This is a genomic window from Guggenheimella bovis (genome assembly GCF_054492335.1).
Map to the genome: position 1 here is coordinate 61,610 of NZ_JBQWTF010000002.1, position 54,900 is coordinate 116,509.

At 42.7% G+C, this 54,900-nt stretch carries 62 protein-coding genes and 1 riboswitch (2 of these 63 only partly in view); of the genes, 46 read left to right on the plus strand and 16 right to left on the minus strand.

Features of this window, described 5'->3' with window-relative positions:
- From ribD to ACUB3H_RS06745, 3 genes are all read right to left on the minus strand, one after another.
- A protein-coding gene (gene ribD, locus ACUB3H_RS06735; protein ID WP_459129914.1) for a bifunctional diaminohydroxyphosphoribosylaminopyrimidine deaminase/5-amino-6-(5-phosphoribosylamino)uracil reductase RibD crosses the window boundary here: on the minus strand, positions 1-664 show its 5' portion. It extends 422 nt beyond the left edge of the window; the window shows 664 of its 1,086 coding nt (coding positions 1-664); its start codon is at positions 662-664; its stop codon lies beyond the left edge, outside the window.
- A gap of 101 nt (positions 665-765) precedes the next feature.
- Positions 766-883: riboswitch (FMN riboswitch) on the minus strand.
- Positions 884-926: 43 nt separating this feature from the next.
- A complete protein-coding gene (gene nhaC / locus ACUB3H_RS06740; RefSeq protein ID WP_459129915.1) occupies positions 927-2,417 on the minus strand; it encodes a Na+/H+ antiporter NhaC in 1,491 nt (496 codons plus the stop codon).
- A 205-nt stretch (positions 2,418-2,622) separates the two neighbouring features.
- Entirely contained in the window at positions 2,623-3,327 is a 705-nt protein-coding gene (locus ACUB3H_RS06745; RefSeq protein WP_459129916.1) for a class A sortase, read from the minus strand.
- A gap of 52 nt (positions 3,328-3,379) precedes the next feature.
- On the opposite strand from ACUB3H_RS06745, the gene rlmD reads away from it, so the two are divergent.
- Positions 3,380-4,726: a 23S rRNA (uracil(1939)-C(5))-methyltransferase RlmD gene (gene rlmD, locus ACUB3H_RS06750; protein ID WP_459129917.1), complete on the plus strand. Its 1,347-nt coding sequence runs from the start codon at positions 3,380-3,382 to the stop codon at positions 4,724-4,726.
- Between the two features lie 2 nt (positions 4,727-4,728).
- Positions 4,729-5,355 carry a hypothetical protein gene (locus ACUB3H_RS06755; protein ID WP_459129918.1) on the plus strand — a complete coding sequence of 209 codons (627 nt, stop codon included), beginning with the start codon at positions 4,729-4,731 and terminating at the stop codon, positions 5,353-5,355.
- A gap of 474 nt (positions 5,356-5,829) precedes the next feature.
- Here ACUB3H_RS06755 and ACUB3H_RS06760 read toward each other — a convergent pair whose 3' ends face one another.
- Both ACUB3H_RS06760 and ACUB3H_RS06765 read right to left on the minus strand, forming a co-directional pair.
- The gene (locus ACUB3H_RS06760) at positions 5,830-6,420 is read right to left on the minus strand and encodes a hypothetical protein (protein ID WP_459129919.1); all 591 of its coding nucleotides are present in this window, start codon (positions 6,418-6,420) and stop codon (positions 5,830-5,832) included.
- Positions 6,372-6,890 (minus strand): hypothetical protein, encoded by a 519-nt coding sequence (locus ACUB3H_RS06765; protein ID WP_459129920.1) that lies wholly within the window; start codon positions 6,888-6,890, stop codon positions 6,372-6,374. The genes ACUB3H_RS06760 and ACUB3H_RS06765 overlap by 49 nt, the downstream gene beginning before the upstream one ends.
- A gap of 145 nt (positions 6,891-7,035) precedes the next feature.
- Between ACUB3H_RS06765 and ACUB3H_RS06770 the strand changes: the two genes are divergently transcribed.
- From ACUB3H_RS06770 to ACUB3H_RS06805, 8 genes are all read left to right on the plus strand, one after another.
- Positions 7,036-8,343: a M20/M25/M40 family metallo-hydrolase gene (locus ACUB3H_RS06770; RefSeq protein ID WP_459129921.1), complete on the plus strand. Its 1,308-nt coding sequence runs from the start codon at positions 7,036-7,038 to the stop codon at positions 8,341-8,343.
- Positions 8,340-9,059, plus strand: coding sequence for a DUF5058 family protein (locus ACUB3H_RS06775; RefSeq protein ID WP_459129922.1), 720 nt, complete (start codon positions 8,340-8,342; stop codon positions 9,057-9,059). Before ACUB3H_RS06770 ends, ACUB3H_RS06775 begins: the two co-directional genes overlap by 4 nt.
- A 1-nt stretch (position 9,060) precedes the next feature.
- Entirely contained in the window at positions 9,061-9,711 is a 651-nt protein-coding gene (locus ACUB3H_RS06780; protein ID WP_459129923.1) for a hypothetical protein, read from the plus strand.
- A 975-nt stretch (positions 9,712-10,686) separates the two neighbouring features.
- Positions 10,687-11,133, plus strand: coding sequence for a hypothetical protein (locus ACUB3H_RS06785; protein WP_459129924.1), 447 nt, complete (start codon positions 10,687-10,689; stop codon positions 11,131-11,133).
- Positions 11,134-11,175: 42 nt separating this feature from the next.
- Complete coding sequence (locus ACUB3H_RS06790) at positions 11,176-11,802, plus strand: suppressor of fused domain protein (protein ID WP_459129925.1); 627 nt, start codon at positions 11,176-11,178, stop codon at positions 11,800-11,802.
- A gap of 2 nt (positions 11,803-11,804) precedes the next feature.
- Positions 11,805-12,221 carry a DUF1801 domain-containing protein gene (locus ACUB3H_RS06795; protein ID WP_459129926.1) on the plus strand — a complete coding sequence of 139 codons (417 nt, stop codon included), beginning with the start codon at positions 11,805-11,807 and terminating at the stop codon, positions 12,219-12,221.
- Positions 12,222-12,283: 62 nt separating this feature from the next.
- On the plus strand, positions 12,284-12,652 hold the full coding sequence (locus ACUB3H_RS06800; protein ID WP_459129927.1) for a DUF3021 domain-containing protein: 369 nt from the start codon (positions 12,284-12,286) through the stop codon (positions 12,650-12,652).
- Positions 12,653-12,758: 106 nt separating this feature from the next.
- Complete coding sequence (locus tag ACUB3H_RS06805) at positions 12,759-13,487, plus strand: MerR family transcriptional regulator (protein ID WP_459129928.1); 729 nt, start codon at positions 12,759-12,761, stop codon at positions 13,485-13,487.
- 43 nt (positions 13,488-13,530) lie between these two features.
- Here the strand turns inward: ACUB3H_RS06805 and ACUB3H_RS06810 are convergent, their stop codons facing one another.
- Complete coding sequence (locus ACUB3H_RS06810; protein ID WP_459129929.1) at positions 13,531-14,097, minus strand: DUF3592 domain-containing protein; 567 nt, start codon at positions 14,095-14,097, stop codon at positions 13,531-13,533.
- A gap of 80 nt (positions 14,098-14,177) precedes the next feature.
- Here ACUB3H_RS06810 and ACUB3H_RS06815 point away from each other — a divergent pair, with 80 nt between their 5' ends.
- The 10 genes from ACUB3H_RS06815 to ACUB3H_RS06860 all read left to right on the plus strand — a co-directional run bounded on the left by ACUB3H_RS06815 (position 14,178) and on the right by ACUB3H_RS06860 (position 21,843).
- Positions 14,178-14,528, plus strand: a complete 351-nt coding sequence (locus ACUB3H_RS06815; protein WP_459129930.1) for an iron chaperone — start codon at positions 14,178-14,180, stop codon at positions 14,526-14,528.
- A 45-nt stretch (positions 14,529-14,573) separates the two neighbouring features.
- Complete coding sequence (locus ACUB3H_RS06820; RefSeq protein WP_459129931.1) at positions 14,574-15,062, plus strand: pyridoxamine 5'-phosphate oxidase family protein; 489 nt, start codon at positions 14,574-14,576, stop codon at positions 15,060-15,062.
- A 62-nt stretch (positions 15,063-15,124) separates the two neighbouring features.
- A complete protein-coding gene (locus ACUB3H_RS06825; protein WP_459129932.1) occupies positions 15,125-15,646 on the plus strand; it encodes a flavodoxin domain-containing protein in 522 nt (173 codons plus the stop codon).
- Positions 15,647-15,717: 71 nt separating this feature from the next.
- The gene (locus tag ACUB3H_RS06830) at positions 15,718-16,665 is read left to right on the plus strand and encodes an alpha/beta hydrolase (protein ID WP_459129933.1); all 948 of its coding nucleotides are present in this window, start codon (positions 15,718-15,720) and stop codon (positions 16,663-16,665) included.
- Complete coding sequence (locus ACUB3H_RS06835) at positions 16,658-17,053, plus strand: arsenate reductase ArsC (RefSeq protein WP_459129934.1); 396 nt, start codon at positions 16,658-16,660, stop codon at positions 17,051-17,053. The genes ACUB3H_RS06830 and ACUB3H_RS06835 overlap by 8 nt, the downstream gene beginning before the upstream one ends.
- Positions 17,038-18,144, plus strand: coding sequence for an alpha/beta hydrolase (locus ACUB3H_RS06840; RefSeq protein ID WP_459129935.1), 1,107 nt, complete (start codon positions 17,038-17,040; stop codon positions 18,142-18,144). The genes ACUB3H_RS06835 and ACUB3H_RS06840 overlap by 16 nt, the downstream gene beginning before the upstream one ends.
- A 12-nt stretch (positions 18,145-18,156) precedes the next feature.
- Positions 18,157-19,359 carry a cation:proton antiporter gene (locus ACUB3H_RS06845; protein ID WP_459129936.1) on the plus strand — a complete coding sequence of 401 codons (1,203 nt, stop codon included), beginning with the start codon at positions 18,157-18,159 and terminating at the stop codon, positions 19,357-19,359.
- Positions 19,360-19,365: 6 nt separating this feature from the next.
- Positions 19,366-20,367 carry a permease gene (locus ACUB3H_RS06850; RefSeq protein ID WP_459129937.1) on the plus strand — a complete coding sequence of 334 codons (1,002 nt, stop codon included), beginning with the start codon at positions 19,366-19,368 and terminating at the stop codon, positions 20,365-20,367.
- A gap of 8 nt (positions 20,368-20,375) precedes the next feature.
- Complete coding sequence (locus tag ACUB3H_RS06855) at positions 20,376-21,359, plus strand: DUF1905 domain-containing protein (protein ID WP_459129938.1); 984 nt, start codon at positions 20,376-20,378, stop codon at positions 21,357-21,359.
- A complete protein-coding gene (locus tag ACUB3H_RS06860) occupies positions 21,334-21,843 on the plus strand; it encodes a GNAT family N-acetyltransferase (protein WP_459129939.1) in 510 nt (169 codons plus the stop codon). Before ACUB3H_RS06855 ends, ACUB3H_RS06860 begins: the two co-directional genes overlap by 26 nt.
- Here ACUB3H_RS06860 and ACUB3H_RS06865 read toward each other — a convergent pair.
- The 3 genes from ACUB3H_RS06865 to ACUB3H_RS06875 are packed head-to-tail and all read right to left on the minus strand — an operon-like array spanning position 21,814 to position 25,956.
- A complete protein-coding gene (locus ACUB3H_RS06865) occupies positions 21,814-23,145 on the minus strand; it encodes an ABC transporter permease (RefSeq protein WP_459129940.1) in 1,332 nt (443 codons plus the stop codon). The genes ACUB3H_RS06860 and ACUB3H_RS06865 overlap by 30 nt on opposite strands.
- Positions 23,138-25,216 carry a COG1361 S-layer family protein gene (locus ACUB3H_RS06870; RefSeq protein WP_459129941.1) on the minus strand — a complete coding sequence of 693 codons (2,079 nt, stop codon included), beginning with the start codon at positions 25,214-25,216 and terminating at the stop codon, positions 23,138-23,140. Before ACUB3H_RS06870 ends, ACUB3H_RS06865 begins: the two co-directional genes overlap by 8 nt.
- Positions 25,213-25,956: an ABC transporter ATP-binding protein gene (locus ACUB3H_RS06875; protein ID WP_459129942.1), complete on the minus strand. Its 744-nt coding sequence runs from the start codon at positions 25,954-25,956 to the stop codon at positions 25,213-25,215. Before ACUB3H_RS06875 ends, ACUB3H_RS06870 begins: the two co-directional genes overlap by 4 nt.
- Positions 25,957-26,112: 156 nt before the next feature.
- Between ACUB3H_RS06875 and ACUB3H_RS06880 the strand changes: the two genes are divergently transcribed.
- Both ACUB3H_RS06880 and ACUB3H_RS06885 read left to right on the plus strand, forming a co-directional pair.
- Positions 26,113-26,862 carry an EFR1 family ferrodoxin gene (locus ACUB3H_RS06880; RefSeq protein ID WP_459129943.1) on the plus strand — a complete coding sequence of 250 codons (750 nt, stop codon included), beginning with the start codon at positions 26,113-26,115 and terminating at the stop codon, positions 26,860-26,862.
- Positions 26,855-27,871 (plus strand): DMT family transporter, encoded by a 1,017-nt coding sequence (locus tag ACUB3H_RS06885; RefSeq protein ID WP_459129944.1) that lies wholly within the window; start codon positions 26,855-26,857, stop codon positions 27,869-27,871. Before ACUB3H_RS06880 ends, ACUB3H_RS06885 begins: the two co-directional genes overlap by 8 nt.
- Positions 27,872-28,217: 346 nt before the next feature.
- Here the strand turns inward: ACUB3H_RS06885 and ACUB3H_RS06890 are convergent, their stop codons facing one another.
- Complete coding sequence (locus ACUB3H_RS06890) at positions 28,218-28,754, minus strand: glutathione peroxidase (protein WP_459129945.1); 537 nt, start codon at positions 28,752-28,754, stop codon at positions 28,218-28,220.
- An 81-nt stretch (positions 28,755-28,835) separates the two neighbouring features.
- On the opposite strand from ACUB3H_RS06890, the gene ACUB3H_RS06895 reads away from it, so the two are divergent.
- From ACUB3H_RS06895 to ACUB3H_RS06930, 8 genes are read left to right on the plus strand one after another with little or no spacing between them, the layout of a single operon-like run.
- On the plus strand, positions 28,836-29,504 hold the full coding sequence (locus ACUB3H_RS06895; RefSeq protein ID WP_459129946.1) for a uracil-DNA glycosylase: 669 nt from the start codon (positions 28,836-28,838) through the stop codon (positions 29,502-29,504).
- Positions 29,501-29,779 (plus strand): thioredoxin domain-containing protein, encoded by a 279-nt coding sequence (locus ACUB3H_RS06900; protein ID WP_459129947.1) that lies wholly within the window; start codon positions 29,501-29,503, stop codon positions 29,777-29,779. Before ACUB3H_RS06895 ends, ACUB3H_RS06900 begins: the two co-directional genes overlap by 4 nt.
- Entirely contained in the window at positions 29,776-30,543 is a 768-nt protein-coding gene (locus tag ACUB3H_RS06905; RefSeq protein ID WP_459129948.1) for a type III pantothenate kinase, read from the plus strand. The genes ACUB3H_RS06900 and ACUB3H_RS06905 overlap by 4 nt, the downstream gene beginning before the upstream one ends.
- Positions 30,540-32,507: an alpha/beta hydrolase family protein gene (locus ACUB3H_RS06910; protein WP_459129949.1), complete on the plus strand. Its 1,968-nt coding sequence runs from the start codon at positions 30,540-30,542 to the stop codon at positions 32,505-32,507. Before ACUB3H_RS06905 ends, ACUB3H_RS06910 begins: the two co-directional genes overlap by 4 nt.
- A 46-nt stretch (positions 32,508-32,553) precedes the next feature.
- Positions 32,554-33,237, plus strand: a complete 684-nt coding sequence (locus ACUB3H_RS06915) for a hypothetical protein (protein WP_459129950.1) — start codon at positions 32,554-32,556, stop codon at positions 33,235-33,237.
- A 33-nt stretch (positions 33,238-33,270) separates the two neighbouring features.
- Positions 33,271-35,046, plus strand: a complete 1,776-nt coding sequence (locus ACUB3H_RS06920; protein ID WP_459129951.1) for an SLC13 family permease — start codon at positions 33,271-33,273, stop codon at positions 35,044-35,046.
- 10 nt (positions 35,047-35,056) lie between these two features.
- Positions 35,057-36,190, plus strand: a complete 1,134-nt coding sequence (locus tag ACUB3H_RS06925; protein WP_459129952.1) for a sodium ion-translocating decarboxylase subunit beta — start codon at positions 35,057-35,059, stop codon at positions 36,188-36,190.
- A gap of 8 nt (positions 36,191-36,198) precedes the next feature.
- Positions 36,199-36,330, plus strand: a complete 132-nt coding sequence (locus ACUB3H_RS06930; RefSeq protein WP_459129953.1) for a hypothetical protein — start codon at positions 36,199-36,201, stop codon at positions 36,328-36,330.
- A 26-nt stretch (positions 36,331-36,356) separates the two neighbouring features.
- Here the strand turns inward: ACUB3H_RS06930 and ACUB3H_RS06935 are convergent, their stop codons facing one another.
- Positions 36,357-37,073 (minus strand): YebC/PmpR family DNA-binding transcriptional regulator, encoded by a 717-nt coding sequence (locus ACUB3H_RS06935; protein ID WP_459129954.1) that lies wholly within the window; start codon positions 37,071-37,073, stop codon positions 36,357-36,359.
- Between the two features lie 56 nt (positions 37,074-37,129).
- Here ACUB3H_RS06935 and ACUB3H_RS06940 point away from each other — a divergent pair, with 56 nt between their 5' ends.
- From ACUB3H_RS06940 to ypfJ, 8 genes are all read left to right on the plus strand, one after another.
- Positions 37,130-37,696, plus strand: coding sequence for a YdcF family protein (locus tag ACUB3H_RS06940; RefSeq protein WP_459129955.1), 567 nt, complete (start codon positions 37,130-37,132; stop codon positions 37,694-37,696).
- 3 nt (positions 37,697-37,699) lie between these two features.
- Positions 37,700-38,500 carry a DsbA family protein gene (locus ACUB3H_RS06945; protein WP_459129956.1) on the plus strand — a complete coding sequence of 267 codons (801 nt, stop codon included), beginning with the start codon at positions 37,700-37,702 and terminating at the stop codon, positions 38,498-38,500.
- A complete protein-coding gene (locus ACUB3H_RS06950) occupies positions 38,497-38,790 on the plus strand; it encodes a hypothetical protein (RefSeq protein WP_459129957.1) in 294 nt (97 codons plus the stop codon). The genes ACUB3H_RS06945 and ACUB3H_RS06950 overlap by 4 nt, the downstream gene beginning before the upstream one ends.
- Before the next feature lie 65 nt (positions 38,791-38,855).
- Positions 38,856-39,089 carry a FeoA family protein gene (locus tag ACUB3H_RS06955; protein WP_459129958.1) on the plus strand — a complete coding sequence of 78 codons (234 nt, stop codon included), beginning with the start codon at positions 38,856-38,858 and terminating at the stop codon, positions 39,087-39,089.
- Positions 39,074-40,927: a ferrous iron transporter B gene (gene feoB, locus ACUB3H_RS06960; RefSeq protein ID WP_459129959.1), complete on the plus strand. Its 1,854-nt coding sequence runs from the start codon at positions 39,074-39,076 to the stop codon at positions 40,925-40,927. Before ACUB3H_RS06955 ends, feoB begins: the two co-directional genes overlap by 16 nt.
- Positions 40,924-41,067, plus strand: a complete 144-nt coding sequence (locus tag ACUB3H_RS06965; RefSeq protein ID WP_459129960.1) for a FeoB-associated Cys-rich membrane protein — start codon at positions 40,924-40,926, stop codon at positions 41,065-41,067. Before feoB ends, ACUB3H_RS06965 begins: the two co-directional genes overlap by 4 nt.
- Positions 41,042-41,473: a GNAT family N-acetyltransferase gene (locus ACUB3H_RS06970; protein WP_459129961.1), complete on the plus strand. Its 432-nt coding sequence runs from the start codon at positions 41,042-41,044 to the stop codon at positions 41,471-41,473. Before ACUB3H_RS06965 ends, ACUB3H_RS06970 begins: the two co-directional genes overlap by 26 nt.
- Before the next feature lie 45 nt (positions 41,474-41,518).
- Positions 41,519-42,397, plus strand: a complete 879-nt coding sequence (ypfJ, locus tag ACUB3H_RS06975; RefSeq protein ID WP_459129962.1) for a KPN_02809 family neutral zinc metallopeptidase — start codon at positions 41,519-41,521, stop codon at positions 42,395-42,397.
- On the opposite strand, the gene mutY is transcribed toward ypfJ, so the two are convergent.
- The gene (gene mutY / locus ACUB3H_RS06980; protein WP_459129963.1) at positions 42,394-43,425 is read right to left on the minus strand and encodes an A/G-specific adenine glycosylase; all 1,032 of its coding nucleotides are present in this window, start codon (positions 43,423-43,425) and stop codon (positions 42,394-42,396) included. The two genes, ypfJ and mutY, sit on opposite strands and share 4 nt — an antisense overlap.
- A 416-nt stretch (positions 43,426-43,841) precedes the next feature.
- Here mutY and ACUB3H_RS06985 point away from each other — a divergent pair, with 416 nt between their 5' ends.
- The gene (locus ACUB3H_RS06985; RefSeq protein WP_459129964.1) at positions 43,842-44,645 is read left to right on the plus strand and encodes a CAP domain-containing protein; all 804 of its coding nucleotides are present in this window, start codon (positions 43,842-43,844) and stop codon (positions 44,643-44,645) included.
- Between the two features lie 69 nt (positions 44,646-44,714).
- Here the strand turns inward: ACUB3H_RS06985 and ACUB3H_RS06990 are convergent, their stop codons facing one another.
- Both ACUB3H_RS06990 and ACUB3H_RS06995 read right to left on the minus strand, forming a co-directional pair.
- The gene (locus ACUB3H_RS06990; protein ID WP_459129965.1) at positions 44,715-46,076 is read right to left on the minus strand and encodes a short-chain fatty acid transporter; all 1,362 of its coding nucleotides are present in this window, start codon (positions 46,074-46,076) and stop codon (positions 44,715-44,717) included.
- 169 nt (positions 46,077-46,245) lie between these two features.
- Positions 46,246-47,139: a LysR family transcriptional regulator gene (locus ACUB3H_RS06995; protein ID WP_459129966.1), complete on the minus strand. Its 894-nt coding sequence runs from the start codon at positions 47,137-47,139 to the stop codon at positions 46,246-46,248.
- A 128-nt stretch (positions 47,140-47,267) separates the two neighbouring features.
- Here ACUB3H_RS06995 and ACUB3H_RS07000 point away from each other — a divergent pair, with 128 nt between their 5' ends.
- From ACUB3H_RS07000 to thiT, 4 genes are all read left to right on the plus strand, one after another.
- Complete coding sequence (locus tag ACUB3H_RS07000) at positions 47,268-48,446, plus strand: acetyl-CoA C-acetyltransferase (RefSeq protein WP_459129967.1); 1,179 nt, start codon at positions 47,268-47,270, stop codon at positions 48,444-48,446.
- A gap of 3 nt (positions 48,447-48,449) precedes the next feature.
- Positions 48,450-49,103, plus strand: a complete 654-nt coding sequence (locus tag ACUB3H_RS07005; protein ID WP_459129968.1) for a CoA transferase subunit A — start codon at positions 48,450-48,452, stop codon at positions 49,101-49,103.
- Between the two features lie 2 nt (positions 49,104-49,105).
- Positions 49,106-49,765: a 3-oxoacid CoA-transferase subunit B gene (locus ACUB3H_RS07010; RefSeq protein ID WP_459130043.1), complete on the plus strand. Its 660-nt coding sequence runs from the start codon at positions 49,106-49,108 to the stop codon at positions 49,763-49,765.
- Between the two features lie 109 nt (positions 49,766-49,874).
- Positions 49,875-50,501 (plus strand): energy-coupled thiamine transporter ThiT, encoded by a 627-nt coding sequence (thiT, locus tag ACUB3H_RS07015; RefSeq protein ID WP_459129969.1) that lies wholly within the window; start codon positions 49,875-49,877, stop codon positions 50,499-50,501.
- Positions 50,502-50,511: 10 nt separating this feature from the next.
- Here the strand turns inward: thiT and ACUB3H_RS07020 are convergent, their stop codons facing one another.
- Complete coding sequence (locus tag ACUB3H_RS07020; protein ID WP_459129970.1) at positions 50,512-51,180, minus strand: cysteine hydrolase family protein; 669 nt, start codon at positions 51,178-51,180, stop codon at positions 50,512-50,514.
- Between the two features lie 49 nt (positions 51,181-51,229).
- Between ACUB3H_RS07020 and ACUB3H_RS07025 the strand changes: the two genes are divergently transcribed.
- Complete coding sequence (locus ACUB3H_RS07025; RefSeq protein WP_459129971.1) at positions 51,230-52,285, plus strand: CorA family divalent cation transporter; 1,056 nt, start codon at positions 51,230-51,232, stop codon at positions 52,283-52,285.
- 24 nt (positions 52,286-52,309) lie between these two features.
- Here ACUB3H_RS07025 and pepF read toward each other — a convergent pair whose 3' ends face one another.
- Complete coding sequence (gene pepF / locus ACUB3H_RS07030; protein WP_459129972.1) at positions 52,310-54,106, minus strand: oligoendopeptidase F; 1,797 nt, start codon at positions 54,104-54,106, stop codon at positions 52,310-52,312.
- 58 nt (positions 54,107-54,164) lie between these two features.
- On the opposite strand from pepF, the gene ACUB3H_RS07035 reads away from it, so the two are divergent.
- Both ACUB3H_RS07035 and ACUB3H_RS07040 read left to right on the plus strand, forming a co-directional pair.
- Positions 54,165-54,746 carry a GNAT family N-acetyltransferase gene (locus tag ACUB3H_RS07035; RefSeq protein ID WP_459129973.1) on the plus strand — a complete coding sequence of 194 codons (582 nt, stop codon included), beginning with the start codon at positions 54,165-54,167 and terminating at the stop codon, positions 54,744-54,746.
- Positions 54,743-54,900, plus strand: partial view of a hypothetical protein gene (locus ACUB3H_RS07040; protein ID WP_459129974.1) — the 5' end (the start) only. It continues 505 nt past the right edge of the window; only the first 158 of its 663 coding nucleotides appear in the window; it begins with the start codon at positions 54,743-54,745; its stop codon lies off the right edge, out of view. The genes ACUB3H_RS07035 and ACUB3H_RS07040 overlap by 4 nt, the downstream gene beginning before the upstream one ends.

The window sequence follows — 54,900 nt, forward strand, 5'->3', positions numbered from 1 at the left end:
GAAGGGACGTGTCGCAGATGATTCGAATGGGGTTTCTTCCGCCGGAAATTCTACAGGTGAGAGAAGGGTTATCCTTTAGAACGGTCGTGATTCCTACCATGATGGCGCTGTAGCGGTTTCTAAGCGAGTGTGCGTGGAGTCTCGACTCATCAGATGTGATCCACTTGGATTTTCCCTCGCTCGTTGCGATTTTTCCGTCGAGTGATGTAGCCATCTTACATGCGACGAAGGGCATTTTTTTTGTTATGTAATGAAAGAAAATTTCGTTTAACTGGTCGCATTCCTCTTTAAGTACATCGGTCATTACTTCGATTCCCTGGCTTCTTAAGATTTCTATCCCTTTCCCTTGAACGAGTGGGTTAGGGTCGAGACTTCCTACGACAACCCTTGAAACCTTTTTTTCTAGGATGAGGTCCGTGCAGGGAGGTTGCTTTCCTTCGTGGCAACAAGGCTCAAGTGTTACGTACAGTGTTGCATCTTCTGTATCGATGGACTTTAAAGCTTCTCGTTCTGCATGCGGCATTCCATAGGCCTTATGATAGCCTTCACCTATAATGACTCCATCTCTTACAACGACACAGCCCACGAGAGGGTTGGGGCTCGTCCTTCCTAACCCTTTTTTAGCAAGTTCGAGAGCTCGTCTCATGTATTCTTCGTCATTCATGTTTCCTCCATCAAAAAAGCCCTGAACGAAAAGTTCAGGGCTCAAAAAATCCGATAAAAAAGCTCTGGAATGAATTCATCCCAGAGCATGCGTATCGCCATTTGTTTCTTCTTTCATCCAGACTGTACTGTCGGCTTCGGAGTTACACCGAATCATGCCTAAAAAAGGCTCGTGGGCTATACCACCGGTAGGGAATTTCACCCTGCCCTGAAGAACTATTAAGTTACAACGTGATTGTAGCACGTCTTTTTTTAAAAAGCAACTAAGCGACGTTTACAGGTTCTAAATCGACTTCACTGTCAGGACGTTTAAGGTTTTCAACGACCTTCTTACGATCAGCTGCCGATGTGAGACGTTTTCCGTCCATACCAGCAAGCGTCAAACCAAAGACAGCCATGACTGCGACCATAATAGGCATCATCCAGTTGAACATCGCATAGAATCCGTAGTCTTTCAGTCCTACGCCGAGTGTCGTAAAGATGAATACACCGCAGGTGTTCCAAGGAATGAGAGCACTCGTTACCGTACCAGCACCTTCAAGAGCATTGGAAAGCGTCTTTGGATGTAGGCCTGCTTTTCTATAGGTAGGAGCGTACATTCTTCCTGGAACTACGAGAGATATGTATTGCTCAGGCATCGTAGCGTTACTGAATACGCATGTGAGAAGTGTCATCGTTACAAGACCAGCACCACTTCGAACGATCTTAATGAGTTGGTTAACGATAACTTCGAGCTGATGCGTAAATTCCATGATACCGCCGAACATCATAGCGATCATAGTGAGGGAGATGGAGTACATCATGTTTTCGAGACCACCACTGGAAAGGAGCTTATCGATAGCTTCGATACCGGTGTTGGATTCAACTCCGCTCATAGCGGCTGATAGGTATTCACCAAAGCTAGCGTCTTGGAAAAGGAGACCAAAGACAACGCCAGAGAGGATACCTAGTGTGATACCAGGAATGGCTGGAATCTTCATTGCTACTGCAACGATTACGATGATTGGAGGTAAGATGAGGAAAGGACTCAAGGTATATGTTTGCTCTAGACCTTGGCTAATGACTTGAATTTGTGACAAGTCAGCGCTTGTACTGCCGTAATTCATACCGAGGATGCCGTAGAAAATGAGACAGATAGCATAAACGGCAACGGTCGGAAGAATCATGAATTTTACGTGAGTAAATACGTCAGTTCCTGCCATTGCTGGAGCGAGGTTTGTCGTATCTGATAGAGGAGACATCTTGTCGCCAAAGTAAGCGCCAGAAATGATAGCTCCAGCAGCAACACCAGCTGGGATTCCGATTCCGGCTGCAATACCCATGAGAGCAATACCCATGGTACCCATGGTGCCCCACGATGTTCCTGTTGCAAGAGAAGTAATGGAGCAGATGAGAAGTGCGGCGATTAAGAAGATCTTTGGGGAAAGAATCTTAAGACCGTAGTAAATCATCGATGGAACAACGCCCGAAACAATCCATACGCCGATGAGCATACCAATAATAGCTAAGATGATCATGGATTGAAGAGCTCTGTAGATACCATCTGCCATAGACTTTTCGATATCTTCCCACTTGTAGCCTAAGTATAGAGCCATGAGTGCAGCTAAGATAACGCCGATAAACATCGGAATGTGCGGGTCGACTTCGAACTTCAAAATTCCAACTGCCATGACGACGATCAGTAAAACGAACGTTAGAAGCGCATGCCAAAGTTTCGTTTCACGAGGAGTGTTCTTAGAAGTTTCGTGATCCATTACGACCTCCATAAATGTGTTTTTTTTAAAGATTCACTTAATAACTGCGAGTTATTAAGTTGAAGTAATCATAGCATATAATTATGAAATACAAAATACAAAATATTGTATTTGTCAAAATAGATACATTCCAGTCAAATATTTGTCAATAAGAGTCAGTTATGAACAAAATGATTGAAAAATAAAAAAAGAGCGTTAAAACGCTCTACTTCTTAGGTTCAGGTTTCGTCTCGAAGACTTTTAAAACGCCTTCTTCGTATTTAGTCACATCCTCTAAGACGCCGACAGCGAAGATTCGTCCGTCCTCTGCGTTGTAATTACAAGTCATTAAGGAGAGAATCGGCTTACCGCCGTACTCCTTACAGCGGTCGTCTTCTAGCATGTAGAAGGCATCTTGTGGATAGACATCGCGAGACACGATGATGTAGTGGTAGATGTTCTTTTTATCTGTAATATAGACGTGGGTTCCGAGTGGTACCGTTCGTATGCGGTGGAAGATCAGGTCCTTCTTTCTCATGTAGTGACCTGCAAGTGTATAGTTTCCTTCTCCCATTTTTTGATCGAGCTTCATGGTAGCGGCACCCGTCAATAGGTTCGCTTCCGTCACTCCCTTATTAATGGGGAGGTTTAAGTTAAGCTCCGGTACGTACATTTGGCCGATGACGTAATCCATGTTGAGCTTTGGAAGCGCTACCATGGTATTTACCACAGCCGTATTGTCGATCGACTTAAAATCTTGAACGACTTCTTTCTTGTTATTTTCTTCCATCACAGTAGCAGTGATCTTTTCGAGTTGCTCTGGACGCGTTGTATAAGTGAGTACGTTTTCTATGTTAAAATAGAGCACGAGTAAAATGATGCCAGCTGTGAGAAACAGGACACCGAGTACGGTTAAGATCTTTTTTTTCATGATTTCTCCTTAGTGTCATTATACCAAAAATGAGTAAAAAGGTGACAGCCCAATGCAAAAGCGTGAAATTTATGAGGCGGAAATCGTCGATAGTGTGTTTCCCTTAACAGGAATAGCCAAGGTCGAAGGAAACGACGTATACATTCAAGGGACCCTACCAGGTGACGTTGTTCGCTTTGAATACATTAAAAAGAAACGAGAGAGGTTTATCGGGGAACTCCGAGCCCTATTGAATGCTCCTCCTAGTCCATGTAAACACGTAACACACTGTGGTGGATGTAAAGCACTTCACGTTTCCTTAGAGGAACAGAGAAAACACAAGGAAAGAGAAGTCCTTAAGTTATTAAGAAACCAAGGTGTAGCGATCAAAAGATACCTTGGGATTTCAGGTATAGACCAAAAGCTCGAGTATAGAAATAAGATGGAGTATACCTTTGGCGATGAAGAGATCGATGGAGAGTTAAGACTAGGACTCCATAAGATGCACATGTCAAACTCGGTCTTTGATACGACAGGCTGTAGGCTCGTCGTCGATGACTTTAATAAAGTTGTAGAGTGCACTGTAGGATTCTTCCGTGAGGGTGGCTACAAGCGCTATCACATTATGAGACAGGTGGGCTTTTTAAGAAACCTCATTATTAGAAGGTCGCTAAAAGAGCAGAAGCTCCTCGTTGTACTCGTTACGACGAGTACCGATACCTTCGATGAAGAAGCGTTTGTTAAGGAGCTTCTCAGATTAAAATTAGAAAACGAGATCAAAGGAATCGTACGGATCATAAATGATAGTAAGGGAGAGACTGTTCAGTCTGATAAAGAAGTCGTACTCTATGGAGAAGGAAAGCTCGATGAAGAGCTTTTAGGTCATACGTTTCACATTAGACCTCTTACGTTTTTTCAGACGAATACTTTAGGAGCAAGTTATCTTTATAGTAGAGTACTGAGTCTCCTTGAGTCCCAGCACACAGAGACCATCTGGGATCTCTACTGTGGAACGGGAACCATCACTCAGCTCGTATCCTCAAAGGCCAAAGAAGCGATAGGCGTAGACATTAATGAATCGAGCATAGAAGCTGCGAAAAAGAGTGCCGAAGAAAATGGGGTCACAAATGTCCGCTTTCTAGCAGGAGATGTAAGAAAAGTCATCGATTCGATTGAAGGATCAGCAGATACCATCCTCTTAGATCCTCCTCGAAGTGGACTTCACCCGAATGTTAGAAAAGCGATCAGGGAAAGTAAAGCGAAAACCGTATTATACGTATCGTGTAATCCAAAGACTTTAGCGATAGATCTAAAGGATCTTTCCCATGCCTTTCAGATTGACCACTTAGAACTCATCGACATGTTTCCTAATACATCACATGTGGAGAGTGCGGTATTGATGTCAAGAAAAGAGAAATAGGAATGAAGATTGAACGAATTGATTCATATGAAGATAAGCGCTTTTCAGCTCGCGTTCTAAATCAACACGGGGCATATCTTGTAGATGGAAAGCCGTTTGAGATAGAAATTACTGAACCAGATACAGCGATAGTTCGAGGTGATGATACCAAGCTGTTCCCCAAATTAATTGAAACTTTTATTTTAAATGCCCCACACATTCGAAAATTCTATGATAAGAATGGAATGATCATTTTAAAAGCACCAGAGCCGACAATAATTTCACTTGAGTTGGATAACATTCAGCCTTCACAGTTCTACGTTGATCGTGCAAAGCTCGATGCGGTTAGAACTTTTATCAAAAAGCCTGAAGACATTTTCATTCAGGTGTTTCCGCACGATGGATACTACATTTGTTTAGACGGACATAGTAGATTATATTTGGCTTTCATCGAGGGGTACAAAACGGTGCAAGCGGTCATATCTGAAACGGACGAATACATCTGGACGTTTGTAAATGAAGCGAAGAGAAGAGGTATTTGTAATGTAGGGGATATGAAACTTGTTTCACATGAAGAATATTGCAAAGAATGGGATGAATACTGTGATGAAGTATTCAACAATAAGGACGGAGGAGCTACCAAAGGTTAATTATTAAGAAATGTGTGAGTTTTTGAAATAGATACAGATGAACCTGGCGTACATCTCATTCGGCGTTTCAGGGTTACTAATCAGAGCAACAAAGAAGGGAAAAATGAAAAAACAGCTAAGTTTCCTTTTTATTGTTTGTGCAAAAGGGCTTGTTAATGCAATTCCCAAAATAAGCTGCAGCTTTAGGTACTGACAACGCTGTGACTGCTAATTATATTTCCTGCGATGATGTCCCATGCATTATTCCAAAGTTTATTATACGGAAGAAGACATAGGGACTAGGAAGTTGTCAACTGAATGAAAACTACTCCTGAGCCCTTTTTTAAGGATTCTAATATACTTTTCAAAATGACCCTCTAGGGTCTTTTTCTTCACTATAACTTAAAAAAACTGGCTTACCCCTTCTAAGAAGGTAGCCAGTTTTTAGCATGATTCTATCTCAACGACACAATGTGCTAATGAGCTTAAAAGTGATTATTTCTTTTCAATTGTCAAAGTAATATCTTCTAAAGGAATTTCAACGTATTCTTGGCCATTATCCCATTTGACTGATACTTTTAACGGTACTTTAAGAATTTTTTCTATTTCGTCTTTGCTTAAGTTTAAGCTTTGATCAATGCTCGTTCCTAAATTCAGCTCTAAAGTATGATATTTATCGTTTAAGGTAATGGGGGACGATGACAAATAACTTCCAAACGTTTTTCTAAAAGGAAATTTAGTAATATTTGATACCGAGTCGTCCAAATAACAAGTACCAACGACATCTTTTACCGGCTGTGATCGATCTTTTAAGGCTACACTAACCGAATAAATAAGTTGGATATTGCCACCATTAGCATCAACTTTATCGACCCGAATTTGAGCCTTATAATCAAATAAAGAGCTTTCCTTCGAAGATTTCAATGCGGGTAAAGGATTTGACGGGTTAGGAAGGTTGTTGATATCAACCATTACTTCTTGTCGGCAAGCACTTAAGAAAAAAATGGCTAAGAGCAAGAAGGCTACATAATATTTTTTTATTGGCATATTGTTGAGTGGGTCCACGCATAAACAATAGGGGGCCATCCTTCCTTGTAAAGTTCAATGGCTTTGTTGGCAATCCATGTAGAATTATTGTAGTAAGGGGAATAATACTCAGTTCCTACGGGTGAATCATCATAGTCCATAGTATCTGTTTTTACGGTGCCTGCTTTTGTAGCAAATGATGCATATGTATGTCCGTAAGTATATCTTTTTTCTATATCAACACCAACTCCTGGGTCTGAACCAAAAATAACCATTCCCTGGTCGCCAATATTAGAAATGGGCCTTAGCCGTCCAGTAGTCTGATCGATTGTAAAATATTCTATTTTTTGGATGCTTTGTGGGGTGGCTTCATTGAGTTTTTCGGTAGCTTCATAGTTTGTTGTAGTAGGAGCAAGAGGGATCGTGTTTATGGTAGTGGCTACTGTGTTTTCGACTTTGCTCGCGAATGAAAAGGACGATGTCTGAATGATGAGCAACAAAATGAGAAAAACAGACAATTTCTTTTTCATGCTATACTGCTTTCATAAGTCAGCCTGTTGTTTGTGACAATTATAGCATGATGTAATCCTGAACTGCAATAGTTTAATCCATAGGAAACTTTCTATTGCAATTTTGAAAAGAAAAGATTACTTTAGTTATAGAATAGGAGGAGACATGAGTGCAGTTGAACATTTTGTAAAAGCATTACAATTTAAGACCATTTCTAGGTCTGATAAAAAAGACATCGATGAGAGAGAATATTTAGGTTTTATCAATTTTTTAGAATCTTCCTATCCTCTCATTCACAAGAAGCTAGAGCGAAAGATCATTAATGACTATGGCTTGATTTTTCATTGGAAGACACCGTCGGAGGTCAAGCCGATTCTTTTAACGGCTCATTATGATGTGGTAGAGGTCAATCCTTCCGATTGGAGATTTGATCCCTTTAGTGGTCAGATTGTTGAAGACAGGATCTATGGTAGAGGAGCCATAGATGATAAAAACTCGGTCATTGGGCTTATGGAAGCTGTTGAATCGCTTTTAAATGAGGGATTTGAGCCGAAGCAAGATATTTATTTGGCCTTCGGATTTGATGAAGAAAATCATGGCCTACAAGGAGCCAAGCAGATTGTGGCGTATTTTATGTCACAAGGGATTCGGTTTCAATGTTCTCTGGATGAAGGAGGAGCTGTCACAAGTGGAGCCAGTGTTGGAGTGAGTCGAGATGTCGCCGTCATTGGTTTGGCAGAAAAAGGAAATTCCAACTTTGAATTTACCTTTATCGGAGAGGAAGGGCATTCATCGGCACCTCCTCAAAGTACAAGCATCGGAAAAATGGCCAGATTTATTAAGGATGTGGAAGATCATCCCAGGCAGGCTAAGCTAGTTGAGCCAGTCATTTCCATGCTGAAGACCTTGGCTAAGGAGAAAAAAGGGATAGAAAGGTTGGCACTTTCACATCCAGAACAGTTTTTTCCACTCATAAAGGGTGTTTTGGAAAAGGGAAAGCAGACGAGAGCCATGCTTCGTTCTAGCGTCTCCTTTACAATGACAGAGGGTGGACAGGCTCCTAATATCCTGCCTAAGACAGCAAGCTGTGTTGCGAATGTTAGAATGCTTCCTGGAGATCGAATTCAAGATATTGAAAGATGGTTTAAATCGTTTAAACACGATTTTACGATGAAGCCGCTCTTTGAAAGTGAAGCCTCTAAAGTGACAAACACAGATCAGGAGAGCTTCAAGCATCTAAAGCGTACCATCGAACAGTTCTTTCCAGATACCATCGTAACAGAGTTCTTGATGATCGGTGGAACGGATTCGATTCATTATGACAAGGTAAGTGATGCTGCCTATCGTTTCATGCCCTGCTATTTTACTAACGAAGAGCTTGGGCTAATGCATGCATCAAATGAGTATATTAAGGTAGAAACTTTTTTAAAGATGATCGAATTTTACAAGTATTTTATTAAGGAGTTTGTATGAAATTTTCAGTGAATCATCTCGTGCTTTTTATCATTAGTGGGATTATCATCCTGTTTGTGATTGCCCAGTCTGTATTTTTTCTAAAGAAAGCCTGGGTAAGGGCAAAAGAATTAGGGATTGAAACCAATAAGCTTAAAAATGTCGTAAAAAGCTCCATCGCTTTTACCATCGCTCCTGCAGTGTCGATTGTTCTGGGGCTAATTAGTTTAGCGAAGTTCCTAGGTTTACCGTTACCGTGGCTTAGACTGTCTGTACTGGGAGCTCTGACCTATGAATTGCCAGCAGCAGCTAGCGTATCGACCATCATGAAGCTTCCCTTAGACCAGACTGTAACTGACCCTAGAGCTTATACGACGATTGCTTGGGTTATGACTTTGGGAATTCTATCAGGAATTCTCGTCATTTTATTCTTCCAGAAGAAAATGCAAAGCTCTCTTCAAAATCTCAATAAAAAAAGTGCTGCTTGGAATCAGATTTTAATGGATGCCTTATTCATAGGAATGATTGCTGCGTTTTTAGGGATGGTGTTTGGCGATATCACGCAAGGACTTAAAGGTTGGATTCCGGTCTTTGTCCTCATTTTCTCGAGCGTTATGATGATTATTTTAGGATTACTCAGTAAGAAATTTAAGTGGTTAGAGAACTACGCCTTACCCATTAGTATGGTTTGTGCAATGGCATTTTCGATACCTCTCACAGCTTGGATCGGAGCATAGTATGAAATCATATCAAGATCAAATGCATGATTACGGCAGAATGAGCTTAGTGCTAGCCATCCTCTTTTTTATCTCCTTTCCGCTCCTTTCATCGATTCTCTTTGGAGCTTGGCCCTATCCTGATATCTTCTTAAAGGGACTTTTGGCCATCGTACCCATCTACTGGACAGTAGGAGCGATTGAAGCATTGACATTTGGACCGATGCTTGGAACTGGAAGCTACTTAGGATTTGTGACTGGAAATCTCACTGCGATGAAGGTACCAGTGTCTCTTCTTGCCATGGACTTGACAGAAACGAAGCCCAACACAGAAGAAGGGGATGTGATTTCTACGATTGCAATAGCTATAAGTTCTATAGTTACGACCATCGTTATTGTCATAGGGATGCTTTTACTCAATCCCTTGCGTCCATTACTGGAGTCGCCCGTGTTAGCACCAGCCTTTAAAAATATATTGCCTGCGCTGTTTGGTGCACTGGGTGTTGTATTCGTTGCAAAGCGTTTTAAGATTGCGATTGCACCCATTCTTTTAATGATTTTATTATTTATACTGGTGCCTAGTTTAAGTAGTGCAGTCAGCCTACTCGTTCCTGTTAGTGCTGGTTTTTCGGTACTTATTGCGAGGATTCTTTATAAAAAAGGGCTCATTTAGAAGAAGTGGTGGAAGGCATGGAGAAAGCCCTTTGAGGTAGAGATTACTGAACGGAGTATACTGGGGTAAACATCATTCGGCGTTTGAGAGATGCTAATCAGAGCAACAAAGAAAGTAGGGAAAAATGAAAAAACAGCGAAAGCTTCAGTCACCGATAACGTTGTAGCTCCGAATGATATTCCTTGCGATGGTACTCACGTGCATTATTTTAAAGATTATTAATTGAAAAAAACGGACATATGGACTCGGAGGTGTTCAACTGGACGAAAACTCCCGAGTCCATATTTTATTAAATGGATTCCATAAAATACTTTGCCAAATGACCCTCTAGGGTCTTTTTCTTCACTATAACTTAAAAAAACTGGCTTACCCCTTCTAAGAAGGTAGCCAGTTGGTAGCATGATTCTATCTCAACGACACGATGTGCTAATGAGATTAAAGGTGATTATTTCTTTTCAATTGTCAAAGTAATATCTTCTAAAGGAATTTCAACATATTCTTGGCCATTATCCCATTTGACTGATACTTTAGGTATATCTTTTCAATAAGACTACAAGCGGTGTTCTCAAATTAAATGTATATATTAAAATATGTTCTACAGTTAAACGGATTTAAGTGAATGAAAGATCATTTATAGAACTTATCTTATGAAAAAACTGTTTCCATCATAGGGAATAAGGATGTATTGTGTCACAGATTGCTCTCTTTCTATGGATTCTGCATTTCCGAGCAATCCCTGACATACCATGCTTCTAATACAGCTTTCAAGTCCTACGATTTCATTTAGCTTGCTCAGAGATTTTTGTTTTTATACAAACATTTAACCTTACCCCCCTCCCATTCAGGATATAAGAGAGGCATAGGAAGTTTTAGGAGGATGCATGGGTTATTCATTCTATTTTAAATGACGTTTCATTTAGTGATCACCCTCTAGCAGAATACGAAAATTCACTCTACGAAAATCTCTATCATGAAATGTGTCGTAATGCAGAGTATTACTTATTCCAAGAGGCAGAGACACCGTTTTTAAATTCCAGGAAAAAGCCAGATCGGATCAAAGTGGAATTCAACTACGATCTATTTACAGAGAGTAAGTACAGTTCGATGGTCATTGAGTATCTCTCCGCTGTCATGAAAGAATCTAGTGCATTTGAACGTCAAACAGAAGCAACGTATTCCTGTAAAGACGTGGGACTTTCTGAATTAATCGAAAGTCTAGAGGCCTTTTTAAAGGATAAATTCTTAAGCATAGAAGCCTTCAATCTAAAAGGATACGAGATACCCAAAGAGGAACTGAATCAAGAAATGATAGACCGCATCAGCGACCTTCTAAAGCACTTAAAGGATGAATCGTCTTGGTACTATGGTGATGGATTTCCAGATAGTGACGACACAGTAACCTATAGCATTACGATGTACTAGATGCTTAAAGACGAAGAGTCATCATAAAAAAAGGAGGTAGCCATGGGATTCTTTGATTTTCTTAAAAAGGGCAATGAGCAAGTGAGTGACATCTCTCCATGGGATGGGATTATTGGAGAGTTTCAGAGGATTTATCCTGGTCAAGTCGATCCGAAGCACTATTCAACGTTTCTAAAGTATTCCTTAGGTGGACCAGACCCACTAGATGGAATGAGTGTCTATGACGGAGGAGATTTTTGGCACTTTGTTACCTTTGGTATGACCGAGCTCTATGAAAAGAAGCAAAAGAATAAGAAGATCAGTGGCTATGGCTATGAGATGACCTTTAAGCTAAAAAAGGGTGACTACGATGAGGAAAAAGAGTTTATGAAACTATTCTCTGTTTTTCAAAATCTTGCTCGCTATACCTTTGAGACAGGGACCATCTTTAAGCCCTACGAGTCCATACAGATTGGTCATGAGATCGATGATGAAGAATACTCCGAAATGGTAGGCTTTATGACCATTCCTGATCCAAGTGTTCAGCCTATTCAGACGAATACTGGAAAAATTGAATTCTTGGAGTTTATCGGTTTAAAGGAAGAAGAGCTAAGAGGCCTTTCGACCGTTAAAAGCATTAAAAAGCTCTATGAAGAATTAGGAACAGATGTAACCGATTACGAGAGGTAGACGTGCCCAAATTTGCACCAACGGGTGAATCCGTAGAATCGGTCATCTTAAAACTAAAATCGAAAAACAAACAAGCGGATGCTTGGAAGCTACTTGATCTATTTAAGTCTGTTGCAAAACTTGAGCCCGTAGTCTGGCACCCTGGAATCATTGGCTTTGGAACCTTTCACTATAAGTATGAGACAGGAGTAGAGGGAGATTCTCCCTTACTTGCCTTTGCTCCAAGACAGACGAAAATTAGCTTATATATCGATCAAGACCTTCCTTCTAGAGATGATTATCTAAACCGCTTAGGAAAAGTCTCTAAGGCTGTGGGGTGTGTCTATGTAAATAAGCTCTCGGACATTGATTTAAGTGTTCTCGAGGAGCTTTTAGAAGCCTTGCTTTCGCATACAAAAAGTAAGATAAAATCTAACTAAAAAATAACTTGAAAATTTCTCCGAGAGGTTCAAAATAAAAATGGAAAATCTAAGGAGGAATTATGGTTTTAAAGAATGCAATCATTCGTGGTGCTATCCCTTTTGCGATCATGTCTATTATTTCTTACATCATGCATCGCCAAGGGATGGATCCCGCGCAAGTTCGAAGTACTTTTTTCACTGGAATTATCATAGCTGTTATGGGCGCTAGTTCCGTTCTCTATGATATTGAAAGCTGGTCGATTTTAAAGCAATCGATCGTACACTTTTTCATCATGCTCGTCACAGTCTTTCCCTGTCTTATCTTTAGTGGTTGGTACGAACTCCATACGCCGCTCGACTATATGAAGCTCTTTTTGTTCTTCATCTTAATTGGTGCTGTACTTTGGACCTTCTTTTACTTCCTTTTCACGAAAATCTTAAATAAATAAAGTAACTCATACCGACCTCTTAGAAAGAAGGTCGGTATTTTTTTAAAATCTTCTTGACTCCTACGTTACGTCATAGTTTATAGTGAAGTTACACGAGGAGGAACCTATGAAAACGATACATGAAGTGAGTCAACTCGTGGGGGTGAGTATACGCACCCTCCAATACTACGACAAGATTGGCCTATTGCACCCTTCAGAATATACAGAAGCTGGTTACCGTCTGTATGACGATACAGACTTAGAGCGCATGCAGCAGATTTTACTCTTGAGGGAGCTAGAGTTTCCACTAAAGGATATCAAAAAAATCATCGATCACCCTGACTTTGATAAGGCCAAAGCACTGGAACAACAAATTGAACTTTTGATACTAAAAAGAGAGCACATAGAAAACTTAATCACCCTCGCTCGTGAAATCAAACGAAAAGGAGTAAAACGCATGAATTTTGAAGCTTTTGATACGAAAAAAATGGATGAATACAGAGCACAAGCCAAAGCCTACTGGGGTGACACAGAAGCTTTTAAGGAATTTGAAGAAAAGAGTAAGAATCGTTCAAAGGAAGAGGAAAAAAACTTGGGCATGAAACTCATGGATCTCTTTGTCGAGTTCGGAACACTTAAAAGTCAAGACCCATCATCATTTGAAGTTCAAGAAATGGTAAAGAAGTTACAGAACTTTATCTCCACAAACTACTACAACTGTACGGATGAAATCTTAAGAGGACTTGGAAAAGCTTATGGGAGTGGCGGTGAATTCACAGAGAACATTAATAAAGCTGCCGGTGAAGGCACAGCCCAATTTGCTTCCCTTGCCATTGAGATCTACTGTAAAAAGTAATACTACCTTAAAAAGCCATCTTTTGAGATGGCTTTTTTCCTTCTTATCTAGGATTGAATGCAAGGATTAAGAACACAATCGTAGTCACTGTCGTGATAATTCCTGCCAATAAGAGTGCTCCAGAAAGAATAGGAGGAGCCTCCACGAGTCGCTCTACAAAGGCTTCCTTTGGTTTCTTGGGATTATAAAAGACTCTTACACCTGTCTTTCCTACGGGATAGAGTTTCTGAAGAGAGGAAACGGTACGAGAAGCCATGGAATTCTTTTTTACAGTAACCTCCAGGTGATCTGGAAGCTGATCGCTACTTTCGAGATTCGATTCCACTTCGGAGTTAGCTGAATTCCAGGAGGTACTATAGGTCGTTTTTAAAGTAAACTGTAATTTAGGTCCTACGACCTCGTAAGCTTTTCCATCGACGTAGTATTCTACGACAGGAAGTGACTGTTCGTTATATTGAATCATCGAATAACGGGTAACAGTTCCTAGAGTCGTAGCGGTGCAGTTTCTTGCCCTTGCCTTGTTTTTTACGATGATAAAGTAGTAAACGATCCAGATCGTTATGGCAAATAGTAGGACAAACGCGCTAAAAAAGAGATACAAGTGATCCATAAGAACTCCTTTCTAATACTAACTAGTATAAAGGTTTTAGAAAAGGGTTTGGTAAAATAACCGTTAAGGAAGAAAAGAAGATGAAGAAAAATCAAGTTGATGAATATATTGAATCCTTTCCAGAAGAAGTACGCACTCGCTTAGAGCGCATAAGAGTCCTAGGAAAAGAAGTCTTTCAAGGGGCAGAGGAGAAGATCTCTTATGGCATGCCCACTTTTAGAGGAAAGAAAAACCTCTTTCACTACGCTGCTTTTAAGCACCACATTGGAATCTTTCCTGGTTCGGAGGGCGTCGCTCACTTTAAAGAAAGACTCGATCAGGAGAAGTATCCCAACTCAAAGGGTGGTTTTCAAATTTCAAATGATCGTCCACTCGATGAAGAACTGATCCAATCGATTCAGCGCTGGTGCAAAGAAAACCACGACGCTTAGGTTTAGATCGTACCTTTTTAGGGCATTTAGTTTATGGAGGATCCTATGAATGAATTTCGTAAAATGAGGCGTTATAAACAAGAGCTCTCTCAAGAAGAATGCATTGAAATCCTAAAGAAAGAACCGAGAGGGATTCTAGCTATGCAGGGTGAGAATGGATATCCCTATGCGATTCCACTCAATCAGTTCTATGATGAAGGTTTTCTTTACTTTCACGGTGCAAAGACGGGTCTAAAGCTCGATCTTTTAGAAAAGAATCCTAAAGTTTGCTTTACCATCATGGATGAAGGCTTTAGAAAAGAAAACGACTGGGCGCTAAATATTAAAAGCGTTGTCGTTTTAGGAACGATCGAACGAGTCCTTGAACCAGAGGAAATGCTCGCATCTTGTAGAAAACTAGCAGAGAAGCACTTTCCTAATGATGAGCACAAGGAAGCAAACATCAATGCAGACCTTGTAAAAAATGGTCCGAATGTAGCTGTTTTAAAGATGAAGATCGAACGAATGACAGGAAAGCTCGTAAACGAATCCTAAGGGGTTCGTTTTTTTTGTTGCATTCATTTAGGTAATATGTTACTCTTTTCGTGGAGGACGGTATGAAGACACTAATCATCTACAAATCAGAAACAGGATTTACAGAGAAGTATGCCCACTGGCTCGGCGAACGAGTTCAAGGGGAAGTCATGAAATTTAATGATGCGAAGAGAAAAGACGATGCGTTCTTTCAAGGCTTTGACCGAATCGTCTATGCAGGCTGGGCTATGGCGGGTAGTATCAGCGGTTCCGACTGGTTTAAGAAGAAGCTAAGTGTTCTAAAAGGAAAGCGTTTAGCACTCCTTTGTGTCGGTGCTGCACCAGGTGACACAGAAGAGACGAGAGAAGCCTTAGAGAAGATGCTGACATCAGAAGAGCGTAAACTCGCAGAAGTCTTTTATGTACAGGGAGGCCTTAATTACGAAAGGATGCCGCTTCACTTAAAGCTAGCGATGAGAGCCTTTACAGCCATGATGAAGAAAAAGAAACCGGAAGAAACGGAGATGATACAGATGCTCAGTTCATCTTATGACTGTAGTGATCCGAAGTACCTAGAACCCCTAATCGAATACTTAACAATCTAGAGAGGCTAAGCCTCTCTTTTTTTTACATCCCTATGATACAATGAAGTCGTATTTTACGAATGAGGTGGACTATGAAAGCACTGCGTATAATCCTACGTATACTCTTGATTCTTCTAGTGGCCGTGGCATTTCTACTCATCGCCCTTTTTGGCATTCATAACTACATGCTTAAAGAAGAAGAAAAACAACTAAAACCTCTATCAAAGCTCGTCGAAGTGGAAGGAAAGAGAATGAGTGTTTACTCCGAAGGAGAAGGACAGACGCTCGTCTTTTTAGCAGGTGGTGGAACGAGTGCACCGATCCTTGACTTTAAATCCTTAACAGACCTCTTAAAGGATGAATACCGAGTCGTCGTCGTGGAGCGCTTTGGCTATGGCTTTAGTGACGATAGCACTCGAAGTCGAGACCTCGATACGATATTAAGTGATACAAGAAGTGCTCTAAAGAATGCTGGAATCGATGGACCCTACGTCCTCTGCCCGCACTCCATGAGTGGATTAGAAGCACTCCTTTGGAGCCAGAAGTACCCCGAAGAAGTGAAGGCCATTGTAGGCTTAGATATGGCTACCCCTGAAGCTTACGACACCTATGACATCGATCTCCCCGCCCTTCGCGTCATGCAACTCGGAGCCAAAGTAGGACTCACTCGAGTTATTCCTGGAATCAGTGAGAGCGATGCCATGAAGCATGGAACGCTTACAGAGAGTGAAAAAAACACGTATCGTTTGCTCTTCTACAAGCGAACGGCTTCTGAAGACATGCTCCGAGAGGTAGAAAACGTCAAGAAGAATGCAGAAAAGGTCAAAGGTTATAAACCAACGATACCGCTTCTTCTCTTCGTTTCAAATGGGGAGGGCACAGGCTTTGATAAAAAGGCTTGGAGTAAGCAGTATGAGGACTATATAAAGACGGAAGATCAAAGGATCGTTCCGCTCGACGTGCCTCATTACATCCATGACTATAAATATGAGGAGATTTCAACGGAGACCAAATCGTTTTTAAGGGGGATAGGTGAATAAAAAAATTGCTTTTGTGTGCGTCCATAACTCCTGCCGTAGTCAGATAGCGGAAGCTTTTTCGAGACTCTATCTAGAGGACTTTGAGTGCTATTCGGCGGGAACCATAAAGTCAAAGTTAAACGAAGATGCTGTGCGCATCATGAAAGAGCACTATGGAATCGACATGATGAAAGACCAGTACTCTAAACTTTTAACAGAGATTCCTGCGGTCGATATCGTCATCACGATGGGCTGTGATGTCGTATGTCCTGTCGTTTCGAATGAGTATCACGAAGACTGGGGACTAGAAGATCCAACGGGAAAAGATGATGAAGTGTTTCTTCAAGTTATTGAAACCATTCGAGAGAAGGTATTAGAGCTTAAGAAGAAAAGATGGGAGAAATTTTGATTAAAAAGAAGCCCTTTACATTTCTTAAGATCCTTTTTGGCCTCGTTTTCATTGTCGCATTTATCCTCATGCCAATCCTAGCGGTATACGTTTACCGTTCGAACTTTGAGACGCGTTTTGAGACACCCTCATGGGAAAAACGAGACGTTTCAGAATATCCAGGACTTCTCGTGAAGCGAAGTGATTTTAACGTCTATGATGAAAAAAATGCCGATGTTCCGAAGGAAGAAGTAATCCTTGCGGGTTACGAGTATTCAAGAGATACTTCGGAGAAAAAGGGTGTCGTCGTACTTGCCCATGGACTAGGAGGCGGGGGACATATCTCATACCTTTCATTCATCGATTACTTTACGAAAGCAGGGTATAATGTCTTCACCTACGATGCGAGAGGAAATGATCAGAGCGGAGGAAAGTCGATGAGAGGCATTCCAGAGGGCATTGTAGACCTCGATTATGCCATCCGTCACGTCGAAAGTCTTCCGGAATATGAGGGCCTTCCCATCGTTCTCTTTGGCCACAGCTGGGGAGGATACTCTGTAGGAAGTGTCTTAAATTTACGTCCCGAAGTCAAGGCAGTCGTTAGTGTCGCTGGTTTTAATCAGTCTCGAGATTTACTAGGCCATCAAGGTGCACAGATGTTAGGGGCAAGCGTAGACCCCATCCTTCCGTACTTTGAGTTCTATGAATGGTATCTCTTCGGAAAGAGATTCCGTGGATTAACGGCTATCGGAGGTTTTAACCATACCGATGCAGGCATACTGATCGTTCACAGTAAGGACGATACAACCGTTCCACCGGAGTATGGCTATGATCTTTATTATAGGGACTTTAAACACGATCCTCGCTTTCAGTTTATTCTCTACGAAGACCTAGGTCACGACAGATTGCTCTATTCGGAAAGTGCCAGAGCCTACCGAGCAGAACTCGATGAAGAATACCAGCGCTTTTTAAAAGAAAAAGGTGTCGAAAGCTCGAATGAATTAAAGAAAGAGTTTATGGATTCGAAGCTCGATAAAGTAAAAGCCAATGAGCCAAATGACGAGCTGTTTTCTCAAATTGTCGCTTTCTTTGACCGATATACGAAACGTTAATCAGCGGGAGGAATGTTGATACAATCACTCGCTTTGATCCTTTTAGTGGGACTCGTCATTGGAGCTCTCTTTCAAAAGATAAAGCTTCCACGAATCATTGGAATGCTCTTTACGGGAATCCTTTTAGGGCCTTCTCTATTAAATCTTATCGATGCGAAGGCGCTCTCTATCTCTTCGGAACTCAGGCAAATTGCTCTTGTTATCATTCTTCTTAAAGCAGGGCTTTCCTTAGATATCGAGGACCTTAAAAAAGTGGGCCGTCCTGCCATCCGCTTATCCTTTGTACCGGCGAGCTTTGAGATCCTAGGATACTTCCTCTTAGCACCCCTTCTTTTAGGAGTCTCACAGCTTGAAGCGCTCCTCATGGGATCGGTCCTTGCGGCCGTTTCACCTGCCGTCGTTGTGCCACGAATGGTTCAGCTAAAAGAAGAGGGCTACGGTCAGGAAAAAAGGATTCCTGAACTCATCTTAAGCGGTGCATCGTGTGATGATGTCTTTGTCATCGTCCTTTTTTCGACCTTTTTAAACTTAGTTCAAGGGATCGATGTCAGTGCTCTGACATTCCTTACCGTACCTGTATCCATCGTTTTAGGGATTCTCTTAGGTGCTCTCACAGGGGCGCTTTTAAGCCATCTCTTTGAGACAGCTTTTGCGAGAAAACACCTCATCCGTAACAGCATAAAGGTGATCATTACCTTAGCCATGGCCTTTTTACTCTTAAGCGTAGAACTATGGCTTAAGGGAATCGTTCCTGTTTCAGGTTACCTTGCTATCATGAGTATGGCTGTCATCTTAAGGAAAAAGTCGATCCCTTTTGTCGCAGAGAGGCTTTCTGAAAAGTTTGGAAAGTTATGGCTTGGAGCGGAAATTATGCTCTTTGTGCTCGTAGGAAGTGCTGTAGATATTGGGTTTACCTTAAAAGCGGGACCCTTGGCCCTTGTTGTCATCGTTTTAGCGCTTTTCTTTCGATCCGCAGGTGTTCTCGTATCACTTCTTCATACGAATTTGAACCCAAGAGAAAAGCTCTTCAGTGCCATTAGCTACCTTCCGAAAGCTACCGTACAAGCGGCTATCGGAAGTGTTCCTTTAGCGATGGGGCTCTCTGTGGGACCTTTGATTCTATCCATTTCCGTATTAGCGATCCTCTTAACAGCACCACTAGGTGCGATGGGGATGGATCTTACGTACAAAAAATTACTTGATAAGAAGGAGTAACATTTTATGTGGGACTTTATACAAAATGAAATTCTAGGTATGAAATGGCTCTATCAGTTGGTAGGAAGCCTTCTTACTTCTTTAGGACTCGACCCCATGAGTAAGATCGTTTCGAGCATTCACTTTTTTATCTACGACGTCATAAAGATTACGATCTTACTTTGCACGCTCATTTACCTCATTAGTTACATTCAAAGCTACTTTCCACCCGAAAGAAGCCGTTCCATCATGGGACGCTTTCATGGCTTATGGGCGAACCTGATGGGGGCTCTTTTAGGTACTGTCACGCCTTTCTGCTCCTGCTCGTCGATTCCCCTCTTCATAGGCTTTACGAGTGCAGGTCTTCCACTCGGTGTGACCTTTAGCTTTTTAATCGCATCTCCCATGGTGGACCTCGGTAGTCTCATGCTTCTCGTTTCGATCTTTGGCTTTAAGATTGCCGTCACCTACGTCATTTTAGGAATTGTCATCGCCGTTATCGGAGGAAGCATCATCGAAAGACTAAGGCTTGAAAATGAGGTTCAGGACTTCATACGTGAGACGAGAATTCCTATTGATGCGGTGGAAATTAAGCCCAGTTTAGAAGAGAGACTAAGCTTTTCTAAAGAACAAATGGTATCGACCTTTAAGAAGGTCTTTCCCTATATTCTTTTAGGTGTCGGTATCGGTGCCGTCATTCATAACTGGATTCCAGAGAACGTCATTCAAAATATCTTGGGATCGAAAAATCCTTTTGGTGTCGTCTTAGCAACGCTCGTGGGTGTTCCGATGTACGGTGACATCTTTGGAACGATCCCTGTTGCAGAAGCACTCATTCAGAAGGGAGCTCAACTCGGAACCGTTCTCAGCTTTATGATGGCAGTAACGACGCTCTCTTTACCATCACTTATCATGCTAAAGCAAGCGATCAAGCCAAAGCTACTAGGTATCTTTGTCATCATCTGCACCATAGGCATTATTCTTGTAGGCTATACTTTTAACGTTCTTTCGCCATGGTTTCAACTTTAGGATGAGAAATGAGAGGATTTTTTACTTCGAGTTTATCGCAAGAAGAGTCAAAGGACTTCAATCCTAAAAATGACTTTGTGAAGCGCTTAAAAGAAACGCTTAAAAGTCCTGCCGTTGTCACGTACATTGCATCTGATCCTGAAAGCTATGAGATTACAGACTCTTATGCCTACCCGCTCTTCGATAGCCTGAGACACATCGATGTTGAACTTCTAGATGCACACGTCTTAGATGAAAGAACGAAGGAAAGGGCTAAGGAATTCGTTCAATCGAGTGACATTTTAATCTTAGCGGGTGGCTATGTTCCTACAGAACACGCTTTCTTTCAAAGCATTGATTTAAAGAAGCTCCTAGAAGGCTTTGATGGCGTCATTTTAGCGACGAGTGCAGGCAGTATGAATAGCGCGAAGATCGTTTACAATCAGCCAGAATACGAAGACGATCTCGATCAAACGGAGCGCTTCTTTAAAGGCCTAGGACTCATCGAATCAAACATCCTTCCTCATTACCATGAAGCGAAAGGGACTGTTTTAAAGGGACTTCGTCTCTATGAAGACATTACGCTAAAGGATAGTCTAGGAAAGCGCTTCTATGCCCTTCCCGATGGAAGCTACATCGAAGCATTTGATGGAAGAGAGATCCTTCGTGGAGAGAGTTATCTCATTACAGATGGAAAGATGGAACAGCTCTTATCGGACGGAGAATCTTTAAACGTCACAGAGTATCGCTTTGATGCACGTATAGAGGAAGCGACAAAGGGGGGAGCTTATGTCGTTTTCCCCTGGAATGTTCGAGAGGAGTTTCAAAAGGGACGCGTCAAGGTGCATGCGACCTTTGATGGCATTCCGTACGATGGAAGTGTCGTAAATATGGGCTTAAAGGATGAAAAGGGAGAAGTTCAGTATCTCCTAGGAATTTTAAAAGCCATCAGAGAAGAACTAAAGAAGGGGGTAGGAGACATTGTCCATGTCACTGTCCGTGAACGTACGTAAGGCTACGTTAGAGGATGTAGAAGAACTTCTTACGATCTACGAAAAGGCCAGAGCGTTTCAGAAGAAGACTGGTAATCCCAATCAGTGGAAAGACGATTATCCATCGAAAGAGCTCCTCTTACAAGACATTGAGCGAGAGGAGCTCTTTGTCATTGAAAAAGATAAGCTCGTGGGTGTGTTTATGCTCACTGAAAGACCTGAACCCACTTACGAAAACGTTTATGAAGGGTCTTTTAAAAGTGAAGCCTATGTGACGATTCATCGCATCGCATCGACGGGAGAGGTATCAGGGATTACAGACATCGCTGTGAATTTCTCTAGAAAAAAAGGAATGTGTGTCCGAATGGACACACATCGAGATAATCTTGTAATGCAGCGTGCTCTTTCACGCTTAGGTTTTACTTATGCAGGAATCATTTACCTTAAAAACGGAGACGAAAGGTTCGCCTATGAATTACTGCATACGGATGGCTTCGAGCGCTGATAGTTTGGTTGCTTTTTGGGCGGGGTAATATCCGCTCAAAATGCCTATGAGTGTTGAAAATCCGATGGCTGCAAAGACGAGCCAGAGGGGAATGACACTGATGACACTCTGTTCTCCACCCATCATGTCAGGACCAGCCTTTACGACATTATTTAATATGGCGCTTGCGAGATAGCTTACGCCGACTCCTAGGGATCCTCCTAAGAGTCCGATGAGCGCAGCTTCTGTGAGAAACATCTTTCGAATGTCACTCACGCTTGCTCCGATGACCTTCATGATTCCAATCTCTTTAATGCGTTCATAGATACTCATGACCATGGTATTTGCGATACCGATGGCAGCGACCAAAAGACTGACACCGCCGATGCCACCTAAAATTTGCTGCTGGGTAGCAACTTGCTTATTCAGTGCATCGGCCATGTCGAGGTTACTTTGCGTATTGTAGTCAAGAGCCTTTAGTGCATCGTTGACCTCGCGCATATTTTTAATGTCATCGACCTTTACAAGGATTTTTGAATACTTTCCTTTAGGAGCCCCTGGCATGGGTCTCGACGGATTTTGATTCGGATCTTGTGAGGCGAAGCGCTTATTTTCTTTTAATAGTTTTTCTGCAAAATTCATGGGAACGATGATGTTATAAGCGTTTTCCCAGTCGTTTTCTACGAGTCCCCCAACAGCCGTAACCTTAATCGCTTTCTTAAAAGACATCTCACCTTTTTCGTCGTAGGTGACGCCTAGTTGGAGCTCGAGCTTATCTTTTTCAGGGTTTACCGGAGACTCTTTGGGATTCATTGCACCGATTCGGTCGTTGGGCTTATACCAGCTGCTTTTGATGCCACCGCCTAAGACCATGGCACTCGAATCCTGTTCTTCTAACACGCGACCCCATTCGAGCTGAAAACCGAACTGGCCCATCGATTCAGGGTCCATTCCGATGATAGTGCCTGAAGCCAAGTACTTTTTCGATGCCAGCTGAATTTGCTGTACTTCGATCATGGGAAGAACGCCTAGGACGTGCGGTGTCGCCTTGATGGTCTTTAGGGCAGCTTCATTTAGAGGTGCCACTTGCTCTTCCTTCTGCGTTTTTTCATTAAAGGAAGGGTAGGGGACAATATTTATAATATCTACAGAGCCCATGTCTTGGAGCATCTTTTCGTTGTTGGCTTGCATGCCGTAACCGAGGCTCAGCATGACGATAATTGATGCACAGCCGATGACGACACCTAAAATGGTTAAGATCGTTCGAAGCTTTCTGCGCCAAAGGTTACTTAGGCTCATTAAGAATAAATCTTTTTTACTCATCGAGCTCTAGTCCTTTTTCTTTTTTCTTTCGAATGACCTTCCGAACGATAGCGCCAGCACCGAGTAAGACGACACCTGTACCGACCCAGAAATACCACTTACCGATGAGGTCAGAGAAAAAGTTAGATCCTTCATCCATGGGTTCAGAGCTTTCAAAGCCTTCTGGCGGCATCTGCATGGGTTCTGTCACTTGGAAGGTCAGTTCTTTTCGGACTTCCTGTTTTTCACCCGTACTGTCTTCATAAGAAAAGACGATCGTTCCTTTCTTTTCTCCCGGTTCCATGGCATTGATCATAATCTCGTAGTTCTCGGTTGCACCCACTTGGAAGTTACCGATGTATAAAGTTGAATTTTGAGCCTCAAGCTCGTCTGATTCAAACTTCACCATCATGTTATAGAGTGTTACCTTACCGGTATTAAAGAAGCTACAAGCGAGGTTCGTTCCCATTCCTGCTTCAAAGGTATCCATCGTCTGAATCTCACCGACCTCAAGCTTTGACGATTGAATGACAGGAATACCGATCATCTCGGTCGCTTTGTATTCGTTGTTTTCACTGTCTTCGTATTCAAAGTTCGCCATGACGTTATACGTCTTAGCGGGAGCGTCAGGAACCGTGTAGAGTCGAATGCTCTTTTCTACGGCATCGCCAGGAGCAATGTGATCGATAAAGAAGGTATTCGAGCTATCTACAGGAGTGAATATGTTGGAACCGCCGGAGTTTGAATCACTTGCGGTACTTGCATCGCTACTTAGAGAAATCTTGATGTTCTTTACGGCTTTCACTGAGTTCGTATTTCTAAAAGAAAGCTTCATCTCGAACTCTTTACCGGCTTCTGGGAGCTTGGGATCAAAGGAGTAGCGGTCGACGATGAGCTTTGGTGTCGAGTTCTTTCCTTCCTTCTGATCCTTGGTTGGATTCATGACAAAAAGCCCCGTCACTTGTTCCGCCGATTGAAGCTCTTCACTGTTTAATGCATCGCGGTATTCTACCTTAAAGGTAATCGGATAGTTTTGCGTTTCAGAAGCTTGCGTTGCAAGGTAGGTAAACTCATAGTGTTTCGTCTGACCAGGAGCAATGTTTGGTTCATAGAATTGACTGATCGATTTACTGACGAGACCTGCTCCTTCGATGTTCGACTTAATCATAACGCGTGTTGCGTCGCTCTTACCGCGATTTGTCAGATCAAAACCGATGGTTGCCGTCTTTCCTGGAAGGAGTGAACGAGAAGGTGAGCTTAGGTTTTTAATCACAAGGGCAGAAGCTTTATCACTGCTCTTTTTTACCGTTAGGTAGAAGCTACGTTTATTTGAGGTATCTTCCTTTGCTCCGTTATACGTAATCGACATCTCGAAGGGATAGTTTCCTGGTTTTACCCGTTCGCTAGCAACGAGTTCAAAGACAGCACGTCTCGTTTCTTTCGGGTGAATGACTGGAATGGTCTTTGCGTTAAAGTCCTTAGCTAGAGTAAAGGAATCTTTATCCATTCCTTCGATGCGAATTTCTGCGTTATAAATCGGTTCTTCCGAAGGATTCGTTACAGCGATACCAGCGACGACGCGTCCACCTGGTTCTACGTTACTAGCAGAGGGCTTGACATCGACCTCGCTCATCTCTAAGAAAGGCGTAGAGGAAGCTTGGCTAGCAGGATCCTTAAGAACGCGAATATAAGCAGAGTAGGTGGCAGCCGGCTGATTATCTACAGAAACGACAATTTGCACTGGATACGTACCAGGCTTGGCTTTTTTATCGACTGTTGCAGAGAAGTTTAGGTAGACAGGATAACTTGCTACAGAATTGGATGACGCGGAGTCAAAACCGTTGTTTAAATAAATATGAGGATCGTTGATGTCTGCCGTCGCAGAGATGAGGCGATTTGTATAGACCTCTTCATAGACAGCAACACCCACGCGAATAGATACCGTTTGCCCTGGGATCGCATTCACCGTCTTTGTTCCGTCGACGTCGACCTTAAAAGACGAGCTTGGAGCGGGTGCGGGCGGGTCTTCAGCAAAAATAAACGTTGGAATAAGTAGTAACAGTACGAGCATGAGACAGAGGGCTTTTTTCATTTTTTCTCCTTTTGTTCTTCAGGAGTCTCTATTTCTTCTTTTATTGGAAGTGGCTCCTGTTTAATGTCTTTTTCAATGTTTCCATCTCTAAAATGGATGACACGATCAGCATAGACGGCCGTTTCGATGTCATGGGTGACGATGATTAAAGTACCTCCAGAACGTCTGACCATCCGAGTCATCAGTTCCATGACTTCAATCGTCGTCTTTGAGTCGAGGTTTCCTGTCGGTTCATCCGCAAAGATGATCTTTGGATGATCGACAAAGGCTCTTGCGATACTCACACGTTGCTGTTGACCACCGCTCATTTCCTTTGGCTTGTGGTGCAGACGGTGTCCGAGTCCGACCTCTTCGAGTATCTTTTGACTCATTTCTTTTCTTTTTTTTGCCGGTACACCCTTAAACGATAGCCCTAGTCCGACATTTTCTAGAGCACTAAGGGTTGGAATCAAGTTATACGCTTGAAACACGAAACCGACGTTGAGCTGTCTGAATTTTGTAATCTGTTCTTCGGATAGCTTTTCTAAGTGGATCTTCCCGATGATGATTTCGCCTTTTGTAGGACTTTCGAGTCCTGCGCACATATTGAGAAGGGTTGATTTTCCGCTTCCTGAAGGACCAACTAAACAGACGCACTCTCCCTTATAGATCTTAAGATTGACAGAATCAAGTGCCACAATCTTTTCATCCCCCATCCGATATACTTTTCGGACATTCTTTAATTCTATGAGTGGTTCCAAAGTAACTCCTTTCACCTTAGTTTAGCATCCACCAATAGTCCTTACAATATAGTAGAACTATGATTTTTCTGTGATAATGAGGTCATTTTTTTAATGGATGAAGAAGTGATTTAGAAGTGTATAATGAGGATGAAAAACGAGGTATATGGAGGAAACATGATTCTCTACTACAGTTCAACTGGAAACTCAAAACACATCGCAACGCTCCTCCATGAAAGTGTAGGAGGGGAGCTATTTGACATCTCAAAAGACGGCCCCTTTGAAAGAGAACTAAAGGACGACGAAGTACTCTATCTTGTGACGTTTAACTGCTTTTGGGGACTGAGTGACTTTGTAAAGAACAGACTTAAAGAATGGAAGATAAGAAATGTAAAAAAAGCCACCTGCATTATGACTACAGGAGGCTTTTTAGGGACGTGTGATCGAGACATCGAATCTACTTTTTCAATGCTAGGTCTACCGAAACCGACGGTTTATTCGATAAAGATGGTCACAAACTACAGCATCCTTCACGATGTACCCGATGAAGAAGAGCAATTTTCTTTAATCAAAAAGGCAGAAGAGGATCTAAAAGAAATACTCGAAGGAACGTATCCTCCTTATAAGAGTTCAAGTCTCTTGACGATCTTCTCAAAGGCCGTGCGCTCGAAGTATAAGACGTATCAAAAGACCGAACCGTTTCACGTAAAGAGCGTCTGTTTAGGTTGTAGTATCTGTGCAAAGAACTGCCCCACGCACGCGATAACCCTCGTCGACCGCATTCCCACCTGGACGAAAGAAACATGTGATAACTGCTTGAGGTGCTTACATCGCTGTCCCGTAGAAGCGATCGAATACGGAAAGACGACGGAAGGTCGTCACCGTTATAACTATGAAGCACTCATTAGAAAGAAGAGAAATGGCTAAGAAACTATCTGCACTCTTTTTTGCACTACTCGCGAGCCTTCTCTATGCATTAAGTATTCCGGGTTCTAAGATTCTTTTAAAAGAAGTATCAGGAAAGACCCTAGCGGGACTCCTTTATTTAGGTGCAGGAGTTGGAATAGGGATTCTTTTTCTTCTTACGAAACCGAAGTCCGAAGAACCTTTTCAAAAGGAAGACGTGAAGTACCTCGTAGGAATGGTGCTTCTCGATATTTTAGCTCCCATTTTCATGATGACGGGGCTTCTTTTAACGCCTGCATCGAGTGCTTCGCTCTTAAATAACTTCGAAATCGTAGCGACGACTCTCATCGCTTTAGTCGTCTTTAAGGAAAAGATTCATAGGAGACTTTGGGCCGGAATCTTCTTCATTACGCTCTCAAGTATCCTGTTATCACTGGAAGGAACAAGCTTTCACTTTTCAATCGGTTCCTTATTTATCCTTCTTGCAACCCTTTCTTGGGGACTCGAGAATAACTGTACGCGCATGATTTCAGGAAAGAGCACCTACCTTATCGTAATCATTAAAGGCTTCTTTTCAGGAATAGGTGCCTTAATCGTAGCGTTCATTTTTAAGGAGTCTTTTCCTGAGCTTCGATATATGCTTTTAACCATGCTCCTAGGCTTTCTCGCCTATGGACTCAGTATCTTCTTTTACATCAAAGCACAGGCCACTTTGGGGGCGAGTAAGACGAGTGCCTACTACGCGGTAGCTCCTTTTTTAGGGGCGTTTCTCTCCTTCGTAATTTTAAGAGAACCGCTTCCTGTGCACTACCTTTCAGCGCTTTCATTGATGCTAGTCGGAACAGTCTTTGTCATTCGAGATACACTCCTCTATGAGCATAAGCATGTGCATACACATACCATCTCACACACACATGATGGAGTCGTTCACACACATACCTTCACGCACACTCACGAGCATACGCACGGTCTAAAGGAAACGCACGATCATACCCATATTCTTCAGGAGTTTCCTGAACATTGCCATTAAATAAATACGTATAAGAATTATCGAGAAATGTCACCTTCGGATGGATCACCTGATGTTGATGTAAATATTATTAAAAGCGGAAAATAGGGACCCACCATTTTATGGAAAATGCACAAGGAATATCACTGAGATGGTTGAGGACTTCATCTTATAAACTGATCAAATAAGAGCTGAAGTAAAATCTTAAAAAAAAACTGCACCTATTCTGTTGTTAGGTAAAACAACTGTATATAAGGTGCAGTTAATATTTTTTTGATTCTTTCGTTCAACTTACATGTAGGAACATGATAAGTAAAAACAAAATCATATAACTTATAAAATGAAACTGATCAGATCAGCTTCCTTTTTATAAGTACTTTTCAATTTCTTTTTCCAGCTCTTCTGGCTCGATCGTTGGGGAGAAGCGCTCTACTACGTTTCCTTCACGGTCTACTAAGAACTTGGTGAAGTTCCAGCGGATGTCACTACCTGTACGCTCTTGACCAATTTCCTTTAGCTTTGCTAGGAAACCTTCGCTCTTTTCGTTGGTCTTATCGACTGGCTTTTGTTCCTTTAAGAATACGTAGAGGGGATCTGCGTTTTCACCATTGACATCGATCTTTTGGAATTGATCGTAGCTGATGCCAAAGTTTTGAATGCAGAAGTTATGAACCTCTTCATTTTCTCCTGGAGCTTGTTCTAAGAACTGATTGCAAGGAAAGTCTAAGATCTTGAGACCTTTTTCGTTGTACTTTTCGTGGAGCTTTTGAAGACCTTCATATTGGGGAGTAAAGCCACAGCCTGTTGCTGTATTAACGATTAAAAGAACGCTATCTTTGTAGTGTTCGAGGGTAATTTCTTGTCCGTTCATGCGGGTTACTTTTGCTTCGTAAATGTTTTTCATGATATCTCCTTTCAAATCCTCTAATACCCACTAATGACAAAATCAAGAACGATTGGTAAGATAAATAAAATAGGGGGTGCTATGGTGCACATTGGAAACCGCTGGGATGAGCTACTGGCGGAAGAATTTAAAAAAGATTATTATTTAAAGCTAAGAGAGAAGCTGATTCAAGAATACCGTACAAAGACGATCTATCCACCGATGGGAAAGATCTTTGAAAGCTTGGTCCTTACGGATTACGATGACGTTTCGGTCGTCATTTTAGGACAGGATCCTTACTTTAATCCCGGTCAAGCGAACGGTCTTGCTTTTAGTGTAAACGATGGCACAAAGCTTCCTCCCTCGCTTCAAAATATCTACAAGGAACTAGAAAGTGACCTCGGGATTCCAAGAGCTCAGACGGGAGACCTCACAAAGTGGGCCAAGGAAGGGGTACTTTTACTTAACGCCTCCCTTACTGTAAGAGGGGGAGAACCAAATTCTCACCAAGCTCTCGGTTGGTCCTTTTTAACAGATAAGATCGTTGAGCTTCTCAATGAACGAGAAGAGCCCATGGTATTCATCCTTTGGGGGAATTTCGCAATAAAAAAAGCACGTGTAATCGATGAAACGAAGCACTTGGTGCTCCGAAGTGTTCATCCTTCGCCGCTATCAGCGAGTCGAGGTTTCTTTGGCTCGAAGCCCTTTTCGAAAGCGAATACGTTTTTAGAATCGGTCGGAAGACAAAAGATCGACTGGAGGCTCGAATGAAGGGAAAACTCACCTACTTCTATGGCGAGGACTGTGGTGTCTGCTCGACGCTCCTACCTCGGGCAAAGAAATTAGCAGAGGTCTTCGATCTGGAATTCGAACAGGTTCATGTGATGGAAGAGAGAGAACGATCGAGTCAAGCACTCGTTTTCGTCATTCCGACACTCATCGTGACATTCGAGGATAAAGTCATCGTTCGCGCAGAGCGACTCATCGACTTTCAAGCAGTTTATACGACACTGGAACGTTTTTTTACTACATTGGGGGAAAAATGATACTTACAATCGACGTAGGAAACTCAAATATCGTAAGCGTACTCTATGATGAAGACGGCACGCGTTTAATAGACCGCAGAGTCACTACCGTAAGAGAAGCCGATCGAGAGGTCTACGAGCGCTTTTTCGATGACCACAAAGAACTTACTGAGGTGGCTACACACATTACGATTAGCTGTGTCGTTCCAAGGCTTAGAGATCTATTAAAGGATCTTACGAATGATCTCTTTCCTGAAAAGGAGATCTACTTTGTAAGCTACGAGAACGTCTCTGATTTTGATGTTCGAATTACTGACCCTGAAACGCTCGGCAGTGACCTCATCGCAACGAGCTTCGGTGCTTTTTTCCACTATCCACTTCCTGCTATCATTGCAGATCTTGGCAGTGCCACAAAGCTTACTGTCGTCGATGAAGGAAATATTTATTATGGCGGAGCTCTGATTCCGGGTATCTACTTTACGGCTCAAAGTATTCATGCTGCCATTCCACAGCTACCGATGATTGACCTTAAAAAACCAGAGCGTTTAATCGGTACCGACACCATGGAGTGTATGCAAATTGGTATCGTTACGGGTACGCTTATGAGTGTATTAAAGATGGCCGATGGCTTTGAAAAAGAGCTCGGAAAGAAATGTAGTCGTGTGATGACAGGAGGGCTTTCAAAGCTCTTTCAAGAGAAGGATTTAGAATCGTTCGTATACGACGAGTTCTTATTAAATGATGGACTTTATTATTTGACGAAGAAAAAGAGGGAGAGAGAATGAAAAAGAGTACCTTACAATTTAATGATCTAGAGAAGATGGCCTTTTATAGCGATCTACAGTTTAGCCCTGAGGCTAAAAAACTCGCTTACGTAAAGACACATGCTTCTTTAAAAGAAGATGCTTACTTAAGTGACCTCTACATCTATGACCGAAAGGAAAAGAAGCATCGACGCTTAACCGTAGATAGAAATCCTTCAAAGATCGAGTGGATCGATGAAGAGACGATTTCCTTCTTTAGTGCTTCGAAGGACGAAAAGAGAAAAGACGAATCCATTCTCTATGAGATCAGTCTTTCTGGCGGTGAAGCTGTCGAAAAGGAATCGTTTCCTTTCCCAGTTCTACGTATGAAAGCGTTGGGAGATAACAATTATCTTTTAACGAAGCCCGTACGCTTTGGTGAAAAGGATCTCTTTGAATACGGAGAAAAGGTAGAAGAGGAGAGAAGTAAGCGCAAAGATGACGCTGATTATGAAGTCTTTGAGGAAGCGCCTTTCTGGGAAAACGGTGGAAGCTTTACGGCAGGAATGGGCGTAGAGCTTGTAACCTTTGATGCAAAAAATAAGAAAAAAAAGGTTCTTTCTCCTAAGAATAAGATTGTAACCGGTCTTACCTTCGATCCTGAAGAAAAACGAGCACTCGTACTATGCTTAGAAAACAAAGGTATCTTAAAGTTTGATACGGATCTCTTTGAACTCGATCTAAAGACCTTAAAATTAAGAAAACTTCCGCTAAAGAATAAGCGAATCTATAGAGCCTTCTACTACAAGGATCGCATTCTACTCGTTATTAATCCGGAAGACAAGCATGGCTTGAACCAAAATCCATCGCTCTTTGAATACGACGAAAAGAAAAATGAGTTGACGCTCATTCAAGGACCACTTTGCTTAGGAAATACTGTAGGAACGGATGCACGCTACGGAGCAGCGAAGGAGATGGAGGTCGAAGGGGATACGATCTACACTGTTGAGACACGCATAAATAGTGGTGTCCTCGTGAGCTACAGCCCCGAAGAAAAGGTTTTAATCGACACCTTGGGAAGTGTCGATGGTTTTGATGTAAAAAATGGCGAACTTGCAGTCATTCACATGCTCCCCAATAAGCTTCAAGAGATTTTTATTGGAGGAGAATGCATTACAACGGAAAATGAAGCCTTCCTAGAGACGAAAGAAGTCTCTCCTGTAGAGGAAGTGACGGTCGTCGTCGACGGGGAAGAAGTTCACGGCTACATTGTGAAGCCCATTGGATATAAGAAGGGTAAGAAGTATCCTGCCGTGTTCGAGATTCACGGTGGACCAAAGACAGTTTATGGATCTGTCTACCACCATGAAATGCAACTTTTAGCTGCTGAAGGTTATTTCGTCTACTTCTGTAACCCTGTAGGTAGTGATGGTAGAGGAGATGAGTTCAGTGACATCCGTGGTAAATACGGTACCAAGGATTACGATCAGCTTATGGCCTTTAGCGACATGATGCTTCAACGTGAAAAGGACATCGATAAAGACAATGTCTTTGTCGTAGGCGGTAGCTACGGTGGATTTATGACCAACTGGATCGTAGGTCACACCGATCGTTTCCGTGCTGCCTGTACACAGCGCTCCATCACAAACTGGACGAGCATGTGGGGCATCAGTGACATCGGCTACTACTTTGTCGATGATCAGATGGGATGTAATCCTTGGGAAAACTTCGAAAAGCTTTGGCATCACTCACCTTTAAAGTACGCAAAAAACATCAAGACGCCGCTTCTCATTCTTCATGCCGATAAGGACTACCGCTGTCCTGTGGCCGAAGGCATGCAGCTCTTTACAGCGCTTAAGTACTTTAAGAAGGAAACGCGTATGGTCATCTTCCACGATGAAAACCACGAGCTTTCAAGATCAGGTAAGCCTAAACACCGCGAAAGAAGAATGCAAGAGATTTCGTCTTGGTTTAAGAAGTATCAGAAAATTGAGAAGAAAAAATAGGCGGAATCTGTGGTAAAATGCTAGTGTGGTTCGAAAGGAGGCCAAGATGAATCAAAACAAAGGGACTGTGACACTCGTCGCAGGGCTCGGAGTCATCCTCTTATCCGTCATACTTTTTTTCGTCGTTTTCAAAGAAAAAAGTGTGATCGACTGGGTGGCGTTCCTCTTTCTCATCCTCAGTGAATGCGTATCGCTTCTAGGCTTACTCGCCTTAGAATCGATTTACTATAAACCTTCTCAAACGAGAATTAAAAAGCAACTTTCTGTCGTTCTCTTAGGCTACGTGCTCATTGCGATCATCATTAGTGTCGTTTTCATGGGAAAACGTCAAGATCAGCTTTGGACGATGGTCATCATTCAGTTTTTACTCTTAGTTAGTCTTGTGATCTTTAGCATGCTGACATTAAAAAATACGAGTGAAACGAAGGAAGAGGCCGTTTCAAAGCCTGTTAGCCCGTTAGAAGATGCTAGAACTCAGTTCGGAGCGATTGTCGAGCGCTATGAAGATCGTCTTTTTCAGTTTGATCTCAGAGAACTCCTTGCAAAGCTCAGCTTTCAGGATATGTCTAAGGTCACAGAATACGACGATGAAATTCTTACGCTCGTAAAGGAATTACAAAATCCATTAGAGGATGAGCGCATTACAGAGTGTATTGAGGAATTAAAGACGCTCGTAAAATCTAGAGAAAGAGCGATTCAACCGAGTTTTGAAGATATTGAATTAGAATAAAGGCGTAAGCCTTTATTGTTTTTAGGAGAAGAGATGAATCTAGATCAAATACTCATTTTGGGAATTCTCGTCGTGATGCTCGTGCTCTTTGCGATGAATCGAATTCGCTTTGAGCTTGTGGCTCTCTTAGCACTCGTCGTAAGTGTGCTTCTTGGACTCGTTCCAAAAGAAAACGCTTTTAACGGCTTTTCAAATGGTGCCGTCGTTACCGTTGCAGGAGTGCTCGTCATGAGTAGGGCTCTCGAAGAAACGGGTTTTGTCGAAATCATCGCCGACCGCATCGGAAAATATGGCTCCTCGGTAAAGCTTCAAATTGCACTATTAGTCGTGGGGGTTACGCTATTTAGCGCCTTTATGAATAACATTGGAGCTCTTGCTCTCTTTATGCCTGTTGCCATCGGTCTTGCCAGAAAAAATGGGTATTCACCTTCGCTTTCCCTCATGCCTTTGGCCTTTGGATCCCTCTTTGGTGGTATGATTACGCTCATTGGAACACCACCCAACATCATCATCAGTAACTTTAGAAAAGCCGAAGTAGGTGAGCCTTTCGGAATGTTTGACTTTGCTCCGGTTGGTCTTGCTGTGAGCATCGCATCGATTCTTATCATCGTCTTTGTAGCACTTCGTTTGATTCCTGAGAGAAAGTCCAAAGGAACCGTCGATGAAGTGTTTCGAATTAAAGATTATACGTCTTCTATCGTCGTTACGGAAGAAAGCTTATTAAATGGTCTTCGCTTAAAAGACCTCGACCGCACTCTTTTAAAAGACCTTACCGTCGTAGGTTATGTTCGTGAAGGTCAAGGTCTTGTAGAGCCGAATCTCTACCGCTTTATGAAGCCGAAAGATAGGCTTATTGTAGAATCAACAGCAGATAGTTTAGGACTCTTTTTAAAAGCGACAAACTCTGTTTTAAGTGACCACAAGGAGATTGAATCATCTGACCTAGAAAACGAAGATTTCGGTCTCTTTGAAGCGAGTGTCCTTCCGAACTCTGCATTCCTTTGGAAAACGGCAAAAGACCTCGACTTAAGAAGAAAATATCACGTGAATCTCCTTGCGATCTCTCGTCAAGGAGAACGTTTGAAAAATGCCCCGAACCGCGTTCCCTTTCAAGCGGGTGACGTACTTCTCATACAGGGAACAGAGGGGCTTGTAAGAGAGATGCTTAATGATCTCGGAGGACTTCCTCTTGCAGCTCGTGATCTTCGCTTGCACTCCTCTGGTAAAACCATGCTCTGCCTATCCATTTTCGTGGCCGCTCTCTTCGTTGTAGCGCTCGGAATCCTGGGAAGTGAAATCGTCTTTACCTTAGCTGCTGTTCTTATGGTGCTTGTAGGAGTCATTAAGCCTTCGTCAGCTCTTCATGCGATCGATCTACCGACGCTCTTTTTACTGGGCGCTTTAATTCCTGTGAGCCAGGCGCTCGAGACGACAGGTACTGCTAAGCTCATCGCCTCAGAGCTCGTAAAACTTCAAGGTATCATCCCGCCTTGGGGCGTTTTGATGGTTCTAATGACCATGTCGATGCTTCTTACAAATATCATCAATAACGCCGCTGCTGCTATGCTTCTTGCGCCGATCGCAATCGGCCTCGCTACAGCGAGCGGACACTCCATCGACCCTTATTTAATGACCGTTTGTATCGGTTCTTCTGCAGCCTTTATGACACCGATTGGTCATGCGAGCTGTACCGTTATCATGGGTCCAGGAGGTTATAAGTTTAGTGACTACTGGAAGCCGGGACTTGTCGTGTCCGTCGTGACACTTCTCGTTTCGATTCCTGTAATCTTATTTGTATTCCCACTTTAAAGGAGACTTTATGGAAACTATCGTAGAAAACCTGTCGAATCTCACTTGGCAGCAGATCGTCATGTGGGTCATTGGAGCTGTGCTCATCTACCTTGCGATTAAAAAGGACATGGAGCCATCTCTACTTCTTCCCATGGGATTTGGTGCAATTCTCGTAAACCTTCCCTTAAACGGCGCTGTGACTCAAATTGTAAATGGAGTCAAGGAAATTGGTCCGATCGATACGCTATTTGAAGCTGGGCTTGCTAACGAACTTTTCCCGCTTCTTCTCTTCATCGGTATCGGTGCCATGATCGACTTTACACCACTTCTATCGAATCCTAAGATGGTATTCTTTGGAGCAGCTGCTCAATTTGGAATTTTCTTTACCTTCTTAATGGCAACCCTTCTAGGATTCGACCTAAAAGATGCTGCAAGCGTCGGTATCATCGGTGCAGCCGATGGACCAACATCCATTTACGTCGCCATGTTCTTAAAGAGTAAGTACTTAGGTGCGATCATCGTATCTGCTTATTCCTACATGGCACTCGTACCGATCATTCAACCTCCTGCGATTCGTCTTGTGACGACTCAAAAGGAGCGAAAGATCCGCATGACTTACCGTCAAAATAGTGTTTCCAAGACGACTCGCATTCTCTTTCCAATCGTCATTACGATTATCGCTGGTCTCTTTGCACCAAAGAGCGTAGCCCTCGTAGGCTTCTTGATGTTCGGTAACCTCATCCGTGAGTGTGGCGTATTAAATTCCTTAAACCAAACGGCTCAAAAGGAACTTGCAAACCTCATTACGCTACTCTTAGGATTTACTGTCGCTACAAAGATGCAAGCAGAGGCTTTCCTTTCCGTAGAGACACTCATGATCCTCGGCTTAGGACTCATCGCCTTCATCTTCGATACGATCGGTGGAGTACTCTTTGCTAAGGTAATGAACCTCTTTGCTAGAGAAAAAGTCAACCCGATGATCGGTGCTGCTGGTATCAGCGCATTCCCGATGTCTGCAAGAGTCATTCACAAGATGGGTCAAAAGGAAGACAATCAGAACTTCCTCTTGATGCATGCTGTAGGTGCAAACGTTGCTGGACAGATTTCTTCTGTCATTGCAGGTGGACTCTTACTTAACTTAGTCCTTAAACTTATCGGATAGGAGGTCCCATGAACGTAGAAGGCTTTATTTCATCCTTACCTACAGCCCTTTGGGGAATGTTAGGCGTCTTTCTCGTCATTTTCCTTGTCTATATCACGATCGTGATACTAAACAAATTATTTCCTGGAAGTGAAGAATAAAAAAACGGTGTGCCTTGGCACACCGTTTAGTTATTCCAGTTATGATAGACGTTTTGAACGTCGTCGTTTTCCTCTAATGAATCGATTAAGCGCGTTAAGCTCTTAATGTCTGCTTCATTGGTGAGGTCTACATAGGTTTGAGGAATGTATTGAAGTTCAGCGACGCTGAATTCGAATCCAACCTTCTTTAGTGCTTCACGTACTGTATGGAAGTTTTCTACTGAAGTATAGACTTCAAAGTGATCTTCCTCTGCAGCAAAGTCATCTGCACCTGCATCGAGTGCTTGCATCATGACTTCATCTTCATCCATTCCGTCTTTTTTATCGATGACGAGGACTCCAAGGTGATCGAACATGTAGCTTACTGAACCAGGAGCACCTAAGTTACCGTTATTTTTGGTAAAATAAGAACGAACCTCGCCACTCGTGCGATTCGTATTATCGGTGAGGCTTTCAACTAAGATGGCAACGCCAGAAGGACCATATCCTTCGTAAACGTTTTGCGTGTAAACGGCTCCGTCTGACTCTCCGCTGCCCTTTTTCACTGCTCTTTCGATGTTATCTTTCGGCATGTTAGCAGCTTTAGCTTTGTCGATAGCACTCATCAAACTTGCATTGTACTCGGGGTCAGGGCCACCTTCTCTGGCTGCGACCATGATAGCTCTGCCAAGTTTCGTAAAGATACCAGCGCGTTTCGTATCTTGTGCGTTTTTACGACCTTCAATGTTATGAATTCGGCCCATGATTTCTCCTTTCAAGTGATGTAACCAATACATTATACCATAAGAAATGAGGCGATATGTACTTTTTTAGCTTACCCATCTGCATTATTCTTGCACTATACGTATCGATTCAGATTGAATCGGTAAAAACGGAAGAGATTCCAGAAGTCTCTGGTGTCATCATTTTAGGAGCGAAGCTCAATGGAAAGACGCCGAGTCCGACGCTCGTTCGAAGACTCGAAAAGGCACTTCAGTATCTCTTAGACCATCCCGATAAAAAGGTCATCGTCTCCGGCGGAAAGGGAAGCGATGAAAAACAGAGTGAAGCACAAGCCATGGCGGATTGGCTTGTAAAGAGGGGTATTAGTAATTCGAGGATCTATCTAGAAGATGTATCCATCTCTACACATCTAAACATTGAAAAGTCAAAATACATCTGGGAGCGCCATTTTTCGGGAAATCGCATACTCATTGTAACGAGCGATTACCACGCTCTTCGCGCAAAGCTCATTGCGACGCGTTATGGTTTTGAGGCTTTCGTATTAAAGGCAAAGACGCCTCGTGCTTCTAGGTTTAAGCCTATGGTTCGAGAAGTCTTTGCACTAATGAAAACCATACTTTTTGACTTTCCTAAAAAGGAGTAGTTTATGATTCGACTCATCTATTTTACCGATACAGTAGACGTCAACAGCTGGGCGATTGACGCTGACCTCATTACCTTTTACTATCGTTACCGCCATCAGGTACAAATTTCTTTTGTCATGGGCGTCATGTTAGACGAATGGGCCAAAGAGAAAAAGCTAAACCTCGACACGGTAGGAGACATCTATAGGGCCTGGAGAGACACGAGTGAGTATTCCAACATGCCCGTCTCCGGTAGCCTATGGCTTCGAGACCCGATTCATACCTCGTATCCTTCTGCGAAGGTCTTTAACGTCGTTGAAGCCATGTATCCTCAATATGCCTTCCGCTTCTTTAGACGCCTTCAGGAGGCTGCTTTTGTCTTTGATCAGAACATTTCTAGAGAAAGCATCTTAGAATCCATCTGCAAAGAATTTCCTTTTGATGAGAAGAAGGTGATCAATCTTTCAACTTCTAAAAAGGGAAAAGAACTTATGGATAAGGACTTTGAGATGGTTCGAAAATATAAAGTCAATTCCTTTCCTACGATCATCTTTGAGGATGGGAAATCGACCGTCCGCTTAGAAGAAGAGATTAATCTTGAAAACCTCGAAAATGCTGCGAGTGTCTTTCAGTTAAAGCCAGAGCCGGTACCGGAATTAAAAAAGGTCTTACGTGAAATGAAGAGGCTCTATACGAAAGAGATCAGTATGCTCTATGAGGTGGATCCCAAGGATGTGAACCGCTTTGTAGAGGAGCAGAAGGTAGCGTCTTCCGAATGGAAGGAATTTTATGAAGGGTTCTATTTAGAGGATGTAAGGCCATGATGTCCTTATGGATCCTACTTGTAATCATCGTTCTCATTCCACTTCTAATAGCGATCATCGGAATGATTAAAAATATCATTTCAACGAATCGACGTATGAAGGGGCCCATCGTAAAACACTCAGGGGTCATTTTTAGCGTTCAAGAAGAAGGAAATCAGAGAGAAATTGTCCTCGATTTAGAAGGACAGAGAAAAATCTATCTGACGAGACTTCCTAAAGATCGTTTTATAGAAGGGGAGACGATTCATTTTGGAGCGAGGGAGAACTGGATTATAGAAATCTATTCTTGACCATGTGATGTGTCAGTGTTAAAATCATATTGAAGATGATAATCATTCTCAATTAGGAGGTCATAATGACATTGGCACAATTTGATGCTGGTTACCAAGGCGTCATAAAAAATATTAAAGCTGATGACGATACGCTTCACTTTCTATCCTCCATTGGATGTGCAAAGGGAGACCGCATTCGCCTCATTAGCGTATTAGGAAATAACTATATCGTTTCTGTCAAGGATAGTCGCTTTGCGCTCGATCGTTCACTTGCCGGAATCATCCAGTTGGAGCAAGAATCATGCGAATCGCACTAGCAGGAAACCCAAACTCAGGAAAAACGACGCTCTACAATCGATTGACAGGCCGCACAGAACAAGTAGGAAACTGGTCTGGTGTGACGGTAGAACAAATTTCAGCGCCCTACCAGAAGGATCAAACGATAGAAATCATCGATCTTCCAGGGGCGTTTTCTATGTCCTCAAAGTCATTAGATGAGCAAGTAGCAGCGAACGCCATACATAAAAAAGACTTCGACGTCCTCATTAACATCATTGACGGCGCCAATTTAGAGCGCTCCTTATTCTTTACAACAGAGATCTTAGAACTCGGTATTCCTACCGTCATTGCGGTAAACAAGATGGATATCTTAGAAAAGCGGGGAGATGAGCTCGACTTTTTAACATTCTCTCAAGGATTACATGCTCCCGTCGTCGAGATTGAAGCGGAAAGGGGAAAGGGACTCGATGCACTTATAGAAGAAGCCAAGCGGATCGACACGAAGCCTGTAAAAAAGCTTGAAGTGGGAGAGAGAAGAGACTTTATTCAGTCGCTTTTAGAAAAGTCCCTTACGGCAAAGCGGGAGTCCGTAGGTCTTAGCTTTTCTGACGAGCTCGATCGCATTTTTATCCATCCGATTTTAGGTATCGTGTGCTTCTTTTTGATCATGTGGGCTGTCTATGCGATCTCCGTAGGAACAGTGGGAACCTTTATGAGTGATCTCATCCAAGAGTACCTCATCGATGGCTTCCTCCTTCAAGGAATACATCACATTCCAGGACTCGATCCACTCATCATGCAGTTTTTTGAACACGTCGTCGTGGGAGGTGTAGGAAGCATCATTAGTTTCATTCCTCTCATCATGCTCCTTTTCTTCCTCTTATCACTTTTAGAGGACAGTGGATATATGGCACGTGTTGCTGTGCTCATGGAAAAGTGGTTCCGCTCCTTTGGCTTAAGTGGTAAATCGATCATTCCTATGATCGTCGGTAGCGGCTGTGCCGTCCCTGGTGTCATGGCAACGAGAACCATTGAAAATGCTAACCAGCGCCGAATTACAGCGCTCTTAACGCCTTTCGTTCCGTGTTCTGCGAAGCTTCCCGTCATCGGCTTAATCAGTGTAAGCTTCTTTCCAAAGTCGAGCTGGGTCGCACCGAGCATCTACATCCTAGCGGTCTTTATTATCGTTATCAGTGGTCATCTCGTGAAGAAGATCTATCCTACGAAAGGAGCCAAGCCCTTTATCGTAGAGCTTCCCGATTACCGCTTTCCGAATGTTCGTCAAGCCGTCCGAAGAATGCTCGGACAGGCCAAGTCCTTTTTATATAAGGCATCGACCGTCATTTTCGTAAGTAGCGGTATCATCTGGGTCCTTATGACCTTTACACCGACGCTTTCTGTGGCCGATCGTATGGAGCACTCGCTTCTAGCCTTCTTAACAAGGCATCTAGCCTTTGTACTCTATCCCATGGGTCTCGAATCATGGAAACTTCTTGCTGGTGCAGTCACAGGCTTTATCGCAAAGGAAAATGTCGTAAGTAGCTTAGCTGTCCTATTAGGTGCAGGAAGTGCCAAGACGGGCCTTGTAGCGACCGGAATGAATGCTGTCTTAGGTTATTCCTTCTTAGCCTTTAACCTCTTTACACCGCCTTGTATCGCAGCCATGGCAGCGATGAAAAACGAGCTACAAAGTCCTTCGTGGTTTCGAACGAGTTTAATATTCCAATTTTCTGTAGGATACATCACATCGATTGTGATCAGCCAGGTGGGTTCAATTCTCTTCTATGGAACCGTATTACCTAGTCTTCCCGCTGCGATCGTCATCCTACTAGGTTATGCTATACTAATAAGCTATAAGATAAGGAGGGCTCAATGAACGTCATCATATGGGCACTAATCGGAGTGGCGTTTCTTGTAGCACTTCGTTATACATGGAAAGATCTAAGAGAGTCTCGTTGTGGAGGCTGCAGTGGATGTAAAGGAAAAAAACATGGAACTCATAAAAAAGTCCTTTGAAGAACTGACAACCAAAGAACTCCACGGAATCTATAAACTTCGTTCAGAAGTCTTTGTGCTGGAACAGCACTGTATCTACGGAGACGTCGATGAGAACGACCTTCTTTCGATGCATTACTTCTTTGAGGAAAACGGAGAGATCATAAGCTATCTTCGCGTCATTCCAAGAGGTATCGTGCATGATTATCGCGCCATCGGACGCGTTGTAACAAGAAGTGATAAACGTTCACAAAAGCTATCTCGTAGACTCATGGAAGAGGTCTTAAAGGATTACAACGAAGATCTTTATTTATCAGCACAGACGTATATTCTTAAATTCTATCAAGCCTTTGGATTTGAAGTTGTGAGTGAACCCTATGACGATGCAGGAATTATGCATGTCGATATGGTTTTGAAGAAAAAATAGTTTTTGGGGTATACTTAAAAAAACAACGGATGTAAAGGAGTTCCTATGAAGTGGGATGATTATAGACAGAGCTCAAACGTAGAAGACCGTAGAGGTCGAGGTGGTGGTTCACCTTCTGGTGGTCGCTTTCCTATTCCGATAGGTAGTGGCATGGGAGGCATGGGCCTCATCATCATCTTAGTAATCTTTTTATTAAAGAGTGGATTACTCGGAGGGCTATTAGCTCCACCGACCGAAAATTCAGGAATTACGAACGACGGCCCTTCTCAAGAAGTAGCAGACCAACTAGGAAAATTCTCTTCCTCTGTTCTCGCTATGACAGAAGACGTTTGGAATCAAGTCTTTGAAGAAAACGGCGCTCGTTACCAAGCGCCGAAGATGGTACTATTCTCAGGAAGTACGAATTCAGGTTGCGGTTATGCATCGGCTCAGGTAGGTCCATTCTACTGCCCGGCTGATAATAAAGTATACCTCGATACCTCGTTCTTTGCAGAGCTTCAAAGTCGCTTTGGAGCAAAGGGTGACTTCGCTATGGCTTATGTCATCGCACACGAGGTCGGTCACCACATTCAATACCTAACGGGTCGTACCGATGAAATGCAACGTTGGCAACAGACCATGAGTAAAGAAGAGTACAACCAGATGAGCGTGCGCTTAGAGCTTCAAGCAGACTACCTAGCAGGTGTCTTTGCAAAGAGAATCGAAGGTAAAGGCGTTCTAGAGGTTGGAGACATTGAAGAAGCGATGAACGCAGCCAATGCCATTGGAGACGATACGATTCAAAAGAGAAGCACAGGATATGTCGTTCCTGATAGCTTTACACATGGTACTTCAGAACAGCGCATGCGCTGGTTCATGAAGGGATACAACAGCGGGACCTTCCAAGGTGGAGACACCTTCAGTATTCCCTATAGAGATCTCTAAGACAGGTTAACCTGTCTTTTTTTTCGCTCCTTTTCTCGAAATCCTTTAAGGGCCGTTGGCATGGCTAGTTTATCGGCCGTTTCAAAGTCGAACCATTCGTATCCATCTGTAGGAGCATTGTCGATTAAATAGGCCGTCATGTGCCAAATGAGATGACTAAAGACGTGCTTCTTTTCACCTAGCGCTTCGATGCTTGCGCCTCGAAAGCGCTTTTTTAATTCTTCTATAGAGACTTTTTCATCGAGCATGGGAAATTCCCAAAGCGAGCCTAGAAGCTCATCTTCAGGTCGTTTTTTAAGAGCAAGTCTATGATTATTTCTCAAAATTAAGACAGTTTTCTCAAATATAGGAACTTCGACTTTATTCTTCTTAAGAGGTAAAGAGAAGTCCTTTTTCTTAAAGCTTTCACAGAGTCCCTTTAAAGGACAGATATCACAAAGCGGTTCACCATTTGGGATACAAACTAAGGCGCCTAGCTCCATCAGAGCCTGGTTAAAATCTCCTATGCGCTCATCTGGTAGAAGGGAGAGAAGGAGTTCCTGGAAAACTTTCTTGCCTTTCGCTTTCGAAGGATCTTCTTCCATATAAAAGGTACGAGCCAGGATGCGTATTACATTTCCGTCCATGGCCGTCGCTCTCGTTCCATAGGCCGTCGATGCAATGGCACCTGCACTGTAGGGGCCGATACCAGGAAGTTCTTCCAGGGCTTCTGTCGTTTCAGGAACCTTTCCGTTCCATTTTTCAACGATCATTTCAGCAGCCTTCTTTAAATTTTTCGCTCTCCTGTAATAACCTAAGCCTTCCCACAACTTTAAAAGTTCTTCCTCTGGTAGACGGGCGAGATCTTCTATAGAAGGTACTCTTTCGATGAAACGTTTGAAGTAGGGAAGTACCGTATCCATTCTCGTCTGCTGGAGCATAAACTCACTGACCATGATGTGATAGGGATCAGGGTTTCTTCTCCAAGGGAGATCTCTTTTATTTTCGTCGTACCACGCGAGAAGGCTTTCATAAAACGTCTTATTCATAATTCCTCCAATCCTATTATAACGATCAAAGCAAGAAAGGTGTGAACCGATAGAGTGTGAGAAGTGCAAAATACAGGTTAATAAAATAACAACAAAAGCGTCAAGAATGAACCAAGAACAAATTCTATTACAAATAATAAAAAATATATTGTGCACAATATTATTTCTACAACATGTGTTTAACAAAGGAAAACGTTGATATATCAATACTTACATGGTTTTTTGTAAACCGAATTAGCGTTTTGTATCTAGAACGAAACAAATAAATAATACGAAATAAATAAAAAAATCGAATGAAATAAGTTTACAAAACGTAATAATGAGGTATAATAGGTTACATAAAGAACATAAATTACATAAGAGACACAAAGATTAGAAAAAGGAAAAGGAAAATGAAAAACAGTTTAATGAGCACCATGAAAAAAATCACCTTAGCGCTCTTAGTCATTACAGTGATTTCTGCTGTAGCTAGTGGAGTGAGCATGAATGCTTTTGCTAGCGTGGCAACATATGAGACATCGATTTCCTTTAATGAAGCTAATCAAGGTCAACAGGAAATCTTCCGAGCAACGAATGCTTATCGTCAATCAAACGACATGGCAAAGCTTCAATGGTCAAACGGTTTAACCGCAACAGCACAAAGCTATGCTAAATATATGGCAGAAAACCTCCAAAGCCTAGAGCACTCACCAAAGGGTGACATCTTCGGTAACTGGAAAGACGCTGGAGAAAACATCGCAGTTTTCTACGGAAAAGTAGACGGTAACAGATTCGTTAAAGCATGGATTCAAAGTAAAGATCACAAAGAAAACTTAGACTTCCATTTTACACATATCGGCGTTGGTTTCTACACAGATGCAAAGGGTTGGACATGGGGTGTTCAAATCTTCGCTAACTATCCTAACGGTATCGGTTCTGACGTAGCAAGCGTCATCTACACAAATAAAGGTTTTACGAAAGTCGTTACTCAAGTTGCAGCAGCTGGCGGTAGCTCAAATAAAGCAACAGTTACAAGGAAAGCAGCAAGGACAAAGCAAGTCGTCATTACTGCAAAGTATGGAACCAAAATGTATTCACAAGCTTCCTTAAAGGCTACGGTTATCAAAAAGGTTTCTAAGAACATGCAAGCAACGTACCTAGGTTCTGTCGGTAAGTTCTATAAGGTTTCTATGAATGGTAAGATCGGATTCGTCTACAAGACGAGTGCAAAGATTAAATAACTCAAATTCTCCTTTTTCTAAATAAGAAAAGCCACACTTTTTCGAAAGTGTGGCTTTTTTGATACCGGGTTATAAGAACCAAACGTATACCGTTAGGAATGCTAATGATATGACAATACCTGTGTAGAGAAGGACCATTAAACAATATCCCATGATATCTTTAGCACGTAAGCCTGCAATACCGAGTGCGGGGAGTGCCCAGAATGGTTGAATCATGTTGGTCCATGCGTCACCCCATGAAATACCCATGGCAGCAAGTGATGGGTCAACGCCTAGTTTAAGAGCAGCTGGGAACATAATAGGTCCTTGTACAGCCATTTGTCCACCACCACTTGGTACGAAGATGTTGATGATACCAGCGGATAGGAATGTGAAGAGTGGGAATGTTGTTGGTGTAGAGATGTTAACGAAGAAGTCTGAGATGATACTTGCAAGGCTAACACCGTCTGCGTTTCCACCTGTCATCAGTCCCATGATACCAGCGTAGAATGGGAATTGTAAGATAATACCACCAGCACCCTTTACTGCTTCGTCGATGGCACGTACATAGCGGATTGGTGTTCCGTGGAATAGGATACCGAGGACAAGGAAGATGAGGTTTACGATGTTGAGACTTAAATCGAAACCGTTCTTTATGAAATGTGCGGTAAGTGCTGCGCCACCTAAAATAACGACTAATAATGAAAGAATGCGTGAGTTTTCAAGTTTGTTTGCAGGTGTTGTGTTTTCAAATACTTCCTCTTCTTCTTCAACGAGAAGTCTTGGGTCGATCTTAATCGTGTGTTCTGCATCAGGGTGCATGAACTTGTTGATTAAAGGAAGTGTAAAGATGATAAAGAAGCTTGTAATGAGGTTACCGATGGAGAAGATCGTTCTGGAAGTTGCGATAGGCTCTTTAAGAGCGTTTCCTGTGAGCTTTCCGATCTCTGCCATGTCTTTTCCGTTAAGTGATAGCGGAATGGATCCACTGATTCCAGCGTGCCATACGACGAATCCTGAATATGCAGCTGCGATGAGAAGTGGGTAGTCTACGTTAGGAACCTTTCTAGCGAGGTTCTTTGCTAAGAGAGCACCTACGATGAGTCCGAATCCCCAGTTCAACCAGCAAGCGAATGCTGAAACGAAGGATACGAGGACGATCGCTTGTGTCGGTGTCTTAGCGATAGAAGCGATGGAATCGAGTAACTTTTTGATTGGTTTCGAGCTTGCAAAAGCGTTACCAACGACGAGTACGAGAGCCATCTGCATGGAGAATCCGAGTAGACTCCAGATTCCTCCGGACCAGTGTCCTACGAGCTCCATGAAGCCTTGACCAGTTGCTACCCAGCTGAAGCCGAAGCAGATGATCGTGAGGATAATACAGAAAATAAATGCGTCGGGTAAGAATCGTTCCACAAGCTTAACGGAACCCTGTGTCATCTTTTTAAACATGACATCCTCCTAAAATAAAATAATAGTAGAAAAGATGTATCTTTTCTACTATAGATTACAAAAAAACAATTCAGATGTAAAGCTCTGACAAAATATATTTATTGATAATAAGTCAAGGTTATAGCATTAGCTGTAGAATTCCATAGTTTGTGTACAGATTAACAAAATGTTATTTGTTACTAAAATGTCTTGATACTTGCTCAAAGACCTTTTTCTCTGCAGCGAGATATGTCTTTTTCTTGGGATAGCAAAGCGCAACTTCCCAGAGGAGAGGCTTTTGAATGTCTTTTGAGACGATATCTACGAGGTTGTAGTGGCTTGAAATAGGCGCAGGTAGGATCGTTAAAGAATCTGAGTGTTTTACAGATTCTAGTAGGAAGTCCCAAGACTTACTCGTAAAGACGATATTTGGAGGGATATTGAGGCTAAAGAGCTTTCTTTTGATGAGATGATGGATCATGTAGGTGTCATCAAATAGCGCCAGTTTCTGCCTCCTTAAATCGCTCCAAACGAGATGATCTTTCTCTGCTAGAGGATGGTCTTTTGACATGAACACTTTGAGTTCATCCCGATATAGAAGTTCATTTTCAAAGGATTCTTCTGGAAGATCTGTAGGACGAAGTAGGATCGCACAGTCGATCTCGTTTAACACGAGCTTCTTTTTGAGCTCGTTCGCACCTTCTTCAGCAATTTCAATTCTCACCGTACCATTTAGCATGAGATCACTAAGAATCTCACTGAAGAGGATCGATAGAATGAGGGGAGGGATGCCGATTCGGATTCGTCCACTCATACTGGCAGCTAAGTCGTTGGCGTGATCCATGAGTGCTTGGTGTGCTTCGAGCACAATGAGCGCATCGTGAAAGACGCTTTCTCCTAAAACGGAGAGTTTTGAGAGTTGACCCTTATAACGAACGAAGAGCGGTCCCCCGAACTCATCTTCCATCTTTTTCATAGCTTGACTTAGTGCTGGTTGGCTTAAGTGTATGCGTTTGGCGGTTTCTGATAGATTCATTTTATTGTTAACGATTTCCACCAAATATTGCAAATTTCTTAAATCCATGGTTTCCTCCTTCCGTAAAGCTATTCATTCTTCTTATAGATAAAATACTATTTTCCTCTAGACAAAGCAATACTAAAATTATAAAATTGTTGTGAAAAAAAAGTCGAAAAAGTCGAATGGAGGTTCGCATGAAAAACGTAGTTATTGTTGCAGCAAAGAGAACGGCAATCGGTTCTTTTGGTGGCGTGTTTAAGAACGTTAGTGCTGTAGAACTCGGAGCAACGGTTGTCAAGGAGATTCTAAACGAGACAAAGGTTGACCCGGCTTCAGTCGATGAACTCATCATCGGTAACGTATTAGGCGCTGGTCTAGGCCAGAACGTAGCTCGTCAAGTTTCCATCGCAGCAGGAATTCCAGTAGAGGTTCCTTCCTTTACCATCAACAAAGTTTGTGGATCAGGCTTGAAAACAGTTGAGCTTGCAGCACAAGCTATTATGCTAGGCGATGCAGATATCGTCATCGCTGGTGGAACAGAAAACATGAGCTTAGCTCCATACGTTGTCCCAGCTGCTCGTTGGGGGGCTAGAATGGGCGACGTAAAGATGATAGACTCTATGGTGTATGATGGATTAACAGATGTTTTCAACCAATATCATATGGGTATCACTGCTGAGAACATAGCAGAAGAGTATCATTTTACACGTGAAGATGCAGATGAGCTCGCTTTAACAAGCCAACTTCGTGCTGAACAAGCTCAGAAGGCTAACCGCTTTAAAGAAGAGATCGTTCCTGTCGTTATTCCACAACGTAAGGGTGACCCAGTCGTTGTAGATACCGACGAATTCCCACGTCATGGTATGACCATGGAAATGCTCGGAAAGCTTCGTCCTGCATTCAAGAAGGATGGAGTTGTTACTGCAGGTAATGCATCTGGTATCAACGATGGTGCTGCAATGCTAATGCTCATGAGTGAAGAGAAGGCAAACGAGCTCGGTATCAAACCACTCGTTCGCATAAAGAATTACGCTTCGGCAGGTGTTAGACCTGAGATCATGGGAACAGGCCCAATCCCAACAGTGAAGAAGGCTCTAAAGAAAGCAAATATGGAAGTTAAGGATTTGGACCTCATTGAAGCAAACGAAGCTTTTGCTACGCAAGCTTTAAGCGTTATTAAAGACCTCGGATTAAACACAGATATCGTGAACGTTAACGGTGGAGCTATTGCACTCGGTCACCCAATCGGTGCGAGTGGTGCAAGAATTCTCGTTACACTCATTCACGAGATGTTAAAGCGTGATGCTAAGACGGGTTTGGCTACGCTCTGCATCGGAGGTGGCCAAGGAACAGCAGTTATCGTAGAAAGGTAAGACATGAACAAAAGAATTTCCATTGAAGAAGCAGTCAGCCATATTAAGGCTGGCGACACATTGATGGTCGGTGGATTCCTCGCAGCAGGATCACCTCTAGGAATCATCGATGCACTAGTAGAGAAAGGTACAAAAGACCTTACACTCATCTGTAATGACACCTCATTCGTTGACAAGGGTGTCGGTAAAATGGTCGTCGCTAAGCAATTTAAGAAGATCATGGCTAGCCACATCGGAACGAACAAAGAGACTGGCCGTCAGATGACAGAGGGTGAGACAGAAGTACAACTCATTCCTCAAGGTACACTTGCTGAACGCATCCGCTGCGGTGGATACGGTCTCGGTGGCGTTCTTACCAAAACAGGTGTAGGAACAGAAATCGAAAAAGGCAAAGATGTAATCGAAATTGAAGGTCAAAAATACCTCCTAGAGTTACCTCTTCGTGGTAATGTTGCTATCATTTCTGCTAAAAAAGCCGACGAAAAAGGAAACCTCTATTTCCACGGCGCAACCAAGAACTTTGGTGTATTAATGGCTGCTGCTGCAGACATCGTTATCGCTGAAGTAGAAGAAATTGTTCCAGTTGGTGAACTCGATCCAGACTTTGTACATGTTCCTGGAATCTTCGTCACCTACTTGGTTGAAGGAGGCAAATAATGATGGACAAGCAACAAACTCAAGAATTTATCGCTAAACGCGTAGCGAAAGAATTAAAAGACGGATACGTAGTAAACCTAGGTATTGGTCTTCCAACACTCGTTGCAAACTTCGTTCCAGAAGGAAAGACAATTGATTTCCAATCTGAGAACGGTTTTATCGGACTTGGACCGAAACCAGAAGAAGGAAAAGAAGACAAAGATATCGTTAACGCAGGTGGACAATATGTAACGATCCAACCAGGCGGAATGTTCTTTGACTCTGCTACAAGCTTTGGTATCATCCGCGGTGGACACGTAGACCTTACAGTTCTCGGTGCACTCCAAGTTGACCAAAAGGGTAACATTGCAAACTACATGATCCCTGGAAAAATGGTTCCAGGTATGGGTGGTGCAATGGACCTCTTAAGTGGTGCTAAAGAAGTTATCGTTGCAATGGAGCACACTCAAAAGGGCAATCATAAGCTTCTCGAAGAGTGTACTCTTCCTCTCACAGCTGTTTCTTGCGTAGACCTCATCATCACAGAGATGGGTGTTATCGAAGTAACAGAACAAGGCTTCAAGCTCATCGAAATCAACCCAGAATATACAGTTGATCAAGTGAAGGAAGCTACAGGAGCTCCGCTCATCGTTGCTGAACCACTAAAGCAAATGGAAGTTTAGTTCAAAATGAAAGGCCGATTCGATCGGCCTTTTTTATGTCATTAAAAAGGGTAAATTTGTTATACTGAACATAGGAAATCTATTGTCAAGTAAAAAACTAGGAGAACAAATGGATACAACAGCATGGTTTAAAGAAAATCCAACCTCACTCGTCTTTATTGTTATTTTACTTATTGCGAGCATTCTTCTAATCCGCACCAAGCGCATTCGCTTTAGTGCCAAGCTCATCGCAGAAATGGGTGTCTGTGTAGCACTCAGTGTGATCCTAAATATGTTCCCATTCCACACGCTTCCACAGGGTGGTTCGATCACAGTCGCTTCGATGGCTCCGATCATCCTCTTAGCTCTCGCTTGGGGTGGAGAAGTAGGACTTCTTGCAGGCTTTGCCTTCGGTATTTTAAACATGATCTTCGGTGGCTACATCGTCCACTGGGCACAGCTTCTACTCGATTACCCACTCGCCTTTATGTTTATCGGAATCGCTGGTTACTTCCCGAAACATATGAATCTTGGTGTGATCCTTGCAACGCTTTTAAGACTCAGCTGCCACGTCTTGAGTGGAGTGATCTTCTTTAAGGAATATGCAGGAGATCAAAACCCGCTGCTCTATTCACTTAGCTACAACGGAAGCTTCTTAGGAATCGATCTCATCATTGTCCTTGTGGTTCTAAATCTTCTTCCGATCAGCCGCTTAGTAAAGGCCCTAAACAGCGAAGCGCCAGAAATTAAAAGATAAAGAGAGGGTCTTAACCCTCTCTTTTTACGCTATAGAGTTCAACGCCGTTTTGTTGTAAGAGATAGAGACTTAAAAGATTCATGAGGTCTCCATCGTGATTTGTCGCTTCGAGATCAAACGTTTCGACGCCTTCTATAATCACTCCGACGTCTACGACGCGGTCCCACTGATCAAAGTAGGTGAGTGTCGTGAGTGCTCCTTGAAGGACACAGATGTCTGTGACATCGCCTACAAAGAGGACGCGGTTATAGGATTCATCGAGTAGCTTTTTAAAAGCTTCTGCATGAAAGGCGTTGGTGGAGTTTTTTGCGATCATTTCGCTATCTTCTGTAAAGGGGAGGAGTTCACTTACGACTTGGCTTTCCTTTGTCCCTTGAATACAGTGCGATGGATAGCTCATAAATTCCGTTGCCGTTGGCGTATGCGAGTCGTAGAGGAATACTCTTTTTACTCGATCGAGCTTCGTATTTAAGTCGACTAAAAAGGGCACGATCTTTTCTACACGTGGACTTGCGAGTGCACCTTGTTTTACAAAGCCGTTGATGACATCGACGTTGACTAAGAGTGTCTTTTTTGTGTTAACTTCTCGAGGAACGAGTGTCTTTACTTTAAGATTTTTACGAATGTTCTCTAATGTTTCAATCGTTTGAGAACCAAATTGTAATTCTTCTAATACCATGGCCATCTCCCTTCAAGTCTAACCATACACTATTTTTTATGGAGTAACAATGCTTAACGAACGCATCGATTTACAAAATGAATCTGCTCGTCCACCTGGAAATCTCCAGTACACCGGACAGTTTAAAAACGAACCGACTCGAATCGATATCATTGAATACAGCGAGACCGAGTACAAAGAATCGACCTTCCATACGCTAGAGGAGCTTCCAACGACGTTTAAAGACGATCGAGTGTATTGGATCGACGTCAATGGATTAAACGATTCTAACTTCTTACAAGGCTTTGTCAGTCGCTTTGGTATTCACGTTCTACACATGGAAGATATCGTAAGTGTCGATGGACATGCACGTATTGAAGTCACTGATAATTATCTCATGACCCTTCATAACCACATGTTCTTTGAAGAAGGTATCCTCGAAGAAGAGCAGATAGCCATTCTATTACTCAATAACATCGTCATCTCCTTCCAGGAGATCTACGATGACACCTTTGAAGCAATTCGTAAGCGCCTCATCGGAAAAGTTGGGTTTGCGAGACGTTTAAAAGCCGATTATCTCTTCTACGCGCTCGTCGATAAGATCGTCGATGACAACGACTACGTAAACCGCTCATTAAGCTTTCAGCTCGATAAGATGGAGAAAAACTTCCTCGATACGGGTCACATCGATGAGAAGGCTCTCTATACGAAGAGAAAAGAGCTCTTGACGCTTCGTACTGCTGTCTTTCCACTCGATAACCTCTTAAATATTCTCTTGACCAAAGGAAATGGTCTTATTACGGAAGACACGATTCCCTTCTTCCGAGACGTCGAGGCCAATGTCGATCAGCTCATCATTGAGATTTCAAGAGCCAAGGATGTCACAGAAAACCTTTTAAAAGCGAATGAGCAGAAGAACGACTCCGAGCTGAACCGCGTGATGAAAAACCTTACCATCATTTCGGCCATGTTCTTGCCGCTGAACTTCATCACAGGCATGTATGGTATGAACTTCATCTTCATGCCTGGACTCAAGCACCCTCACGCCTTCTGGTACTTCTTAGCAGGAACTTTCTTACTTGAAGCAATCCTCTTTTACACCATTAAAAAGAGAAAATTATTCTAAAAAAATAAGAGCCTTGATAGGCTCTTATTTCATTTCCTTTGTTAGTCGGCTTGCTTCTTCGATGAGTTCATCGATGTAAGATATCGTATCGAGTAAGAAGTCAGTCTTTTCAATGTCAACTCCAGCGACCTTTGCAAAGCCCTTGGGATCGTGAATTCCACCTGTAGAAAGTGCCTCTAGCCAAGCCTTGGTAGCACTTTCTCCCTCTTTTTGGATGCGCTTATTCATAGCGGTTGCAATGGATAAACCAGCGGAGTAGGTGTAAGAATAAAGACCCATGTAGTAGTGAGGTTGACGCATCCAGGTGAGTGCTGCATTGTCATCGAGCTTTACCGTATCTCCCCAGAACTTCTTAAGGGTTTCTAGCATGAGTTCGTCTAAGCGAGCAGGATGTAATCCTTCGCCGCGCTCTAAGGCTCTGTAGACTTCGCGTTGATAGTAAGCTTCAATAAAGTGCGTCACAGCATTGTGGTAGTACGTATTTCCCACAAGTGATGTGATGACATAGCGTTTATAGCGTGGGTCATCACTTTGCTTTAAGAGGTAGTTTGTAAGAATGAGCTCGTTCATCGTAGAAGGTGCTTCTACAAAGTAGGTCGAGGGATCCGTATTTAAATATCTCTGTGTACGGTTTGCAAGACGGAAGTGGCCTGCATGACCGAGCTCGTGAATGAGCGTATAGACTTCACTTAAGAGTCCCGACCAGCTTAGAAGGATGAAGCTTCTTGGTGCACCAAATGGGGAAGCACAGAATCCGCCCGTACTCTTACCGATGTTTTGAGCCCAGTCAATACCGCGGTTTTCTAGCATGTCCTTGGTGCCGTTTAGGTAGTCTTCGCCAAAAACTTGAAGAGCTTCTAAGCAAGTTTTCTTTGCTTCTTCGATGGAGATTTCTGCTGTAAAGTCAGGATCGATCGGAAGCTTTAGATCTTCATAGCGAAGCTTCTTAATTCCGTGGACTTTTCCAATGAGCTTAGCCCATTTTTGCATGACAGGGCTTAGCTTTTCCATTAAGGTATCGATGTGCTTATCGTAGATGGCTCTTGAGACGAATTGATCCTTTAAGAGGTAATCGAAGACGCTCTCGTAGCCACGGAGTTTCGCCATTTGATATTCTTGTGTAACTTTTGCAATGTATGCGTTCGCGATGGTCGAGTGGTAGTTTCTTAAGCCCTTAGAGAAGTTCTTATAAGCAGCTCTACGGATCTTCTTGTCGGGATGGTACTCGTACTCGTTTTCAAAGTTTACAAAGCTCAGTGGATGTTCCTTCTTATGCGCCTTAAAGGATTCAAACGTCATGTCCTCAAGCTTTGCCGCATCGTAGATCGTATAAGGTGTACTGAACGATCCTTGGAAGGTCGCAAGTGCCATCTCCGTTTCATCGCTCAAGCGGTGTTCTTTGTCTCTTAGCGTTCTTTCTACGACGTTTTTTAAGCTCTCGTCGAGCTCTGCGACGGCCTTTAGCGTCTCTTCACTCAAGGCATAGATTCTAGCTTGAATGGCTTCGAGCATGGGGTAGAGTTCGTTCATGATGGTGTAGAACTTAGAAGCGCGAAGCTGTGCTTTTTCATCGGTCATGTCGCCACTTCGGTCGAGATCTACGTAGTGACTTACAAGCGATAGATGAACCATCGTATCTTCTAGAGAAGCAAAGAGAGCTTGTGCTTCTTCGGGGGTTGTTGGCATCTTTTCTTTATAGAGTGTTCTAATTTTTCTCTCGGTATCTTCTAGTGCTCTTTCGTACTTTTCTTCTGTTTCATAAAGTGCACTGAGATCCCAGGTGAGTTCAACAGGTATTTCATTTCTTCGTTTTAATGACATAATTCCTCCTACCAGGCTAGTATAACAAATTTATGGTAGAATCGAAATGAGGTGTATCATGAAAAGAATGTTAATACACGGGGATAGAGTCTATTTAAGTCCCGTCGATAAATTGTATATAGAACGCATCACAGACTGGGTGAATGATCTTGAAGTGACGGTCGGTCTCGGCGTTTCATCGGAAATTATGACCGTTGAGAAGGAAGAGCAATTTCTCGATAGCGCTTTAAAGGGGAACGACAAGCACTTTATGATTAACCTCATCGAAAATGAGGAGCCCATCGGTATCGGAAGTGTGCATGAAATTCAGTCCATGCACCGCTCGGGAAAAGTGGGCCTTTTTATCGGTGAAAAGGAATATCGAAATAAGGGCCTAGGAACGGAAGCGTTGTCTCTTCTTTTAGCCTTCGGATTTCAAGTTTTAAGCCTACATAGCATCACCCTTTGTGTCTTCTCTTTTAACGAACGAGCCATCCGTTCCTACGAAAAGGTAGGCTTTAAAAAGTGCGGAGAACGCAGGGAAGTCGTTTACCACAATGGGCGCTTTTATCATGAAATTCTCATGGACATCTTAGAGGATGAATATCGAAAAAGTCCCTTCTATCAACCGATCGAATCACTGAAGGATTATGCGCTTTGATTACGTTAGTTACGCATATTGCAGACTTTGAAAAGACCTACCTCGTAGATGAGACGCTACCACACTTTGATGCGTTTCTCGAAGCACTTCATTCGTTAGCAGAAACATATGATATTGAGGTGTATGAAGAAGGGAAGCGGGGCATCGGTTACTA

Excerpts from the sequence above, each read along its gene's own strand:
- nhaC (WP_459129915.1), bottom strand. The coding sequence starts at position 2,417 with ATGGATCACGAAACTTCTAAGAACACTCCTCGTGAAACGAAACTTTGG.
- ACUB3H_RS06745 (WP_459129916.1), bottom strand. The coding sequence starts at position 3,327 with ATGAAAAAAAAGATCTTAACCGTACTCGGTGTCCTGTTTCTCACAGCT.
- rlmD (WP_459129917.1), top strand. The coding sequence starts at position 3,380 with ATGCAAAAGCGTGAAATTTATGAGGCGGAAATCGTCGATAGTGTGTTT.
- ACUB3H_RS06755 (WP_459129918.1), top strand. The coding sequence starts at position 4,729 with ATGAAGATTGAACGAATTGATTCATATGAAGATAAGCGCTTTTCAGCT.
- ACUB3H_RS06760 (WP_459129919.1), bottom strand. The coding sequence starts at position 6,420 with ATGGCCCCCTATTGTTTATGCGTGGACCCACTCAACAATATGCCAATA.
- ACUB3H_RS06765 (WP_459129920.1), bottom strand. The coding sequence starts at position 6,890 with ATGAAAAAGAAATTGTCTGTTTTTCTCATTTTGTTGCTCATCATTCAG.
- ACUB3H_RS06770 (WP_459129921.1), top strand. The coding sequence starts at position 7,036 with ATGAGTGCAGTTGAACATTTTGTAAAAGCATTACAATTTAAGACCATT.
- ACUB3H_RS06775 (WP_459129922.1), top strand. The coding sequence starts at position 8,340 with ATGAAATTTTCAGTGAATCATCTCGTGCTTTTTATCATTAGTGGGATT.
- ACUB3H_RS06780 (WP_459129923.1), top strand. The coding sequence starts at position 9,061 with ATGAAATCATATCAAGATCAAATGCATGATTACGGCAGAATGAGCTTA.
- ACUB3H_RS06785 (WP_459129924.1), top strand. The coding sequence starts at position 10,687 with ATGTGTCGTAATGCAGAGTATTACTTATTCCAAGAGGCAGAGACACCG.
- ACUB3H_RS06790 (WP_459129925.1), top strand. The coding sequence starts at position 11,176 with ATGGGATTCTTTGATTTTCTTAAAAAGGGCAATGAGCAAGTGAGTGAC.
- ACUB3H_RS06800 (WP_459129927.1), top strand. The coding sequence starts at position 12,284 with ATGGTTTTAAAGAATGCAATCATTCGTGGTGCTATCCCTTTTGCGATC.
- ACUB3H_RS06805 (WP_459129928.1), top strand. The coding sequence starts at position 12,759 with ATGAAAACGATACATGAAGTGAGTCAACTCGTGGGGGTGAGTATACGC.
- ACUB3H_RS06810 (WP_459129929.1), bottom strand. The coding sequence starts at position 14,097 with ATGGATCACTTGTATCTCTTTTTTAGCGCGTTTGTCCTACTATTTGCC.
- ACUB3H_RS06815 (WP_459129930.1), top strand. The coding sequence starts at position 14,178 with ATGAAGAAAAATCAAGTTGATGAATATATTGAATCCTTTCCAGAAGAA.
- ACUB3H_RS06820 (WP_459129931.1), top strand. The coding sequence starts at position 14,574 with ATGAATGAATTTCGTAAAATGAGGCGTTATAAACAAGAGCTCTCTCAA.
- ACUB3H_RS06825 (WP_459129932.1), top strand. The coding sequence starts at position 15,125 with ATGAAGACACTAATCATCTACAAATCAGAAACAGGATTTACAGAGAAG.
- ACUB3H_RS06830 (WP_459129933.1), top strand. The coding sequence starts at position 15,718 with ATGAAAGCACTGCGTATAATCCTACGTATACTCTTGATTCTTCTAGTG.
- ACUB3H_RS06840 (WP_459129935.1), top strand. The coding sequence starts at position 17,038 with ATGGGAGAAATTTTGATTAAAAAGAAGCCCTTTACATTTCTTAAGATC.
- ACUB3H_RS06845 (WP_459129936.1), top strand. The coding sequence starts at position 18,157 with ATGTTGATACAATCACTCGCTTTGATCCTTTTAGTGGGACTCGTCATT.
- ACUB3H_RS06850 (WP_459129937.1), top strand. The coding sequence starts at position 19,366 with ATGTGGGACTTTATACAAAATGAAATTCTAGGTATGAAATGGCTCTAT.
- ACUB3H_RS06855 (WP_459129938.1), top strand. The coding sequence starts at position 20,376 with ATGAGAGGATTTTTTACTTCGAGTTTATCGCAAGAAGAGTCAAAGGAC.
- ACUB3H_RS06860 (WP_459129939.1), top strand. The coding sequence starts at position 21,334 with ATGTCACTGTCCGTGAACGTACGTAAGGCTACGTTAGAGGATGTAGAA.
- ACUB3H_RS06865 (WP_459129940.1), bottom strand. The coding sequence starts at position 23,145 with ATGAGTAAAAAAGATTTATTCTTAATGAGCCTAAGTAACCTTTGGCGC.
- ACUB3H_RS06870 (WP_459129941.1), bottom strand. The coding sequence starts at position 25,216 with ATGAAAAAAGCCCTCTGTCTCATGCTCGTACTGTTACTACTTATTCCA.
- ACUB3H_RS06880 (WP_459129943.1), top strand. The coding sequence starts at position 26,113 with ATGATTCTCTACTACAGTTCAACTGGAAACTCAAAACACATCGCAACG.
- ACUB3H_RS06885 (WP_459129944.1), top strand. The coding sequence starts at position 26,855 with ATGGCTAAGAAACTATCTGCACTCTTTTTTGCACTACTCGCGAGCCTT.
- ACUB3H_RS06890 (WP_459129945.1), bottom strand. The coding sequence starts at position 28,754 with ATGAAAAACATTTACGAAGCAAAAGTAACCCGCATGAACGGACAAGAA.
- ACUB3H_RS06895 (WP_459129946.1), top strand. The coding sequence starts at position 28,836 with ATGGTGCACATTGGAAACCGCTGGGATGAGCTACTGGCGGAAGAATTT.
- ACUB3H_RS06900 (WP_459129947.1), top strand. The coding sequence starts at position 29,501 with ATGAAGGGAAAACTCACCTACTTCTATGGCGAGGACTGTGGTGTCTGC.
- ACUB3H_RS06905 (WP_459129948.1), top strand. The coding sequence starts at position 29,776 with ATGATACTTACAATCGACGTAGGAAACTCAAATATCGTAAGCGTACTC.
- ACUB3H_RS06910 (WP_459129949.1), top strand. The coding sequence starts at position 30,540 with ATGAAAAAGAGTACCTTACAATTTAATGATCTAGAGAAGATGGCCTTT.
- ACUB3H_RS06915 (WP_459129950.1), top strand. The coding sequence starts at position 32,554 with ATGAATCAAAACAAAGGGACTGTGACACTCGTCGCAGGGCTCGGAGTC.
- ACUB3H_RS06920 (WP_459129951.1), top strand. The coding sequence starts at position 33,271 with ATGAATCTAGATCAAATACTCATTTTGGGAATTCTCGTCGTGATGCTC.
- ACUB3H_RS06925 (WP_459129952.1), top strand. The coding sequence starts at position 35,057 with ATGGAAACTATCGTAGAAAACCTGTCGAATCTCACTTGGCAGCAGATC.
- ACUB3H_RS06930 (WP_459129953.1), top strand. The coding sequence starts at position 36,199 with ATGAACGTAGAAGGCTTTATTTCATCCTTACCTACAGCCCTTTGGGGA.
- ACUB3H_RS06935 (WP_459129954.1), bottom strand. The coding sequence starts at position 37,073 with ATGGGCCGAATTCATAACATTGAAGGTCGTAAAAACGCACAAGATACG.
- ACUB3H_RS06940 (WP_459129955.1), top strand. The coding sequence starts at position 37,130 with ATGTACTTTTTTAGCTTACCCATCTGCATTATTCTTGCACTATACGTA.
- ACUB3H_RS06945 (WP_459129956.1), top strand. The coding sequence starts at position 37,700 with ATGATTCGACTCATCTATTTTACCGATACAGTAGACGTCAACAGCTGG.
- ACUB3H_RS06950 (WP_459129957.1), top strand. The coding sequence starts at position 38,497 with ATGATGTCCTTATGGATCCTACTTGTAATCATCGTTCTCATTCCACTT.
- ACUB3H_RS06955 (WP_459129958.1), top strand. The coding sequence starts at position 38,856 with ATGACATTGGCACAATTTGATGCTGGTTACCAAGGCGTCATAAAAAAT.
- feoB (WP_459129959.1), top strand. The coding sequence starts at position 39,074 with ATGCGAATCGCACTAGCAGGAAACCCAAACTCAGGAAAAACGACGCTC.
- ACUB3H_RS06965 (WP_459129960.1), top strand. The coding sequence starts at position 40,924 with ATGAACGTCATCATATGGGCACTAATCGGAGTGGCGTTTCTTGTAGCA.
- ACUB3H_RS06970 (WP_459129961.1), top strand. The coding sequence starts at position 41,042 with ATGGAACTCATAAAAAAGTCCTTTGAAGAACTGACAACCAAAGAACTC.
- ypfJ (WP_459129962.1), top strand. The coding sequence starts at position 41,519 with ATGAAGTGGGATGATTATAGACAGAGCTCAAACGTAGAAGACCGTAGA.
- mutY (WP_459129963.1), bottom strand. The coding sequence starts at position 43,425 with ATGAATAAGACGTTTTATGAAAGCCTTCTCGCGTGGTACGACGAAAAT.
- ACUB3H_RS06985 (WP_459129964.1), top strand. The coding sequence starts at position 43,842 with ATGAAAAAAATCACCTTAGCGCTCTTAGTCATTACAGTGATTTCTGCT.
- ACUB3H_RS06990 (WP_459129965.1), bottom strand. The coding sequence starts at position 46,076 with ATGTTTAAAAAGATGACACAGGGTTCCGTTAAGCTTGTGGAACGATTC.
- ACUB3H_RS06995 (WP_459129966.1), bottom strand. The coding sequence starts at position 47,139 with ATGGATTTAAGAAATTTGCAATATTTGGTGGAAATCGTTAACAATAAA.
- ACUB3H_RS07000 (WP_459129967.1), top strand. The coding sequence starts at position 47,268 with ATGAAAAACGTAGTTATTGTTGCAGCAAAGAGAACGGCAATCGGTTCT.
- ACUB3H_RS07005 (WP_459129968.1), top strand. The coding sequence starts at position 48,450 with ATGAACAAAAGAATTTCCATTGAAGAAGCAGTCAGCCATATTAAGGCT.
- ACUB3H_RS07010 (WP_459130043.1), top strand. The coding sequence starts at position 49,106 with ATGGACAAGCAACAAACTCAAGAATTTATCGCTAAACGCGTAGCGAAA.
- thiT (WP_459129969.1), top strand. The coding sequence starts at position 49,875 with ATGGATACAACAGCATGGTTTAAAGAAAATCCAACCTCACTCGTCTTT.
- ACUB3H_RS07020 (WP_459129970.1), bottom strand. The coding sequence starts at position 51,180 with ATGGTATTAGAAGAATTACAATTTGGTTCTCAAACGATTGAAACATTA.
- ACUB3H_RS07025 (WP_459129971.1), top strand. The coding sequence starts at position 51,230 with ATGCTTAACGAACGCATCGATTTACAAAATGAATCTGCTCGTCCACCT.
- pepF (WP_459129972.1), bottom strand. The coding sequence starts at position 54,106 with ATGTCATTAAAACGAAGAAATGAAATACCTGTTGAACTCACCTGGGAT.
- ACUB3H_RS07035 (WP_459129973.1), top strand. The coding sequence starts at position 54,165 with ATGAAAAGAATGTTAATACACGGGGATAGAGTCTATTTAAGTCCCGTC.